The organism is Vibrio sp. Isolate33 (genome assembly GCF_022397895.1).
Taxonomy (GTDB): domain Bacteria; phylum Pseudomonadota; class Gammaproteobacteria; order Enterobacterales; family Vibrionaceae; genus Vibrio; species Vibrio pomeroyi.
This window is the reverse complement of the sequence record NZ_JAKEUP010000029.1, coordinates 1-40826: the sequence shown is the minus strand read 5'-3', so window position 1 is coordinate 40826 and position 40826 is coordinate 1. Positions and strand designations below refer to the sequence as shown.

Sequence of the window (40826 nt, the reverse complement as noted above, 5' to 3'; positions counted from 1 at the left end):
GTTTCCGCTCGACTTGCATGTGTTAGGCCTGCCGCCAGCGTTCAATCTGAGCCATGATCAAACTCTTCAATTTAAGATTTTGTGACTCAACGAATACTGACTTCAAAACTACTATGTAATTCTAAAGCTATTACCATTCCAACAGAATGATAATGAATTGACTGTGCCAAATAACCCCTCTCTATAAAGAAAGTAATTATTTGTATTGGTCACTCAGTTCATTGAAATCATTTTGATTCCGAAGAATCTGTTTTATCTAACGATAAAACGTTTTGATATTCATCAACGAGTGCCCACACAGATTGATAGGTTTAAATTGTTAAAGAGCTTTACTTCTTGAGCGCTCCTTTTAACTAAGGAGCCTCTCGAAGTGGACGGCCATTCTAGCGAATTAACATTCAGTGTCAAACACTTTTTGAAAATTAATTTTTTGTCGCTTTCCGTCTTACTGATTCTTGCTGAAGCCTTGTGGCGTCTGCCGTCTCAGTGGGGTCGCATTATAGGGAACCCTCTCAGGTTAGCAACTACTTTTTCATAAAAAATGAATAAATAGAGCTTAACTGCCTAATAGTTCACCTAAACGTAAAAAAGAGAGCATTTCTACTCTCTTTTTACTCAAAATCTAAGTGTATTATTAGATAAAGGCGTAAGCATCAGCGTACATATGGTCACGCTTTGCTTCTTTATTCTGAGTAAATAGGTCTCTTGCAGCACCTGCCATTTCAAAACGACCTGCAATATAGATATCGAAATCCGCCAGTGATTCGAAACTTTGCGTAATTGCTTCAAGTACATTACCCGTTTGACCGTGCCATACTTCAGGTGCTTCTTCTACTACTGGTACAAAGTGCACATTGCTGTGTTTTTCTGCGATACCTACTAGCTCTTCTTTTGCATATAGCTGGCACTCGTCTTTTGCGCCCCAGTATAAGTGAATCTCTTTTTTGCTGTTTTGCGCGATACAGTGATCTAGGATTGAACGCACGTAGCTAAAACCAGTACCACCAGCAATCAATAATAGAGGGCGTTCGCTTTCTTCTTTAACCCAAGCATCACCGTGTGGTGCATCAATAGCAATATCGCCATCTTCAGCTTGTGCTTTCTTCATCGCCTCAACAACTTCTAATGCGTAAGCATTGTGCTCAGCGGCACCAATGTGTAACTCAAGCTCACCTTCATGGCGGCATGGGCTGCTTGCAATAGAAAATGGACGTTTATCTTTCTCGCCCATTTCAACCATCAGGTACTGACCCGCTTTAAAAGCGACGGGTGTTTCTGGGTGAAGTAGGATTTGGTAAGTGTTACAAGCCAAAGGCTCGATAGACTTCACTTTACATTTAATAGTCATGTTCTTCCTCTTACTAACCCTTAATCGGCAAAGGTTAGAACTAAATTACTTTCTGCAAATGCTTGGCAAGCGAAAATCCAGCCCTGTTCCTGCTCTTTCTCTGTGAGCATGGGTTCAAGATGGTAACTCACTTGCCCTTCTAATTTTTTGCACATACACATCGCGCATGCGCCAACTTGGCAACGGTTTGGGAAATAGATATCGCTGTTGAGCGCAGCATCCAAGACCGTTTGCCCTTTTTCTACTGTGAAACTGATGTTTTCTGGATATAAGACTACTTGGTAGCTCATGAAATTCCTAGTTGTTCCCAGATGCTATCAATCTTTTTAACGACATCAGGATCTTTTGTGATAGGAACGCCCCACTCGCGAAGACATTCGCCTTCCCATTTATTAGTCGCATCTAGTCCCATTTTAGAGTGTCCAGCTTCGTTCTGTAGGAACAATGTATCTCTTGCCGGATCCATTCTGGTGGTCACCGCCCAAATGATGTCATTCCAGTCACTCACGTTGACATCACCATCACACACGATAACAAACTTGTTCTCATCAAATTGAGACCAAACCGCCTCCATGATTTTCTTACCATTACCTGCAGCTTGCTTATCAATAGACACAACAACCATGCTGGCGTTGTCGTTCTGTAGATGAATATCAATAATTTCAGGGTGAGCCTTAGTTAACTCAGCCAGGCTACCTTCGATATGTTCACTACTTACAGGCGCAGATTCAACGTCTGGCGATAGTGCTAACTCCGCATCCCACTTCTTGGTGATGTCTAAGCCCATCTTAGATCCCAACCCAACCACTGGAGACGCAAAATCTAACGAGTCGATAGGTGTGTTCTCAATCATCAAGCTATCACGAGACGGATCCATGTGTTCACACATCGCAGCCGTTACTTGAGACCAATCACGTGCGTTTACATCCTCGTCGCACACCAATACAAATTTGGTGTACATGAATTGACGCAAGAAAGACCATACACCCATCATCACGCGCTTAGCGTGACCTGGGTATTGCTTCTTCATTGTCACTACCGCCATTCGGTACGAACAACCTTCAGGTGGCAAGTAGAAGTCTTCTATCTCTGGGAACTGCTTTTGAAGAATAGGAACAAACACTTCATTTAGTGCAACACCCAGTACCGCAGGCTCATCAGGCGGACGGCCAGTATAAGTGCTGTGATAGATAGGGTTTTCGCGCATGGTTACATGAGTAATCGTAAATACGTGGTGCTTTTCTTTCTCGTTGTAGTAACCCGTGTGGTCTCCGTATGGGCCTTCGTCCGCGAACTCATTCGGGTCGATGTAGCCTTCCATTACGATTTCCGCACTTGCTGGTACCTCTAAGTCATTACTGATTGATTTAACGACCTCAGTTTTACTACCACGCAGCAAGCCTGCAAACGCGTATTCCGATAAGGTATCTGGTACTGGTGTCACCGCGCCAAGAATGGTGGCAGGGTCTGCACCAAACGCAACAGATACTGGGAATGGTTTGCCAGGGTTGGTTTCCATCCAGTCACGCAGATCAAGCGCTCCACCGCGGTGGGCTAACCAACGCATGATGATTTTATTCTTACCGATCTTTTGCTGACGATAGATGCCTAAGTTTTGGCGTTTCTTATTTGGACCACGAGTAACCGTTAAGCCCCATGTTAGCAATGGTGCGACATCATCCGCCCAACAGCTCATCACCGGGATTTTATCTAAATCAACGTCATCACCTTGCCACACCACTTGTTGACAAGCCGCTTTACGAAGGCGTTTAGCTGGCATGTTTAATACTTGCTTAAACACTGGCAGTTTATCGATAGCGTCTTTAAAACCTTTTGGTGGCTCAGGCTCTTTTAGATAAGCAAGCAGCTTACCCACTTCACGTAGCTCTTTTACATCCTGACGCCCCATACCAATAGCAACACGATTAGGTGTACCAAATAGGTTGGTCAAAACAGGCATGTCATAGCCTACTGGGTTTTCAAACAATAGAGCCGGGCCACCAGCACGTAGAGTACGGTCGCTAATCTCGGTCATTTCATAGTCTGGGTCGACTGGGTGAGAGATGCGTTTCAACTGACCAATACTTTCAAGATGGTCGATAAAATCGCGTAAATCTTTAAAACTCATAGGACTTCTACATGCTGATTATTCTGCGCTCAGTATATCAAAAAGGGTGACACTGAGATCCCCCTTTTTAATGTGGTTATTGAGAGCCAAAATCCACTTTACGGTAATGCTTGCTCGATCAAAGAACTCTTCACCTGAGGGTTATCATTCACGAGATCTTGTAACCATCGTGTATGACCTTGTTTTGCTAATTCACGGGCAACCAAAGAGGCTTCATCGGCAATCGCCATTCTAGAGACCAAGAACTGCTTCACCTCTTCCGATAATGGATTCACTTTGGTGAGCAAGGTAATCGCTTCATCTTTCAAACGTGGATTCTTAGTCGCAGCCATGACCTGCTCAAGCGCGAATGCTTGTTTGGTTTCAGCAAGGCGAACCAATTCAGCTTGGCTGTGATAATCAGCCTTCATACGCCATAGGATCTTGTAGACCTCAGGGTTTTCACTCACCTGTGCTAATCGAACCACCACCTCGGAAGACGGTAGCCAACTTACAATAGACGACGTGGTCAGTTGTTTGGTTAGGTAATCAACCGCTTCAGGCGACAAGCTGTCTAGCTCTCGGATTAGCAGCGCCTCTCGAGTCTGGACTTGGTGTTCAGAGCCAGATAACCACTCTTTCAGGTTGAGATCTTGTTTCTCCGCATCAAGAACAAATACCAATGTCTTTTGGTCTTGGCGCCACTGCTTAATGAGTCGGTTAGCAATCGAAGGGTAATTAAAGGCAGGTACCGTAAACTCATAGCCATCGCCACGCTCTAACACTTGATAAGTTGGCGTAATAGCAAGTTGCTGCTCAATGAAGATAGACATCTTGGGCGTGAGTACGATTTTTTGCTGTTCGAGCTTCTTCAAGAGTTGGTAACGAGCCACCTCTTGTTGGGGAAATGTCAGACGCTCAAGTGCAAAGCGTAGTGAATTCACTTCGTCGCGCACGACAAACTCGAGCAATTCAGCAGTTTTCAGTTTTACTTGATCATTCTCAAGCCAAGACTCTACTGTAGTTGGAGACATCTCGGTGGCATAGCTAATGCCGACCGGTGAAAATAACAGTGAAGTAGACAGGAGTAATGATGACAACAGTCCATGTTGCATTTTAACTTCCTTGTAACACTTTTGGTCATTCTGCAAGCTGTCGCTACAAAATGCAAATAAAAAGCGCCACCCGAAGGCAGCGCTTTTTAATAACTATCAGCTAATCAATATTACTGACGACGCATTGCGTCGAAGAACTCATCGTTCGTTTTCGTCATTGCTAGCTTGTCGATAAGGAATTCCATTGCATCGATTTCGCCCATTGGGTGAACAATCTTACGCAGGATCCACATCTTCTGTAGTTCATCGTTCTTCGTAAGAAGCTCTTCACGACGAGTACCAGAGCGGTTGAAATCAATCGCAGGGAATACGCGTTTTTCAGCAATCTTACGGTTAAGGTGCAGTTCCATGTTACCTGTACCTTTGAATTCTTCGTAGATAACTTCATCCATTTTAGAACCAGTATCAACCAGTGCTGTAGCGATGATAGTTAAGCTACCGCCTTCTTCTACGTTACGTGCTGCACCGAAGAAACGCTTAGGACGGTGAAGTGCGTTAGCGTCTACACCACCAGTAAGAACTTTACCAGATGAAGGAATCACGGTGTTGTAAGCACGAGCTAGACGAGTAATAGAATCCAGAAGGATAACAACGTCTTTCTTGTGTTCAACAAGGCGTTTCGCTTTCTCGATAACCATTTCTGCTACTTGTACGTGGCGAGATGCTGGCTCATCGAATGTTGAAGCAACTACTTCACCTTTAACTAGGCGCTGCATTTCTGTTACTTCTTCTGGACGCTCATCGATCAGAAGAACCATCAGTTCACATTCAGGGTGATTGTGAGCGATGCTCTGAGCGATGTTCTGTAGAAGCATTGTTTTACCCGCTTTTGGCGGAGCAACAATCAGACCACGCTGACCTTTACCAATTGGAGACGCAAGGTCAAGAATACGAGCCGTAATATCTTCAGTCGCACCGTTACCACGTTCCATCACCATACGTTCGTTGGCGTGAAGAGGAGTAAGGTTTTCGAAAAGAATCTTGTTACGAGCGTTGTCTGGCTTATCGTAGTTAACAGTGTTTACTTTTAGCAGTGCAAAGTAACGTTCACCGTCTTTAGGTGGACGAATCTTACCGCCAATTGAATCACCAGTACGTAAGTTAAAACGACGAATTTGGCTTGGAGATACGTAGATATCATCAGGGCCAGCCAGGTATGAACTGTCGGCACTACGTAGGAAACCAAAACCGTCTTGAAGAATTTCTAGAACACCATCACCAAAGATGTCTTCACCACTTTTTGCATGTGCTTTAAGGATGGAGAAGATAATGTCTTGTTTTCTTAGACGAGCTTGATTCTCAAGACCTAAGCTTTCGCTAAGTTTAACAAGCTCAGACACAGGTCTGTTCTTCAGTTCAGTAAGATTCATAGTGGTGGAAGTTTGTTTAGTCAAAATAGGATCTGTTTTCTTAAGTTAAGAAGGAGTTGGTCACAGGATCGACCAAGAAGAGAAATTCGTTCAATTAACGTGCGATAAATTAGCACTAAAACTAAGACTAGTCCATAGCTTAGAAAAAACAAAACCGCGCATTTGTTAACTGCACGGTTTCTTTTCAAATGCTGACCTGATTAAAGGTTAGCGTCTAAGAACTCTTTAAGTTGAGTTTTAGATAATGCACCAACTTTAGTCGCTGCTACGCCGCCATCTTTGAAAAGAAGTAGCGTTGGAATGCCGCGAATACCAAACTTTGGTGGTGTGCCAGCATTTTGGTCGATATTAAGTTTACCGATAGTGAGCTTGCCTTCGTACTCGTCTGCGATTTCATCAAGAATCGGAGCAATCATCTTACAAGGACCACACCATTCAGCCCAAAAATCAACAAGAACCGGGCCTGCAGCATTGATTACATCGTTATCAAAACCGTCATCAGTTAGCTGCAAAATCTTATCACTCATCTTCCACTCCAATGTATTTTTTAGAACTGGTTGGATGATAACCAGTAAATAGATGCCCTATTGGAATGTATTTACTTTCGTATTGCAAGCTTAAGCTGATATTCTATAGCAATGAAAAAGACGCATATCACAGAGCAAAAGTTCGCCGACTTGGATTTACTTCCGCAAGTCATTGAAGGATTGGAGAAAAAAGGGTTCGATTATTGTACCCCGATCCAAGCCTTGGCGCTCCCGGTACTGCTCACCGGCCAAGACATTGCAGGCCAGGCCCAAACGGGTACTGGTAAAACGCTTGCGTTTCTTACTGCTACTTTCAACCACCTGCTAAAAACACCTGAGCATGAAGGGCGTAAGCCTAACCAGCCACGTGCGATTATTATGGCACCAACGCGTGAACTCGCGATTCAGATCTACAACGATGCTGATTCTCTTGTTGCAAGTACGGGTATCAAAGCAGCATTGGCTTACGGTGGCGAAAGCTACGACAAGCAGCTAGGTAAAATCGAAGAAGGCGCAGATATCTTAATTGGTACTACTGGCCGTATCATCGACTTCTACAAGCAGAAGGTATTTAACCTTAACCACATTCAAGCTGTTGTTCTTGACGAAGCTGATCGCATGTTCGATCTTGGTTTCATCAAAGACATCCGCTTCTTGTTCCGCCGTATGCCTGAGCCAAAAGATCGCCTGAACATGTTGTTCTCTGCGACGCTTTCTTACCGCGTACAAGAGCTAGCGTTCGAACACATGCACAACCCAGAGCATGTTGTTGTTGAGCCAGAGCGTAAAACAGGTCACCGCATCAAAGAAGAGCTGTTCTACCCTTCAAACGAACACAAGATGGCACTGCTGCAGACGCTAGTTGAAGAAGAATGGCCAGAGCGCGCTATCATCTTTGCTAACACTAAGCACAAGTGTGAGTCTGTTTGGGGTCACCTAGCAGCAGATGGTCACCGTGTTGGCCTGCTAACTGGCGATGTTCCTCAGAAGAAACGTGAAAAGATTCTTGAGCAATTCACTAAAGGTGATGTTGACCTACTTGTGGCAACCGACGTTGCGGCACGTGGCCTACACATTCCTCAAGTAACACACGTATTCAACTTCGACCTACCAGACGATTGTGAAGATTACGTTCACCGTATCGGCCGTACAGGTCGTGCTGGCGCAAGTGGTCACTCGATCAGCTTTGCTTGTGAAGATTACGCAATCAACTTGCCGCCTATCGAAGAATACATTGAGCACGCTATCCCTGTGTCTGACTACGACTCTTCCGCACTACTAGAAGATCTACCAGCACCATTGCGCTTACGCACACGTAACCCGCAACAGCGTCGTTCAAACAACAATGGCCCACGCAACGGTAACCGTAAACCAAACCAGAACCGTCGCCCACGCCAACCGCGTCATAACAAGGAAGCTTAGTCGCTTATGAGTCAAACAGTGTCACCACCGCTTTACGCTGCAATCGACCTCGGGTCGAACAGTTTTCATATGCTCGTTGTGCGTCATATCGATGGCAGCGTACAAACCATGGCTAAAATTAAGCGCAAAGTGCGTTTAGCTGCAGGCTTAGATGAAAATAATGCGCTTAGTACAGAAGCCATGCAGCGCGGTTGGGACTGTTTGAGTCTCTTTGCAGAGCGACTGCAAGATATTCCGAAAGAAAATATCCGCATTGTAGGTACAGCGACCCTACGTACTGCTATCAATGTGGATATCTTTCTAGAGAAAGCGAACCAGATCCTTGGTTACGACATCAATGTTATCTCTGGTGAAGAAGAAGCTGCGACTATCTATAAAGGCGTGGCACACACTTCAGGTGGCAGTGGCCGCCGACTGGTAGTCGATATTGGTGGCGCAAGTACCGAGATGATCATCGGTGAAGGCTTCTCAGCAAAAGCACTAACCAGCTTAAAAATGGGCTGTGTAACTTGGCTTGAACGCCACTTTAAAGATCGTCAATTAACCGCAACCAACTTTAACAACGCCATTGAAGCGGCAAAGTCGACGTTGGCTCCGATTCTAGATAGCTACACCGACATTGGATGGGATGTGTGTGTTGGCGCCAGTGGTACCGTTCAGGCACTGCAAGAAATCATGTTAGCGCAAGGCATGGATGAGGTTATTACTCATGCCAAACTTAAGCGCCTACAGAAACAAGCGATGATCACTGAGCGCTTGGAAGAGCTAGAAATAGAAGGGCTAACCCTTGAACGCGCATTAGTGTTCCCAAGTGGCCTTTCTATTCTTATTGCTATTTTTGAGCTGCTTGAAATCGATTCAATGACACTTGCAGGCGGCGCACTCCGTGAAGGCCTAGCCTACGAGATGGTTGATGAGCTACGCCAAGACGATATCCGTGCACGTACCATCAAGAGCGTACAATCACGCTACCAGATGGACGTAAGCTACGGTGAACAAGTGGCTGTCGTGGCACAGACTCTGTTGGATCAAGCCGGCGGAGAAGCTTGGGTTTCAGAACCTCAAGCAAGCGTTCTATTACAAACCGCAGCCAAACTTCACGAAATTGGTTTAACCATCGATTTCAAAAAAGGCGGCGAGCACAGCGCTTACCTACTGCAGAATTTAGATTTGCCAGGTTTTACCCGAGCACAGAAATACTACTTGGGTGAATTAACACGTCGTTACCGTGAGCAATTAACCTCATTGCCAGAGCAACATGCTATCTCAGGCACCAGCAGTAAGCGTATTTTACGTATTCTGCGTTTGGCTATTTTGCTGACTCACCGCCGTAACCCAGCGCTAGAACCTGATTTCAAGCTGACGACAGATGGCAATAACCTGACCTTAACGCTTTCTAAGCAATGGCTAGCGGACAACCCGCTGACCGCTGCAGAGCTAGAGATCGAGTCGAACAGACAAACCGACATCGGTTGGCCTCTTGTTATTGCCGAGCAATAACACATAGATAAAGCCACTCGTTGCTAAGTTAAAGCCGTCAACGTAATACCAAAAAGCTCTCTGCATTGAGAGCTTTTTTAGGTCTATCGAAAACCACAATCTGCTGTATCTTTCGTATCAAACCCTCAACCCATCACACACATCTGATAATCCACTAGATAATTACAACAAATTCATTACATTATGTAATAGAGTTAATATTGTAGATCGGAATTACAAAGGCTCTGTTTGGATGCAGGAGAAAGGGATGTTGGAGAAAAATTCGTGTTTTAGTGTGGATGAGTGGCTGTTCATACCCAATGAAGGACAGATTCTCTTTGCCAACAAAACAGTGACCATTGATAAACGCTTAACCAAACTATTGGAGTTCCTGTGCCTTAACCCTGGGCAGACCCACACTCGTGACGAGCTCATCGACCACGTGTGGAGCGGTATGATCCTCACAGACCAAGTGGTAACCCAAGCCGTCTTTGAGCTGCGTAAAGTCCTCAAGCAAAACTCAGAACAACACAGCAGCTACATCATCACTGTACCCAAGCGTGGTTATAAGTTCGAAGCCGATGTTATCCAAAGCAAGATCGAAACCGAACAAACGACAGAGCCAGAACCTGTAGCGACAGAAAACACCACGCAGACTTCACCATCAACGTCTGCAGCACATCCCGAAGAACAAACGAAAGACACCAAGCCGAGTAAAAGAAACCTGATGATTGGTTTGTTGCTTGGTACGATTGTCGTTTTAGAGTCCGGCTATATCCTCTACTCAGCCACCAGCAGCAGTACTAACAACAAAGAGGCTGCACCAACAACACAGCTCAGACATTATGAGTTTCGCTATGTAGTGCTCGATATCAGTGACGATATCAGAGCCGATCCGGTTCTCTACGGCACTGTCACCAAGTTTATTGAATACGTGAGTGCCTACAGTGGCATTCGTATCGTACACAGTGAGCCATTACAGAAAATTGCCGCAATCAAACTCACCTTTGGTACCAGTCCAAGTCGAGACGGCAAACACACGCGACTCACAATGCGTTATCACAACAACATCTCTGATCGATCGCACCTCAATCGTCGTTACCCAACAGAGCTACCAGAACTTCATCACACACTGTATCGCATGGTCGATGACGTGTTAGATTCTCTGTACATCAAAGTACCCAAAGAAGAGCTCACAGAGAGTATTAGCCAGCTACCTACAGAAGACGAAGCGCTCAAGTACACACTCAGCGGTTTAGGTGTTTTGTATAACCGTGCAGAGCTGCCAATGGTGATGGATTACTTTGAAAAAGCGCAGGAATTAGATCCGAGCAATGATTTTGTGTTCGTGGCGAACTACATCGGCAAGATAATGAATACCTTTTACGCCTCTTCAGGCAGTAAAAAGCAGGCGATTGCTCAACTCAACCAAGATGCGAAGCCAAGGCTAGAGCGCTTATTGGCTGAAGGGAAGTTGGCTCGCGCCTACGATGCCAACGCCATCATCGCCCTTTCTGAGGATGACCCAGAAAAAGCGATGAAGATCTTATTGTCGATGCCACCACAAAACCAATCGATACTGACTTATTTGTTGCTCGCGAAGGCGGAAGAGTCTCGTGGTAATGCCAGTGCAGCGAAAGAGCTCTACATCAAAGCGACGCAAGGCAACTCTTCGCTTAAAGCAATACAACTCGCCTCACCTCTCTTCTTCGACAGTAACCTCGAACCTCTGCTTAAAGAGTTAGAGTGATAACTATCGTTAGACAAGGTTAAGCTTAATATTTAGCAGTAGAACATCATTGGAGCATATCACCAGATAGTGCGTGGCTGTTTTGCAGTTGGCTGTCTGGATCTTGTTCATGTTCATGTTCATGTTCAGAAGACTGTTTGCCTTTCGTTAGCTGCCGATCTAACAGGATATGGCAGATTTCGAGTGTTAATCCAAACGCTAATGCAACGTACAAATAGCTTTTGTCCACATGTAACCCATACCCTTCTACAACCAATAAACCACCGAGTAAGATCAGGAATAACAGCGCCAACAACTTCAAACCTGGGTAAGCGGTAATGGTTATCTGAATCTTCTCTGCCACGGCCAACATGATGATCGCAGAGATAACGATAGCAGCGATAATGATTTCGACATTGTGAACCAGTGCAACCGCAGTAATCACTGAGTCAAACGAGAACACCGCATCAATTGCGATAATCTGCAGCACGATCATGGTGACACTATTCTCAAGTGCGCTTTTCTCCTTCTTCTCTTTCGCCAGTAGCCAACCCAACAGCTCCTTAAAGCTCTTAACTAAAAGGAAGGCTCCTCCAACAATCAAGATTAAGTCCTTGCCCGATAATCCTCGGTCAAACACCGTGACAAAAGGTTCAGTGAGCGACATGAGCCAAGTAACAGAAAACACCAAGCCAATACGAGTTAACACCGCTAATCCAATGCCAAGATTACGAATGCGACTTCTGAGCCTGACAGGCAGCTTCTCGACCAAGATGGAGATAAAGATAATGTTGTCGACACCGAGAATAACTTCGAGCAGCAAGAGCATGCTAAATGACGCAAGATAATCAACGTACATAACGGCCTCTTTTTCGGGTTATTTTCAGCCAAGCCAAACAAGCTAAAGGTTCAACCATTAGCCAAAGCATCATTAATTGGACAATAAATAGAGTCATCATAGTTATGACGGCTCCACGTTATTGCGCGCACCTAAAATGCCGTCTAAATAGCCCTGTTTTCTTAGCTTCATAAAGCAGAATACAGCTAATTTTAAAGTTATCAGTATCATCAGAAATCTAACTCAGTAGTGAATGGCCGGACATTCTACGAACTGGTCAAATAGCTTCATCATCAAAGCGTTACCTATAGATAAAGACGATATAACAAGAATATAAAGTTATTTATATCAGCAAGTTAAAATCATTATCTGGTAGATAAAACACTGCTTTAGCTATCAGATACTGGAGAAATAGGCAGGAGAATAAAACGATAATGGTTTAATGATGTATTGAAAGTAGCACGCCATAATAATGCAGCCTCAACAATTCAGAGGTCACTATGCCAAGCTATATCGAAACCATTTTTATGACGCTCAAAGAGTACGATTTGCTGCTCGCTATGCTGTTCATCTTTATCTACTGGCTACTTAAACGCTCAACAGAGAAAGCCATCATCACCCTCGCGCAAAAGAAAACCGTCGATGCCACACGCACCGCTTTTATCAACCGCTGCTTTAGTATCATTTACTTCGGTTTCTTGTTCGCGACGTATTTGATTGTCAGTGGCATCGGTTACGGAAATTTTTCGATTTTTATCTCTTCGATATTCACCGTCATAGGCGTAGGTTTTATTGCTCAGTGGTCAATTTTAAGCAACATCACCGCCAGCTTTCTTATCTTCTTTGTGTTTCCCTACCGCATTGGGGATTCAATCGTCGTAGCGGATGGAGACGGCATTGAAGGCAAGATATTAGACATAAAGATGTTTCATACCCTTATTCGACACCCAGAAGGAAACATCATTACTTATCCAAACTCTCTTCTACTACAGAAAAGCGTGACTAAGGTGACCGGTAAGAATTTGAAATATGCGGCATCGACGCCCAAGAGAGCAATCAAAGACAAAGGTATGGATATAGAGAGTGTGATTGAAGCTAAGGTGTGAAATACAAACGAGAAGGCGTGAAGTGCAAGCAAGAAAGCAGAAGATGAAAGAGAGTTGAAACGCGGTTATCCCTAACAGTAAGGGAATAACCGCGCATTTGATAGCAACTAAGCGTTAACACCGGTCGCTTTAAAGTCAGGGTTGACCGCAGTCAGCTTCTTAACAATGTAGTTCAGAAGCACGCCGTACATAGGAACGAACAAGCCTAAGCTGATGATCAGTTTGAAGCCGTAGTCGACTAAAGCAATCTCAGTCCAGTGCTCAGCCATAAATGGATCTGGGCTTTGGTAGAAAGCAATCGCAAAGAAAGCGATGGTATCAATGGCATTACCGAATAACGTTGAGCACGTTGGGGCAACCCACCACTGTTTAAGCTGACGTAAACGGTTGAAAACGTGAACATCCAAGATCTGACCTAGCAAGTAAGCCATGAAGCTTGCCGCTGCGATACGTGCAACAAACAGGTTGAACTCGCCTAATTGGCTAAACCCTTGGAATGAACCTTCAAAGAACACCACTGACAAAAAGTAAGAAACGGCCAGTGCAGGTAACATCACTAAGAAAATGATTTTACGAGCAAGCTGCGCACCAAAAATGCGTACAGTCAGATCAGTCGCTAGGAAGATAAACGGGAAAGTGAAAGCACCCCAAGTGGTGTGCATACCGAAAACGGTAAAAGGTAGCTGAACCAGATAGTTGCTTGACGCAATAATGACCAAATGGAACAAAACTAATAGTGCTAGGGCTTTGCGCTGTTGCGCAGGGGTAAAGTTACTCATGCTGTACCTTTTTAGTTTGGTTTGGGGGTGAGGGAACCCAAATCGAGTCATTTCTTCGAATAAACTAAGAAAGCTCTTACCAATAATGTGAATTAAAAATGTATCTATAATTTGCTCTATCGAGCGGCGGGCGATTATACATTAATCAATATTGGCTGCAATGGTGAGAACAAACGCAAACGTTTATTCTCACTTTTATTGGTAAATGGCGTTAGAAACCAAGTTTAAAAGCCAGGCTTAAAAGCTACGTTTAGAAGCGGTGCTAAAAGTTAAAAACCGCGCTTGAAAAGCGTCGCGAGATAATCAAACTCTTCTCGGCTCTCTTCCGCGTTCAACGACTCAAACCAGATTGATTCACTGTAATGTTCAGACTTTAAAAACATCTTACAATCTTCAAAATCGATCAACCAAGAGTGCATGTCGGCATCCCATTGCTTTTCAACTATAGAAGCGGACAACAATGCCACCAGCTTTTCACCTAACACTTCGTAAGAATCAAAATCAAAACTTGGAGACGTAATCAATAAACGTCCTTCCTCAGCCAAATACTCTCTTAAGCCAAATTCTGTTTGTGTTGTCATGTCCCTATCAACCTTATTATTTTTCTATGATCTCATCGTTTTTAGAAGCTAAACGATTTTGCAAACTAGCCGTGTGTCGTGATGTGTTCTTGAATCAAATCTAAGAATGGGTCTGCGTACTTATCAAGTTTACGTTGACCAACACCGTTAACCGCCAGCATCTCACCGTATGAGGTAGGCAATACTTCAGCCATATCAATCAAGGTCGCGTCACTGAATACCACGTATGGTGGTAAGCCATCTTCATCTGCAATCGACTTACGCAGCTTACGCAGTTTCGCAAACAGCTTCTTATCGTAATTCTTACTGCTTAGTTTATCGGACTTAGCATTACGCACCGCTGTATCTAAACGAGGTACAGCCAACTCCAAAGACATCTCACCGCGCAACAACGGGCGGGCTTCTTCTGTTAACTGTAATGTCGAGTTACGAGTGATGTTTTGGAACAACAAACCTTTGTGAATCAGCTGACGGAAGATACTTATCCAGTAATCATGGCTGTGATCGCGGCCAATACCGTAGGTAGACAGCTTATCGTGACCATTATCGCGGACACGGATGTTCTGCATACCGCGCATCACTTCAACCACGTAGCCCATACCAAACGACTGATTAACACGGTACACACAAGACAACGCCTTTTGCGCTTCTTGGGTCGCATCAAAATGCTTAGGTGGATCGAGGCAGATATCGCAGTTGCCACATTGCTTCTCACGATACTCACCAAAGTAGTTAAGCAGAACCTGACGACGACAGGTTTGCGCTTCGGCAAAAGCACTCATCGCGTTCAGCTTGTGCATCTCAACCTGTTTTTGCGGGCCTTCTTCTTTCTCATCCAACATACGACGCAGCCAACCCATATCAGCCGGGTCAAACAGCATCATCGCTTCAGCAGGTAAACCATCACGACCTGCACGGCCAGTCTCTTGATAGTAAGACTCGATGTTACGTGGGATATCAAAATGCACCACGAAACGTACGTTGGGTTTGTTGATGCCCATGCCGAAGGCAACAGTCGCGACCACGATCTGAATATCATCGCGTTGGAAGGCTTCTTGAACGTAAGCACGCTCATCGGTGTCCATACCAGCGTGATAACCCGCGGCGCGAATACCGTTATTGCATAGCTTCTCGGTCACCATCTCCACTTTCTTACGGCTACCACAGTAGATGATGCCACAATTGCCCTTTTGTATTTCTAGGTAGCGAACCACCTGTGACACGGGTTTGTGCTTCTCAACCAAGTTGTAGCGAATATTAGGGCGATCAAAGCTGCCTAAGTAAGTGTGCGGATCTAGGAGCTGTAGGCGCGAGATAATATCTTTGCGCGTCGCATCATCAGCGGTTGCTGTGAGCGCCATGTAAGGCACATGCGGAAAATATTGTTTAAGCTGACCTAATGATGCGTATTCAGGGCGGAAGTCGTGACCCCATTGAGAGATACAGTGCGCTTCATCGACTGCAATCATTGAAAGCGGTAAACCTTGAAGGCGCTCGATAAAGTCACGCATCAACACACGCTCTGGCGACACATACACCATTTTCAGCTGACCTGAGTTCATACGATTAAAGACCGAGATCAGATTCTCACGCGGCATTGACGAGTTAATGCACTCTGCCGCGACGCCGTTAGCTTTCAGCTGATCAACCTGGTCTTTCATCAACGAGATCAGCGGCGAGATAACCAGAGTCAGTCCTTCACGAACCAACGCCGGAATTTGGTAACACAGAGATTTACCACCACCGGTTGGCATAATCACCAAGCTATCTTTGCCTTCAACGGCCAAATCAATGACCTCTTGCTGACCATCGCGAAAGCTTTGATAGCCAAACACATCTTGTAAGATGGTTTGCGCATCATTCGCGGGAGTTGGTATTTGCTCAGCAATCAGAGTGGCGGTCATTGTGGTTCCTAATCGAGGTATGAAATCAGCAAGCATCTTCGGCAAGCAAGTCGCACATTGTAGAGGGGAACGCTGGCGAATTAAACCGCAAATTGTTAGGTGAAAAGGGTTATCGCTCCTATACTGACCAACTCTCTTATAAATCTTATTAATAAGCACTCAGTGCTAGAGAAAGATGCATGACACAGGAAGAACAACAACGTACGCGCCAAGGAGTTTTGCTTGCCGTCGGCGCCTACACAATGTGGGGTATCGCCCCTATATATTTCAAATCTTTAAGTGACGTTTCCCCGTTAGAGATACTCAGCCACCGTGTAGTATGGTCTTTTTTCCTACTCGCTTTCTTACTACACATTGGCCGCAGCTGGCGTAAAGTCCGCGATACCCTGACCTCAAAACCAAAAATGCTCTATTTGGTAGCGACGTCTATTTTGGTGGGTGCTAACTGGCTGATCTTTATCTGGGCGGTGAACTCCAATCACATGCTCGATGCCAGTTTGGGGTATTACATCAACCCACTGATTAACGTATTGCTCGGAATGCTCTTCCTCGGCGAACGCTTACGTAAGCTGCAATGGTTTGCTGTGGCTCTGGCTGCGATTGGCGTATTAATCCAATTGATTGCCTTCGGCTCAGTACCAATCGTCGCCATTGCCCTAGCCTTTAGCTTTGGTTTTTATGGCTTGCTGCGTAAGAAAGTCAGCTTAGAAGCGCAAACGGGTCTGTTCATTGAAACTCTGGTGATGCTGCCTCTCGCCGCAACCTACTTACTGTTTATTGCCGATAGCCCGACCTCAGACTTATCGATGAACCCGATGCAACTCAACCTGTTACTGGTTGCTGCCGGAGTGATCACCACGGTTCCATTGCTGTGTTTTACTGGCGCTGCAACTCGCTTGAAGCTATCAACACTCGGTTTCTTCCAGTACATCGGTCCAAGCTTGATGTTCTTATTGGCGGTTCTTATTTACGGTGAAGCCTTTACCTCAGATAAAGCGATTACCTTCGCCTTTATATGGGGAGCACTGGTTATTTTCAGCTTTGATGGCCTGCGTAACAACAAGAAGAACAAACGCGCGAAACAGTGATATTGATCGTTTTTTACAAGACAATCCCTTAATACGCAGATAAGCTTGGTTGAATTGATGACTATTTGACCAAGCTTTTTTGTACCATGGATAAAGTCCACTACTACTCTACCCCAACAGAAGATATCAGCCTGATCCAAGCTCAATACCAAGAGTTTGCCTTTCAGCGCCACTATCATTTGGACTTTCACATCGGCTTAATTACCCAAGGGCAGCAAAAATTCGCCTATAAAGGGACAAGCCACCATGTTGGTGCTGGCCAAGTTGTTATCATGCCACCTGATGAGCTGCATGATGGGCACTCCAAACTCGATTCGGGTTATCAAGTCAGTGTGTTTGCAGTTTCTCCTCAATGGTTTCAAGATCTTGCCGATCCCAAGAAAAATGGTCACACATTAGGCTTTTCTGAGTTGATCCTCTCCGATCAGGCTGCATTTTTACAATTACGCAACTTACATAGTCTATTAATTAATCAAAACATCAGCCAACTCGCTCAAGATTGCTTACCATTCGAGGGATTCTCGACGATCGTCGATCGTTATGCGAAATTTGGATCGAAGAGTGACATCAAACTGGGCAACCAATCGATTGATACGCTCAAAGACTATTTGATGGCGAATTTGGACCAGCCAGTACGATTAGAACAACTATCTGAACTGTGCGGCTTAACCACCACACAGTTCCAACGCCACTTTAAGAACAGAATGGGCATCACCCCTTATGCGTGGCTGAGCCGTTTACGTATGGAACAGAGCATGCGCCTGATTAAATCTGGGATCTGTGGCACCAAGGTCGCGCACCAAGTAGGTTTCTATGATCAAGCACACTTCTCCAAAGCATTCAAAACCACATTCGGCGTACCACCCTCACAAATCAACTAAGTGTTGATAATTTACAATTGCTCGATTTCAAATCGCGGTAAGCTACGCTCAATACGATTACTTATTTAAAATAGCGGCAACGTTATTGAGAACTGACATGAATGAAGTCACCATACTGATCACCCTCGCCTCTATCCATTTCATCGCTTTGATGAGCCCCGGCCCAGACTTTGCGTTAGTCGTGCAAAATGCGACACGCCACGGCAGACAAACAGGCTTGTATATTGCGCTTGGTTTATCTTGCGGGATCTTACTGCATTCGTTACTGAGCCTGACGGGAATCAGTTACCTAGTCCACCAGCAACCAACCCTATTTGCCATTATCCAATTGGCTGGCGGTAGCTACTTGCTGTACTTAGGTTACGGTGCACTTAAAGCCACCTGGCAAATCATTCAGAACCACGACGATGACGACGATACCGTCAATGCCAAAGATCTGATTCTGACCAACAAGCGTCAGGCATTTTCGAAAGGGTTTGCGACCAATATTCTCAACCCAAAGGCTTTGGTGTTCTTTATTAGCTTGATGTCGAGCTTAGTGCCTGCCGACATGTCTCTATCAGGTAAAGGCTTTGCGCTTATTATCCTGTTTGGTCTGTCTCTGTTTTGGTTTTCACTACTGGCGTGGATGCTTTCGACTAAGGCTCTACAGAAGAAACTTAACGAAGCAACGGTATACATCGATGGCTTATGTGGCGTGGTATTCAGCCTGATTGGCGCGAGTATTCTTTGGCAGTCGCTGTCCGGTTTAATCGCTTAAATTCGAATCAAGATTACAATTCGTTAACAACGCACTGGCTATCTGATCTTTCCACTGCCAATCTAGCTCTGCATATTAAAAGGAGAAGATCATGCAGTGGAAAACAAAACTAACAACCCTCGCCACTTCTACCCTACTTTTTGCCTCTCACGTCAGTTGGGCAAATCAAGCTGCCGATTCAGTCGCACCCGAACAAAGTAGTGGTTTAGAAACCAAACAACTCGTTAAAGCCAACGATTGGATGGTCACCGCGGCCAACCCTCTTGCCACACAAGCTGGCGCCGATGTACTTGCTCGTGGTGGTAACGCCATTGACGCCATGGTTGCCGTGCAGCTTATGCTTGGCTTAGTGGAACCTCAGTCATCCGGTATTGGTGGCGGTGCGTTCCTTGTCTATTTTGATGGTAAAGAGAAACAGCTCAAGACCTACGATGGCCGTGAAACTGCGCCGCTTGATGCCACACCACGTCTATTCCAAGACGAAAACGGACAACCGCTTAAATTCTATGATGCCGTTGTTGGCGGTCGCTCCGTTGCGACACCAGGCACGGTGCAATTACTGTGGGATACTCACCAGAAATACGGCAAGTTAGAGTGGGCATCACTGATTAAACCTATCGCTCAGTTGGCAGAAGAAGGTTTCACCATCAGTCCACGTTTAGCCACCTTGATTGAGAATGACCAAGAGAGACTGAGCCGATTTGCGACAACTAAAGCCTACTTCTTCAATGCCGATGGCAGCCCAAAAACCGCAGGTACGCTACTTAAGAACCCAGAATACGCGGCAACGCTAAACGCTATCTCAAAGGATGGTGCTAAGGCTTTCTATCAAGGCGAGATTTCTGCTGACATCATCAACACAGTTCAAACGGCCAAAGGTAACCCAGGCGTATTGGCGCAGAAAGACTTCGATGCGTATTCAATTAAGCAACGCGAACCGGTTTGTTCCGCTTATGAGAGCTACGATATCTGTGGCATGGGACCACCAAGTTCAGGCGCATTAACGGTTGGGCAGATCTTGGCGATGACCGAGCAGTTTGATCTGAAATCCTGGGGACCAAACGACGCGAAGTCTTGGCAAGTGTTAGCGGACGCTTCTCGTTTAGCCTTTGCAGACCGTGGTATGTACATGGCAGACCAAGATTACGTGCCAATGCCAACCCAAGGGTTAGTGAATACTGACTATTTACAAGAACGTGCTCAGTTAATTACCGCTGGTAAGGCATTAGAGAGTGCACCATCAGGCACCCCACCGTGGGATCATGCCATGCTACGCAGTCAAGATGTGTCTATTGAACTGCCGTCCACCAGCCACTTCAATATTGTCGATAGCGATGGCAATGTCGTCTCGATGACCACCACCATTGAGAACGCATTTGGCTCACGCTTGATGGTGAGAGGCTTCCTACTCAATAACGAACTGACCGACTTCTCATTCAAGACTCATAACGATGGCAAGCCTATCGCGAACCGACTTGAACCGGGTAAGCGCCCACGCTCCTCAATGGCACCGACCATCATCATGCAAGACGATAAGCCTTACATGGCGATCGGTTCTCCGGGTGGCAGTCGTATCATAGGTTATGTGGCACAAGCGATCATTGCCCACACCCAATGGGACATGGATATCCAGCAAGCGATCAACCAACCACACTTCCTAAACCGTTTCGGAACCTTAGATTTAGAAAAAGGAACATCGGCGGAAAACTTCAAACCTGAGCTAGAAAAGATGGGATTTGAGGTCAACGTTCGCGATCTTAACTCAGGTTTACACGCTATTCGCATCACAAAAGATGGTCTAGAAGGTGCTGCAGACCCTCGTCGTGAAGGTGCCGCTATCGGCCAATAAGAGAAAATACTCCCTTTTTACTCCCTGCCTTGTGCGAGATCTCTCACAAGGCAGTGAGTAAATATCGATATTTAACTGCGAAATTAGGCACCTAGATATTGTAACCAATTGAAATTAAACAATACGTACATTTATCATTCAAATAATTATATAGAAATTCGCTTATGCACCATTGCTGATAAATAAGGAATCGGTAATATGAATGGTGTCGGAAGGATGCTGACACGGAACAGGAAACGCCAAGGACTTGGTTATCTTCAGGATGAAGATTCGATTACTCAGGATGAATAATCGGCATGGATAGCGAAATGGACATTGAATGGACGCAATAGTAACTAGGATGGTTGCTACTAAGGAAAGACAATGGACACCTCTGGACGAGGAAAGGACTGAACATCAGGATGATGTAAAGGACACCGCTCAAGGAACAAGTGACGCGCGCTAACGAGGATTGTTGGCAGATCAGGATAAGATCAAGGACACCGCTAGGAAGGCGACGAAAGGAATACGCTGAAGGATAACAGCACACTATCATGGATTTGATGCATGGAGCACACTTAGTAGCCGGATTGCTGCGAGTAAGACTATAGACCCCGATGAGCGCAAGCTCTCGGGGTTTTTCTTTATCTGTCGTCTCACCTTTTTTTCCCCTAAAACAAATAAATCAAAGACCTTTGATTACAATTCTGACATTTAAACCATTCACTTCTTAACCACTTCCGAGTAACGTAAGTCTTACTAGGCTCAACTAGTTTCATAACCATAATTAAATTAAGGACAAATTCATGTCACACGTTACCTTCAAAGGCGCTGCTGTACCGCTAACTGGCACATTCCCACAAACTGGCGAACAGGCACCAAGCTTTGCACTGACTGCAGGCGATCTTTCTGAACTGACTCTTGCTTCTCTTGCAGGCAAGAAAGTGGTTCTAAACATCTTCCCAAGTATCGACACAGCAACTTGTGCAACGAGCGTACGTACGTTCAACGCAAAAGCGGCAGAGCTTGAGAACACGGTTGTTGTTTGTATTTCTGCTGACCTACCATTTGCTGCAGGTCGCTTCTGCGAACTAGAAGGCATTGAAGACGTTCAACACGCTTCGACTTTCCGTTCTCCTACATTCGCATCAGACTACGGCGTAGCGATTGCTGAAGGCCCACTAGCAAGCCTAACAACACGTGCGGTTGTCGTTGTTGATGAAAAAGGTGTGGTAACACACAGCGAGTTGGTTGCAGAGATCACTGAAGAGCCAAACTACGAAGCGGCACTTGCAGCACTGTAAGCTCCCTTCTAGTCAGTCATGTATTGTGATCGCTTAAAGCGGTACGCAATAAAAAAGAGCAGCCATTAGCTGCTCTTTTTGTTTTCAATAATCAACGGTTATTAGATGCTGAAGTAATAGATTAAAGCTGCTCTAAACGCGCGTAAGCCGTTACTAACCACTTAATCCCTTCACCGTTAAACGCCACTTGAACTCGACTCTGTGGACCACTTCCTTCGAAGTTGATGATAGTGCCTTCGCCAAACTTAGGGTGCTTCACGCGAGAACCCAAGCTAAAACCTGTTTCATTGAAGTTCTCTTTCACAGCGGTTTGGCTAAAGCGGCCACTGCTTGCAGGGCGGCTGACTTGCGCTTTCATACGCACTTCATCCAGACAGGTCTCTGGCAGCTCACGAATAAAGCGCGATGGCTTGTGGTATTTATCCTGACCGTACAGACGACGCATTTCTGCGTAAGTGATGTAAAGCTTCTCCATCGCACGGGTCATGCCTACATAACACAGGCGACGCTCTTCTTCTAAACGCCCCGCTTCTTCGGCAGACATCTGGCTTGGGAACATGCCTTCTTCGACACCCACCATGAATACCATTGGGAACTCTAGGCCTTTAGCACTGTGCAATGTCATCAACTGAACTGCATCATCAAACTCATCGGCCTGACCTTCACCCGCTTCCAAAGCCGCGTGAGTTAAGAACGCCGTCAGCATGCTCATCTCATCCGCTTCTTCCGGCTTTTCAAACTGGCGCGTTGCCGTTACTAATTCTTCCAAGTTCTCGATACGTGCTTTCGACTTCTCGCCTTTCTCTTGCTCGTACATCGCAAACAGACCCGACGATTTGATCACGTGGTCAGTTTGTTCATGTAGGCTAAGCTCTAACGTGTCGTCTTCTAGCGCATTAATTAGCTCGATGAAACGGCTTAAGGCACCAGCAGCACGGCCTGGCAGTACTTGTTCTTCTATCAAAGCAAGGCTTGCTTGCCACATCGTTGCACCACGGTCACGCGCTGCGAAACGAATCGTCTCTAGGGTTTTATCACCTAAGCCACGCGTTGGTGTGTTTACCACACGCTCAAAAGCCGCATCGTCGTTACGGTTACCCATTAAGCGCATGTAGCTCAAGGCATCTCGGATTTCCTGACGCTCGAAGAATCGCATGCCGCCGTAGATTCGGTAAGGCAAACCACCTTGAATCAAAGCTTCTTCAAGAACACGAGACTGGGCGTTATTACGATAAAGCATTGCGGTATCTTCGAGTGCACCACCTTTCTCTTGCCACTCTTTGATCTTGCTAACCGTAAAGCGCGCTTCATCGAGCTCATTGTAAGCTGAGTACACAGAGATTGGCTCGCCATCATTGCCATCAGTCCACAACTCTTTACCCATACGCTCGGTGTTGTTCGAGATAAGCTCGTTCGACGCCTGCAAAATAGTTTTGGTTGAACGGTAGTTTTGTTCTAGTCGAACCGTTGAAGCTCCTGGGAATTCATCCAAGAACTTCTGAATATTTTCGATCTTAGCACCACGCCAACCATAGATAGATTGGTCATCATCACCCACGATCATCACACGACAATCAGGCCCCGCCATCATGCGTAGCCAAGCGTATTGGATGTTGTTGGTATCTTGAAATTCGTCGACAAGAATGTGCTTGAAGCGAGCTTGGTAGTGCTCTCGGATGTGTTTCTTATCACGCAGCAGTTCGTGTGCTCTTAGCAAGATCTCCGCAAAATCAACCAAGCCAGCACGGTCACATGCCTCTTGGTAAGCAGAGTAGATCTTCAACCATGTTTGAGTTACTGGATCATGGTAGGCGTCAATGTGACTAGGGCGTAAACCTTCATCTTTCTTGCCATTGATCCACCAAGAAGCTTGCTTGGCAGGCCACTGTTTTTCATCGAGGTTTTGCGCCTTGATTAAACGACGCAGCAAACGAATCTGATCATCTGAATCGATGATCTGGAAATCTTCTGGCAGTTTTGCATCTAGGTAGTGAGCGCGAAGGATACGGTGACAGATACCGTGGAAGGTGCCGTTCCACATGCCTGACGAGCTACCCATCATCAACTCTTCAATACGGCCACGCATCTCTGCTGCCGCTTTGTTGGTGAAGGTGACTGACATGATAGAGAACGGTGATGCTTGCTCAACGCTTTGCAGCCAAGCGATACGATGCACCAACACTCGCGTTTTACCACTACCAGCACCTGCCAGAATAAGTAGGTTTTCTAAAGGTGCCGCGACCGCCTCACGTTGTTTGTCGTTTAGGCCATCGAGTAAAAGCGAAGGATCTATCATTGGATATGCTCACTACTGGGTATTTATACATAAAAGTTGATTATAACCTAAACACTAGGCTGCGTTTAGGATAATAAGAAGAAAAAACAATCAAAAATTAACATCATAAAATCAGCAGCTTAAACAATGAATCATCATTAATATTGATATTTTTTATAATGCCATGAAATTATTTCCTAGTTCTTCCTATCCTTTTTAGTAAGCAAGTTAACAATTCATTAACCTGCGATGTAAAAATACTATTAAGTCCTAGAGGGAATGACTATGAAAAATTCTAATCTTGCTGTTACAGCTGCAATCACAAGTGCACTAGCGTTTGGCGGTGCAGTTCTTACATCAGCACCTGCGGAAGCAGCAGCGAAAGAAAAATGCTACGGCGTGGCAAAAGCTGGCCAAAATGATTGTGCAACCAAAACAAGCTCATGTGCAGGTACAGCAAAAGAAGACAACCAATCCGATGCATTCGTAGTCGTTCCTAAAGGACTATGTGGCAAATTAACTGGTGGTAACACTCAATCATCATAATTGAGCTGCTTAGTATGGTGGGCTGATATTCAGCTCACCTCCACTTCCGATTAGGAGAACCGTTGTGACTCAAACTCTTCACCCCAATGCAGGGGTTGGCCTTAGAACACCGCACTTGGACTTCTTTAGCCAAAATCCATCTCTAGTGAGTTGGTTAGAGGTTCACAGCGAGAACTACTTTTTAGCTCAATCACCGCAACGCCAACAACTCAGAGAAATTCGTAACGCACACAACATCAGTTGTCATGGTGTTGGATTGTCTCTTGGTTCTGTTGAGCGTATCAATCAACACCATCTGGTGCAGTTAAAAGACCTGATTAATGATATTGAACCATTCTTGGTTTCTGACCATCTCAGCTGGAGTCAGACTGGCGGGCATTACTTCAATGACTTGCTGCCGCTGCCTTACACAGAAGAAGCGTTAGAAGTCTTCTGTCGCAATGTCATCGAGGTGCAAGATAGCCTGCAACGCCCGATGTTGATTGAGAACCCATCGAGCTACCTAGCCTTCAAGCATTCTACTATTCCAGAGTGGGAGTTTTTGGCTGAGGTACAAAAGCGCACAGAGTGTCGCCTCCTGCTCGATTTCAATAATATTTTCGTCTCATCTTTTAATCATGGCTTTAGTTGTGAAGAGTACTTAAGCGGAATACCTGCAGACAAAGTGGAAGAGATTCACTTGGCAGGTTTTACCAAAAAGAAGCTTGAACAAGGTGAGATCTGGATAGACACACACAGTAAACCTGTCTGTGACGAAGTGTGGAAACTTTACACTGACTGGGTAGCACAACATGGTTTACGCCATACCTTGATTGAGTGGGATCTCGATATCCCAGAGCCACAAGTTTTATTGGCTGAAGCAACCAAAGCCAGTGACATCTTGTATCAACACGACAAGTTCAACCAAAGGAGTCGCGCCTCATGAGCCACTCCCTAGCAGATGTTCAATTGGAGTTTGCTAACGCCCTACGCTACCAAAACAATGGTGAGCACTGCGACATAGTGAGCGACCATTTTACCGATGAACAGCGAATCCAGATTTACCGTAATAACTTTGTGGTCAGCTTGAGCGAAGTTCTGGCAGCAACCTACCCACTCACTGAAATGTTGGTTGGTGAAGAGTGCTTCCAACAGATGGCTCGTCAACATGTCTTAAGTTATCCATCGACCTCTGGTGATGTCAGTGGTTACGGTGAACATTTTGAACAGACTATCCAAGCCTTTCCTGCCGTTATTGAGGCTGCACCTTATCTCGGTGAAGTGGCTTTATATGAATGGCAGAAAGACAGCTTGGTAAGGTTTTCGTCACAAGCACATGTCGACCAGAGACCTCTTTCTTGTCTGGCCGATATACCACAAGAGCAACAAGGCGCTTTGGTCTTTCATCTCAAAGATGCAATAACACTGATTCATTCTAGTTACACGATTATCGCGCTTGAACAAGCTATCTATCAGCAACAACTTGACGGGCTAGACATCAATCAAGCTGAATTTGGGGTGTTAATCCGAGCTGAGAATTCACAGGTTGAGAGCCATAGTTTGAGTGAAGAGAGCCACCAACTCTTAACTGAATTGCAATCAGGTCAAACACTCTCAGCGATAGACCCTTTATTACTACAACATCTGAATACTGTTATGGCGTTAAACGTCATCTCAGGTTTTTCAATCAATGCCGAATTGGAGACATAACATGGATAACAACACAGTCACGAACATGATGGCTCAATACGACAGTTTGATTGAGAAATCACAGGCACTTTTTGTTCCGGTGCTTCTACTATTTTGTCGCCTTTGGGTGGCGTGGGTATTCTTTAATTCTGGGCTCACTAAGATAGCAACTTGGGATAGCACGCTTTACTTGTTTGAGCTGGAGTACCAAGTGCCACTGCTACCTTGGGAATTGGCGGCTTATATGGGGACTGCCGCTGAGTTAATTTTACCGGTGTTCTTAGCGCTCGGTTTATTAACACGACCTATGGCTGCGGTGTTGTTCGTGTTCAATATCATTGCTGTCGTGTCTTACCCGGTATTGTGGGATCAAGGTTTCTACGATCATCAGTTATGGGGATTAATGATTCTTATCGTTGTCGTGTGGGGTGCAGGACCATTCTCACTTGATAGAGTTTTGAAAGCGCAGTTCAGGAATTAAAATGAGTTTTCACCTCTTTTGAATAGCTAAAGCTAAATGGCTATAGCCCAAACGCAAAAAACCACTCAATTGAGTGGTTTCTTTTTTAACTGGAATAAGCTTACTTATTTAGAAAAGCTTGTAGCTCTTCAGCAGAGATGCCTTGCTCTGCAAGTTCTTTTGCCAATAGCTGAACCTGCTCACCCTTACGAGACTCTACCACACGCTGAAATTGGTAAATGATATCTCGCAAAGTATCGATTGGAACTTGTTTTGCCGCACTGCGAATACGCTCTTCACTTTGGTTGCCTAGCTCTTTAAGCAGTTTACCAAACATGACCTTTTCAGGTGCATCTTCCATTTGTTCTAAGACGCGCGCCATTTCGTAGGTTGTTAATGACATTACAGTATTTTCCGTTGGGGACTAACGTTTCAATGAGTGACAAATATACCATGTTTTAACGTTTCGAAAACCGCCATTTGTATATTTTGTCACCCTTGTAACTTATGCCTTCGCAAACGTCGCATGCCAAGACTTACCCGCTTTGCTCGCAAGCACTAATAATGCAGGAACAATCAGGAACATTTGCAGAGCGATCATCACTTGCGACGTTAAATCAAGACGTTGCATGGTACCCACAAGAAGTCCTGAACCACTCATTTGGAACAAGCCAAGCAGCGCAGCAGCTGTACCCGCTCGGTCACCAAATGGCTCCAGCGCTTTACCTGCCGCAGCACCAAGAATCCAAGCAAAACCAACTGACGATAAGAAGATCGGTAGCATGAACGCGATTGGAGTCGCGTGCTCAGCAAGCACCAACATAATAACCCCCGCTAAGCCCAGCGTCGAGATACCAACAACCAATGCCTTGTAAGTACCAAAACGGTCCATAAACTTCGGCGCTGTGAATGCAGCCGTGATGTTGATAGCTGCGTTAATACCAAACCAGAAGGTAAACTCGTTCATCGTCAAACCTAGGTTCTCCATCAACACGACTGGTGCTGAGGTAACATAAGCAAGAATTACCGCCATCGCCATCAAACACAAGGTTGCATGGAAAAGGAATGATGGTGTTTTCAGTACTGACCAGTAACGCTCAAGTTTGAATACCGCGACCTTCTCTGTCGCCGGGTTAGACTCTTTCATTTGGAAGAATAAGATGCTACCAACGACTACCGCGAAACCAGCCATAAAACTGAAGTTAGAGCGCCAGCCAAATTGATGGGTTAACCAAGCGCCAAGAATTGGTGCCAATGCAGGGATAAAACAGATCGCACCATTGAGGTAGCTAATCATTCGGCCACTCTTCTCTGGGCCAAATAGATCGCGAACCGTTGCAAAGGCAGCTACAGAAGTCGCACAAGCTCCTAAGCCTTGTAGCAGCCGAGCTATTAGCATCATATCAATCGATTGAGCTGCCCACGCCAAGCAAGCACTCAATGCATAGATACTAACACCTCCCAATGCAACGGTTCGACGTCCTAACTTATCCGCCAAAGGGCCAGCAAACAGTTGGCCGACACCCATGGCAAATAAAAACCAAGTAATCGTATCTTGTGCTAGTGCATGTTCCACGTGAAACGCTGTCGAAATTTGTGGCAGAGCTGGTAGGTAGATATCAATAGCCAAAGGGCTAAATAGAACCAGCATTGCCAATAAAGCAACCTGCAGTTTACTAGGGGTTGGAAGCGCGTTAGAAGGCACAAGATTCTCCGGATGAGTTAATTTAGGTGCATAATAACCAACTAAAGATATGAACAAAAATGGCATATACTCATTAGCATTATTCCAAATAGGAAACTCACATGAATATCGAGAAACTATCACGCCTCGACCTCAATCTATTAGTTTGCTTGCAGGTGCTGATGGAAGAGCTGAGTGTTACTCGCACCGCGCACCGATTGTGCCTAAGCCAGTCAGCGGTTAGTAAGTCATTAGCCAAACTTCGTGAGCAATTTAATGATCCTCTTTTTACGCGAAGTGCTCATGGTTTGCGGCCAACACCAAAGGCCGTCTTTCTCAAACCTCGATTAGAAACACTGATCAACCAACTTGATGTGCTGACCCAACCAGAGACGTTCATTCCCAACAACAGTGACCATAGCTTTCACATTGCGGCTGTTGAGAGTGTTTACCCGCTGATTCTTCCCCATTTCTTACCAGCGATATTTCGACAAGCCCCTAAGGTGAATATCAACACCCACGCTTGGACAGAGCAAACCTTCAAGAAATTGCAGCTTGGTGAGCTCGATATCGGACTCACGGGTAAAGACATCGACATCAACGACGCGCGTTTAACCATGCTGCCGCCAGATGATATTTGCGAACAAGAGATCTATCGCGATGCGCAAATGTGTGTGCTAAGACGTAACCACCCTGCTCTGAGCGGCAAATGGGATCTGGAAACCTACCTCGCACAGCGTCATGTACAAGTAAGGTGTGATGGTAACGATCGTTGGTTACTCGACTACAAACTTGCCGACCTTGGTCACCAACGTGATATCGCTATTTCTGTTCCCGACTTCAACAGTGCGGCTAGCCTATGCACTTACACTGACTTTGTGTTTACGGCACCAAGTCACTTCACCTACCTTGTTGCCAAGCAGCTCGACTTAGTCGTTGTCCCTCTACCAATGGAATTTCCACCGATGGCATACACTCTGTTTTGGCACCGTGATAGAGAAAATGACCCAGCGTTAACTTGGTTGCGAGATATCATCAAAGAAAAAACTCTGCACCTTAGATAAAAATGGCGTACAGCGTTTGCAGCAAACGAACAAAAGCGCTAGCTTATTGACCTAATAAGTCCCCTCGCATTTATATCGACTGTGAGTGTCAACAAGGACCCTAACAATAAGGATAAACACAGATGCACAATATCACTGCGGAACGCGTTACTGCGGTTCGAGCTTGGCTTGAAGCAAACCAACTAGATGCCGTTATCATCCCACACGAAGATGAGTACCTAGGCGAATACGTTCCAGCTCATAACGAGCGACTTCACTGGTTAACTGGTTTCACTGGCTCTGCAGGTGCAGCCGTTATCACTCGTGAAAACGCTGCTATTTTTGTTGATGGTCGCTATACCGTTCAGGTTCGTAAGCAGGTACCAGCAGAGTTATTTGAGTATCGCCACCTTATTGAAGAGCCGGCTTTAGATTGGATCATCAATTCACTAGCACAAGGCAGCAAGGTTGCATTCGATCCACGTATGCACACAGCAGCTTGGTTGAAAGGCGCACAAGCGAAACTGGCTGATAAAGTTGAACTCACAACATTAACAGCAAACCCGATTGATGAGCTTTGGTCTGATCGTCCTGAGCCTGTTGTATCTGATGTTCGCCTAATGGCGACCGACGCCGTTGGTCAATCAAGTGAAAGCAAACGCGCTGAAATTGCAGGCTTACTAAAAGCTAAAGGTGCGGATGCCGCAATCCTGACTGAACTAGACTCTATTTGCTGGTTACTCAACGTTCGTGGTTTGGACGTGTCTCGCCTACCGGTTGTATTATCTAATGCCATCATTAACGCCGATGAAAGTGTCGATTTCTTCTTAGACCCAGCTCGTATCCCTGCTGGCTTTGAAGCGCACGCTGGTAATGGTATTCGTGTTTCTCACCCATCTGAACTTGAAGCTCGTCTTCAATCTTTAGAAGGTAAGAATGTGTCAGTTGATTCAGGTACAAGCAATGCTTGGTACACACTTGTTCTACAAAACGCAGGCGCTCATATCATTGAAGCAGCAGACCCATGCTTAATGCCAAAAGCAGCTAAGAATGAAACTGAAATAGCGGGCATGAAGGCGTGTCACATTCGTGATGGTGTTGCGATGGCCAAGTTCTTGTCTTGGATTGATGCTGAAGTCGCGCAAGGTAACCTACACAACGAAGCGGTGTTGGCTGACAAAGTACAATCGTTCCGCGAGCAAGATCCAACGTTGATGGACCTAAGTTTTGACACCATTTCAGCAGCAGGCGGCAACGCAGCTATGTGTCACTACAACCATGAGAATCAACCTGAACCAGGTCAGCTAGAACTGAATACTCTGTACCTAGTCGATTCAGGCGGTCAGTACTTAGATGGTACAACCGACATCACTCGTACTATTGCAATTGGCCAACCAAGCGACGAAATGATTCAGCAGTTCACATTAGCGCTTAAAGGTCACATCGGCATTGCACGTGCGCGTTTCCCACAAGGTACTCGTGGTTTCCAACTTGATATCCTAGCGCGTCAGCACTTATGGGCAGAAGGCTTCGATTACGATCATGGTACTGGTCACGGTGTTGGTCATTTCCTAAGTGTTCATGAAGGTCCGCAAAGCATCTCTAAGAAGCTGATCGACGTCCCTCTTGTTGAAGGTATGGTGTTATCAAACGAGCCGGGTTACTACCGTGCTGATGAGTTTGGTATCCGCATCGAGAACCTAGAATTGGTAGTTGAGCTTCCTACTCAAGGTGACTTCTCAGTACTAACGTTTGAATCGCTAACACGTTGCCCTATCGATAAGCGCAACATCAACGTCGATCTACTGACGCGACCTGAACTTGCATGGCTGAACGATTACCACCAGAAAGTATGGAACGATGTTAGCCCACTAGTTGAAGGTGATACGTTGGAATGGCTACGCCAATCAACCACTCCACTTGCTCACGCTTAATTCCTTGCTAGGCAGGTAACTGAACCAAAACTAGTTGACTCAGTTAGATATTAAAACGGCTACCCTAAGGTAGCCGTTTTTGTTTATCGATTTCACATTACTGATGTTTCACGTGGAACATTCGCCAGGATGTGAGTTAGCCTGAGTAAGCACTGTGCCAATCTCGCCACACCGGGTCGAAGCCGCGTTGACGAATCATAGCCTCAACATCAACTGCACTTCTCTCATCACTTATCTCAAACTGCTCAAGCTCTTCCTCACCCGAAGCATAGCCACCAGGTTGAGTTTTTGACGCGGCAGACATGCTAGTGATACCTAACGGCAACACGTTATCGCGGAACGTTGCAGACTCACGAGTCGAAAGAGACAACTCCACCTCAGGGTTTAATAGTCGATAAGCACAGATAAGTTGCACCAACTGCTTATCACTCATAATCGACTTAGGTTGCAAACCACCCTCACAAGGACGAAGGCGTGGGAACGAAATCGAGTAACGCGTTTGCCAGTAAGTACGCTCTAAATAATCCAAGTGAGCGGCCACAAAGAAACAGTCTGTTCGCCAGTCTTCCAAGCCAATCAAAGCACCAATCCCTATCTTATCAATACCCGCTTTTGCCAGACGATCAGGCGTTTCAAGCCGGTATTCAAAATCCATTTTGTTGCCACGCAAGTGGTGCTCAGCGTAGGTACTTGGGCTATATGTTTCTTGGTAAACCATCACAGCATCTAAGCCGATTGTTTTAAGTTCCGCGTAATCATCTTGATCGAGCGGCTGCACTTCCATTGCGAGGTAGTTAAATTGCGCTTTGATATTCGGTAGCACCTCACGAAAATATTTCATCCCAACCTTAGTTTCGTGCTCACCGGTCACCAACAATACACTATCGAATTTCATCTTTTTGATGGCCGCACTCTCGGCATCAATTTCATCCAAAGTTAATGTACGACGCTTGATTCGGTTCTCCATTGAGAAGCCACAGTAGGTACACGCATTCGCACACAAGTTCGATAAGTACAAAGGAATATACAGCGATATCGTATTACCGAACCGCTTACGCGTTAGCGCCAACGATTGTTGTGCCATCTGCTCTAAGTAAGGTTCTGCTGCCGGAGAAATTAAAGCCTTAAAATCTTCTAAGTCGCGTTTAGGTTTACTCAAAGCACGTTCAACATCCGCCGCCGTTTTACTGAAGATGGACATACCAATGTCATCCCAGTTGAGCTGTTTAAATCGATCAACAAACGTCATGGCAATACTACTCGTCTAGGAATGAGGTTAACGGGCTGGATGCAACCGCATGAGACACCGGACCTGCTAACCCAGCAAGGTAAGCCATACGACCCGCCTCAACTGCCAACTTAAAGGCAATCGCCATTTCAACAGGTTGTTGAGAAGCAGCAATCGCTGTATTCACTAACACAGCGTCAGCACCCATTTCCATTGCACGAGCAGCGTGTGATGGAGCACCAATGCCAGCATCAACGATCACAGGGACGTTAGCTTGGTCGATAATGATCTCTAGGAAGTCGGCTGACGCGATGCCCTTATTCGAACCAATCGGCGCACCGAGTGGCATCACAGCAGCACAACCTACCTCTTCTAAGCGCTTACACAATACAGGGTCGGCGTGGCAATAAGGCAACACAACAAAGCCATCTTTCACTAGTTGCTCAGCAGCGTTAAGTGTCTCGATTGGGTCTGGCATCAAGTACTTTGGGTCCGGATGAATCTCAAGTTTTAGCCAGTTAGTTCCGAGTGCTTCACGAGCCAGGTGCGCGGCGAAAATCGCATCTTTCGCGTTCTTCGCACCAGAGGTATTCGGAAGTAGATTTACGCCAGCATCAATAATTGGCTGCAAAATATCATCTTGCTCAGAACGAATATCGACTCTCTTTAGCGCCATGGTTGCCAGTTGAGAACCTGACGCTTCAATAGCACTCGCCATCAAATGCTTGTTTGCGAACTTGCCGGTTCCAGTGAACAGACGAGATTGAAACGTTTTATCTGCGATGGTTAACATGGTTAGCCCCCTGCAATAGCTTGGAAAAGAGAGATGGAATCGCCTTCATTGACGATGGTTTGTTGCCACTGGCTGCGTGGTACAACCGCATTATTGATAGCAAATACACACCCCAAATCAGGTAGCGATAGTGCTTGGATGATGTCTGAAAGAGACGACGATTGCGCGACCTGCTCTGGTTGCTCGTTTATAGAAATAGTTATGTGGCTCATTGTGCTTCTTCTTGTAGGTGTTGGATCGCTGTTGTGTTGCAAACCGGACATTCGCTATCTTGCGTGACCAATAGGCTTTGCCAGTTCATGGTCTGGCCATCGAACAACTTTAGTTGATGTGTTGCGACTTTAAACTCTCCACTGCTAATACACTGAATAGCAGCAAGAGCTTGGAGATTACCTATAGTCCCGACCACTGGACCAATGATGCCGCTATCACTACAACGCGTTGTTTGTGAATGGTGCTCAAACGGGAAAAGGCAGTGATAACACCCTTTCTGGTTCTGATAATCAAAGACAATAAATTGACCTTTCCAGCCGATTGCAGAACCCGATATCAAAGGTGTATTAGCCTTAAAACAAGCTCGGTTAACCTGCTGGCGTGACGCGAAGTTGTCAGTACAATCCAACACGAGATCAGCCAACATGACTTCTAATTCAAGTTGGCTTTCACTCATTCGTTGATTGATGGTTCTTACTTGGCTGCGGTCATTGAGCTCATTCAGTTGTTGTTTAAGTGCTTCGACCTTAGGTGAACCTAATTGGCTCTCCTTGAACGCTACCTGTCTCTGCAGGTTGGATGAATCAACACAATCGTCATCGACCAACACGATTCTTCCAACGCCAGAAGCTGCGAGATAGAGAGCAGCGGCATTACCTAAGCCACCACAACCAATCACCAACACATGGCTGTTTAACAGGTTTCGTTGCCCTTGCTCACCAACCTCAGGTAATGCAATTTGTCGTTGGTAACGAATGAACTCAAAGTCACTCAGCATAGCTAGGCTCCCGCATAACCTCTTTATTCGTCATTGAAGAGTTAGGATCCATCAGATTGTCGAAGAATTCGATCACTTTTTGTGGGTCTTCCGCTAATGTAATCGCACGTACAACCGCCAAGCTCGATACACCACAATCCCAAACCTGCGCAGCAGTCGATTGGTCAATACCGCCAATAGCAACCGTCGGATAACCAGTAAGTTCTTCTGTGTATGGGATGGTATCAATTAGCTGTTGGTACAGAGATAAACGCACCAAGCCTTGAGGCTTTGATGGCATCTGTTTCGTCGTAGTCGGAAATATATGGCCTAGTGCAATGTAGCTTGGATTGATTTGGACGATGCGCAGCAACTCATAATAACCATGAGTAGATAGACCGATCTTAATGCCCGCTTGGCTCAGTTGGGAAAGGTTTGATTCTTCAATATCCTCTTGCCCAAGGTGCACACCAAAAGCACCATGCTTAAGTGCAAGCTGCCAGTAATCATTAATAAAAACCTGAGCGTTATGTTCTCGACCAAGTTCGATAGATCGTGCGACTTGTTGCTCTAAGTCGGCTTGTTGAGGGTTCTTAATACGCAGTTGGACGGTGTTGATTCCAAGCTTAAGCAACCTTTCTATCCACTCAACATCATCAACCACTGGGTATAAACCGAGGCTACTTTTGCTCAACTCAGGGAAGGAAAGTGATGTCCCTTGGTTGGCCCAACCAACACTGATATCCAGTCGTTCATCTTCTAGGACAGGAATAGGAAAATTTTGATAGTGTGATGGCCATGTTCCACGTGAAACATTCGATGCAGCGCGAGCTAAAACCAGCGCGTCTTCCAATGGGAATTCCAACGCCAATAAAGTAAGTAGCCAAGCAAAGTGACCGCGACTATCTAATTCTTGAGGAGCTGTAGTTTCACTCTTGATAACACGATTAGCATCTAAGTGTGACCAGATATCTAACACAGCTGAATCATCGGAGACTCCGATATAGACGGTATTCGAAGCTTGAGTCAAAGCGGCACAAACATCGGTTAAAGCAACTGAATTACTGTAATCAACAACATGGTTCAGTTGCGCTAACTGACACTCCGCCAATGAATCAACATCATGAGCAAAGCCAATAGATAGTGCCTGTTGAGCATCAACGATAGAGAAGTATCGAGTTGGGCTTACACCCAACTCAACTGCATCAGTTGCTAAACCTTGTCGTTTAGCAACCAATAGACAGTTTTGAACCTCCCCCGTTAACTCGATGTATTGAGATGGGATGAGAATCTTCACTGTCATTATTCCTCTAATTGAGCTTCTTTTGCGCCTACAGCAGGGTGATAAAGTTCAGAGCCAGTATCACGGAACTCCTGTGATTTTTGACGCATTCCCTCTAACGGGTTATCTAGCATCTTAATCTCTATAGCCTGATCTGCGGCTACTTGTTCTGTGTCTTTCGCATACTCTCGAACTTCTTGAGAAATCTTCATCGAGCAGAACTTAGGTCCACACATAGAGCAGAAGTGAGCAACCTTGCCCGACTCTTGTGGCAGAGTTTCATCGTGGAAAGAGCGTGCTGTTTCTGGATCTAAAGCTAGATTAAATTGGTCTTCCCAACGGAATTCAAAACGAGCTTTAGATAATGCATTATCTCGGATTTGTGCGCCCGGATGCCCTTTTGCCAAGTCTGCTGCATGTGCTGCCAGCTTGTAAGTAATCAAGCCAGTCTTCACATCTTCTTTATTTGGTAAGCCCAAATGCTCTTTAGGCGTTACATAACAAAGCATCGCACAGCCGTACCAACCAATCATAGCTGCACCAATTCCAGAGGTAATGTGATCATAACCTGGTGCAATATCAGTGGTCAGCGGACCTAACGTATAGAAAGGCGCTTCATGGCAATGCTCTAACTGCTCATCCATGTTCTCTTTAATAAGATGCATAGGTACATGTCCAGGACCTTCAATGATCACCTGAACGTCGTATTCCCAAGCAACTTTAGTTAACTCACCTAGAGTGCGTAACTCCGAGAACTGAGCCTCATCGTTGGCATCTGCAATAGAGCCAGGACGTAGGCCGTCACCTAGTGATAAAGCAACATCGTACTTCGCACAGATCTCACAGATCTCGCGGAAGTGTGTGTATAAGAAGCTTTCTTGATGATGTGCAAGACACCATTTCGCGATGATAGATCCACCACGAGAGACAATGCCTGTCACACGTTTAGCCGTCATAGGAACGTAACGAAGAAGCAAACCGGCATGAATAGTGAAGTAATCAACGCCCTGCTCCGCTTGTTCAATCAAGGTATCGCGCATCACTTCCCAGTTAAGGTCTTCGGCTACGCCATTCACTTTCTCAAGCGCCTGATACATAGGAACCGTACCAATCGGCACTGGGCTGTTACGTAGAATCCATTCGCGAGTCTCGTGGATATTACGGCCAGTAGAAAGGTCCATTACGGTATCGCCGCCCCAGCGAGTCGACCATACTAGCTTCTCAACCTCTTCTTCAATCGAAGAGCTAACAGAAGAGTTACCGATATTGGCGTTCACTTTCACTAAGAAGTTTCGGCCAATAATCATCGGCTCAGATTCAGGGTGATTGATATTTGAAGGGATAATAGCTCGACCTTCAGCAACCTCTTTACGCACGAACTCAGGGGTAATTTCTTTTGGCAGGTTTGCGCCAAAATTATGGCCAGGGTGTTGGTGATTAAGCTGTTCATCAGCGAACTTCTGACGCCCCATGTTCTCACGTATCGCAATGTACTCCATCTCAGGAGTGATAATTCCCTGACGAGCATAATGCAATTGAGTTACACATTGGTTGCCAGTAGCGCGACGAATTCGAGGCAAGTTTCCGTAACGAAGGTCGTCTAGGGTTACATCCTCTAAACGTTCTTTGGTGTAAACAGAGCTTACATCATCGAGCAATTCCGTATCGCCACGCTCTTCAATCCATTGCTCTCGCAACTTAGGAAGGCCGCTATAAAGGTCTATTTCATGCGTAGGATCGGTATAAACACCTGAGGTATCGTAGACATGAATCGGCTCATTAGGTTCGAATACAGGCTCTTTTTTGGTACCACCAACAAGGCTATCTGCGAGGGATATTTCTCGTACAGGGACTTGAATGTCCTCGCGAGATCCTTGGATATAAGCTTTTTTTGAATTTGGATAAGGTTGTACGGATAAAGAATCGATGAAATTCTTCGCTTCCAGTCTTGCTTGTTTACGACTCGACATAGCATTTTTCCTTGGCTTTTAACCATTATTTATAGGGATAAAAATGCTTGACGGATTAGATGCTACAAGAGGGATCACGGTAAGAAATACAGTTGTGATCTGGAGATAGATCTCTAGAAGGGTTCTAGTTAGATATCTACTCTTGTTCCCTTCGCAGGTATTAGCCTGATCAGGTTCAACGGATCCCGAGTTAACGGTCTCAGCCATATGGCACTCCGACAAGTTCGATCGAGTATATAAAAACGGCTTGGATAAACCAAGCCGAGTTGTTAACAAATCGTAAGAAAGTTTTAAGACTTTATCAAAAGTTGGAAGCCGATCCATGCAGCCGAGATACTGAGAACCACGTTGAGCAACACATTGAGCCCCATCTTAAAGAACGCGCCCTGCTGCATAAGAAGTACGTTATCCATCGAAAATGTAGAGAACGTAGTCAGTGCCCCAAGGAAACCAAGGCCGATGATCTGTCTCCATGGTTCAGTCGCAACCATCTCATTTTCAAATGCGGCGATGAGCAAACCCATAATGAAGGAGCCGATTACGTTAACAGTTAGCGTACCGTAAGGAAAACTACGCCCTAACATCACTACACATAACTCTGAAATCAAATAGCGCGAACAAGCACCAAATGCACCACCAATGGCAATAAAACCTAAAATAGATAGCTGTCCCATGAATCCTCCCAAATAACAGTCCCTATATTCTAGCTTTACCGCCGATAAAAGCGAGGGTAGAAACTAAGAATGCATGTGCAAATATTAAACGTTACAGGTGTCACTTAACTTCAATATATCCCATCAAACCTGTTTTCATGTGCTCAATTACATGACAGTGGTACATCCAACGTCCAGGGTTGTCTGCAACAAACGCAGCTTTCGCTCGACCATTTTTCCCAAGTAACACGGTGTCGGTATGGAACGGTTCTTCTATTTTTTTACCATCAAGTTCCAATACAGTGAATGTATGACCATGAATATGAATTGGATGGTGATATTGAGTAACGTTCTTAAGGTCGAATATATAAGTTTTGCCTAACTCTAAAGTCGCCAACGGATCGGGAATATTGTCTTTGCTCATTCCCTCCCACGCGCGTTTATTCGTAAGCCAAAACTTAGGCATCGACTTCCCATCTTTAGATACCGGTGAGACCGCCCCTTCCCACTCAAACACAAAATCGATTTCTTCTGCGTTAGCGAGATCTAAGTTAGGCACGGGATTGAGAGGCAATGAAGGAAGTATTTGACCTTCTATTAGCGTGGAATCTACAACCTCAAACTCACATAAGGAAAAAGGAAAGCGTCCTTTCATTTGCAAAACATTCACTCGCTGCCCTGCCTTTGGAGCAATCAGCCCGAGATCGACACGCATACCTGGGCCAATTTTGTGTTGAGTAAGCTTATAAGGTGTCTTTACAGGGTTGCCATCAATGGCAATGACCCATGCTTCAGCCCCTTCAATGGCTATAGGATAAGTAATCGTGTTATCAACATTCGCGATACGCAGCCTAGTCGTTGCGTTCTGCTTCAATTGATAGATGGGTTCATGTACACCATTGACGCTGCTCCACTCTCCTGGCGTGCCCATACGAGCGCTGAGACGAGGGATCATCAAGTCTTTCCACTGACCTTGCTTGTCGATATGCCAATGTTTAAGCATCAGAGCATGCTCTTCATCGAACTGAACCGGCGCGCTCTCTTCAACAATAATAAGCCCGACCAAGCCCATACCAAGTTGTTTAACGCTATTCATGTGTGGGTGATACCAGAATGTACCCGCATCTGGTGGCGTAAACTCATAGACAAAGGTTTCACCAGGCATAATCGGAGGCTGACTTAAGAAAGGAACCCCGTCCATTTCGATCGGAATTCTCAGGCCATGCCAATGAATTGTGGTCGGTTCTGATAGCTTGTTTGTAAATCGAATCGTTACCTTTTCGTCTTGTCGACAGCGAATAATCGGCGCTGGAATCTGTCCATTAAAGGCTAAAACATTAGTACTAAATCCCTTCACCAACTCAGCGGTTGAAGGCTCAGCAGTTAAGTCATAAACGAACTTTCCTTGCTCATCAACAGACCGCTTCATTGAACAAGCAGGTAGGACGGTTAGTGCAGATATAGCTAGAGATGATTGAATAAACTTACGACGGGAAATATCCATATTTGTTGCCTTTTAGTAATAACGACCAAAATGTAACAAAATATTGAGAATAATTCTCATAAAGAAATGAAGTTTGTGGTTTGGCTATGAATAAATGAGGCTGAGATTAGTAAGCACTTACATTACATCATCAGAATTAGCGGGACGAGGGATTAATTGACTGGAATTTAGACCGGTAAAAAGCAAAAAGGCTCTAGCATTTCTGCTAGAGCCTTAAATATGGCAGGGGTGGAGAGATTCGAACTCCCAACACGCGGATTTGGAATCCGCTGCTCTGCCAATTGGAGCTACACCCCTAAAACTTTATCTTACTTCAGATTCGAAAAAACCTCNCAAAAAGGCTCTAGCATTTCTGCTAGAGCCTTAAATATGGCAGGGGTGGAGAGATTCGAACTCCCAACACGCGGATTTGGAATCCGCTGCTCTGCCAATTGGAGCTACACCCCTAAAACTTTATCTTACTTCAGATTCGAAAAAACCTCGCACTAGGCGAGGTTATCGAATAAGTGGCGGAGTGGACGGGACTCGAACCCGCGACCCCCGGCGTGACAGGCCGGTATTCTAACCAACTGAACTACCACTCCGCAGTGGACTACTTGTCGTCGCTGACAAGTCGTTCATAATTTAAAGCCTGGCGATGTCCTACTCTC

36 protein-coding genes, 3 tRNA genes, 1 rRNA gene and 1 riboswitch are annotated in these 40826 nt (G+C 45.5%); of the genes, 15 read left to right on the top strand and 25 right to left on the bottom strand.

The genetic code is table 11. From position 1 onward, the window contains the following. The 7 genes from L1D37_RS23130 to trxA form a co-directional block, all read right to left on the bottom strand. Positions 1-73: ribosomal RNA gene (locus L1D37_RS23130) — 16S ribosomal RNA — on the bottom strand; the annotation flags it as partial. Between the two features lie 561 nt (positions 74-634). Continuing rightward, on the bottom strand, positions 635-1348 hold the full coding sequence (gene fre / locus L1D37_RS23125; RefSeq protein WP_017631301.1) for an NAD(P)H-flavin reductase: 714 nt from the start codon (positions 1346-1348) through the stop codon (positions 635-637). A 20-nt stretch (positions 1349-1368) separates the two neighbouring features. Beyond that, complete coding sequence (locus L1D37_RS23120) at positions 1369-1638, bottom strand: 2Fe-2S iron-sulfur cluster-binding protein (protein ID WP_060468860.1); 270 nt, start codon at positions 1636-1638, stop codon at positions 1369-1371. Then, entirely contained in the window at positions 1635-3476 is a 1842-nt protein-coding gene (gene ubiD, locus L1D37_RS23115) for a 4-hydroxy-3-polyprenylbenzoate decarboxylase (RefSeq protein ID WP_239849269.1), read from the bottom strand. Before ubiD ends, L1D37_RS23120 begins: the two co-directional genes overlap by 4 nt. 98 nt (positions 3477-3574) lie before the next feature. Next, positions 3575-4570 (bottom strand): hypothetical protein, encoded by a 996-nt coding sequence (locus L1D37_RS23110; protein ID WP_239849268.1) that lies wholly within the window; start codon positions 4568-4570, stop codon positions 3575-3577. 110 nt (positions 4571-4680) lie between these two features. Next, positions 4681-5940, bottom strand: a complete 1260-nt coding sequence (gene rho, locus L1D37_RS23105) for a transcription termination factor Rho (protein WP_017631298.1) — start codon at positions 5938-5940, stop codon at positions 4681-4683. A gap of 200 nt (positions 5941-6140) precedes the next feature. After that, complete coding sequence (trxA, locus tag L1D37_RS23100) at positions 6141-6467, bottom strand: thioredoxin TrxA (protein ID WP_010440700.1); 327 nt, start codon at positions 6465-6467, stop codon at positions 6141-6143. Positions 6468-6578: 111 nt separating this feature from the next. On the opposite strand from trxA, the gene rhlB reads away from it, so the two are divergent. From rhlB to L1D37_RS23085, 3 genes are all read left to right on the top strand, one after another. Further along, entirely contained in the window at positions 6579-7889 is a 1311-nt protein-coding gene (gene rhlB / locus L1D37_RS23095) for an ATP-dependent RNA helicase RhlB (RefSeq protein WP_017631297.1), read from the top strand. A gap of 6 nt (positions 7890-7895) precedes the next feature. After that, a complete protein-coding gene (gppA, locus tag L1D37_RS23090; RefSeq protein ID WP_239849267.1) occupies positions 7896-9389 on the top strand; it encodes a guanosine-5'-triphosphate,3'-diphosphate diphosphatase in 1494 nt (497 codons plus the stop codon). A gap of 247 nt (positions 9390-9636) precedes the next feature. Continuing rightward, positions 9637-11118 carry a winged helix-turn-helix domain-containing protein gene (locus tag L1D37_RS23085; RefSeq protein WP_239849266.1) on the top strand — a complete coding sequence of 494 codons (1482 nt, stop codon included), beginning with the start codon at positions 9637-9639 and terminating at the stop codon, positions 11116-11118. 46 nt (positions 11119-11164) lie between these two features. Here L1D37_RS23085 and L1D37_RS23080 read toward each other — a convergent pair whose 3' ends face one another. Beyond that, positions 11165-11956 (bottom strand): TerC family protein, encoded by a 792-nt coding sequence (locus tag L1D37_RS23080; RefSeq protein WP_239849265.1) that lies wholly within the window; start codon positions 11954-11956, stop codon positions 11165-11167. Between the two features lie 479 nt (positions 11957-12435). Between L1D37_RS23080 and L1D37_RS23075 the strand changes: the two genes are divergently transcribed. Next, a complete protein-coding gene (locus L1D37_RS23075) occupies positions 12436-13041 on the top strand; it encodes a mechanosensitive ion channel family protein (RefSeq protein WP_239849264.1) in 606 nt (201 codons plus the stop codon). Between the two features lie 107 nt (positions 13042-13148). On the opposite strand, the gene L1D37_RS23070 is transcribed toward L1D37_RS23075, so the two are convergent. The 3 genes from L1D37_RS23070 to recQ form a co-directional block, all read right to left on the bottom strand. Further along, the gene (locus L1D37_RS23070; RefSeq protein ID WP_017631682.1) at positions 13149-13820 is read right to left on the bottom strand and encodes a 7-cyano-7-deazaguanine/7-aminomethyl-7-deazaguanine transporter; all 672 of its coding nucleotides are present in this window, start codon (positions 13818-13820) and stop codon (positions 13149-13151) included. Positions 13821-14089: 269 nt separating this feature from the next. Next, positions 14090-14401 carry a DUF3630 family protein gene (locus L1D37_RS23065; protein ID WP_048661175.1) on the bottom strand — a complete coding sequence of 104 codons (312 nt, stop codon included), beginning with the start codon at positions 14399-14401 and terminating at the stop codon, positions 14090-14092. 65 nt (positions 14402-14466) lie between these two features. Beyond that, positions 14467-16305, bottom strand: coding sequence for an ATP-dependent DNA helicase RecQ (gene recQ / locus L1D37_RS23060; RefSeq protein ID WP_239849263.1), 1839 nt, complete (start codon positions 16303-16305; stop codon positions 14467-14469). A 179-nt stretch (positions 16306-16484) separates the two neighbouring features. On the opposite strand from recQ, the gene rarD reads away from it, so the two are divergent. From rarD to tpx, 5 genes are all read left to right on the top strand, one after another. Next, positions 16485-17393, top strand: coding sequence for an EamA family transporter RarD (rarD, locus tag L1D37_RS23055; RefSeq protein WP_050652814.1), 909 nt, complete (start codon positions 16485-16487; stop codon positions 17391-17393). 86 nt (positions 17394-17479) lie between these two features. Further along, positions 17480-18274: an AraC family transcriptional regulator gene (locus L1D37_RS23050; protein WP_239849262.1), complete on the top strand. Its 795-nt coding sequence runs from the start codon at positions 17480-17482 to the stop codon at positions 18272-18274. 97 nt (positions 18275-18371) lie between these two features. Continuing rightward, the gene (locus tag L1D37_RS23045; protein WP_050652815.1) at positions 18372-19034 is read left to right on the top strand and encodes a LysE family translocator; all 663 of its coding nucleotides are present in this window, start codon (positions 18372-18374) and stop codon (positions 19032-19034) included. Positions 19035-19125: 91 nt separating this feature from the next. Then, complete coding sequence (gene ggt / locus L1D37_RS23040; RefSeq protein ID WP_239849261.1) at positions 19126-20883, top strand: gamma-glutamyltransferase; 1758 nt, start codon at positions 19126-19128, stop codon at positions 20881-20883. 785 nt (positions 20884-21668) lie between these two features. Further along, a complete protein-coding gene (gene tpx / locus L1D37_RS23035) occupies positions 21669-22166 on the top strand; it encodes a thiol peroxidase (protein WP_239849260.1) in 498 nt (165 codons plus the stop codon). Between the two features lie 121 nt (positions 22167-22287). Here the strand turns inward: tpx and uvrD are convergent, their stop codons facing one another. Next, complete coding sequence (gene uvrD, locus L1D37_RS23030; RefSeq protein WP_132936176.1) at positions 22288-24462, bottom strand: DNA helicase II; 2175 nt, start codon at positions 24460-24462, stop codon at positions 22288-22290. A gap of 264 nt (positions 24463-24726) precedes the next feature. Between uvrD and L1D37_RS23025 the strand changes: the two genes are divergently transcribed. From L1D37_RS23025 to L1D37_RS23010, 4 genes are all read left to right on the top strand, one after another. Then, complete coding sequence (locus L1D37_RS23025; protein ID WP_239849259.1) at positions 24727-24987, top strand: DUF2282 domain-containing protein; 261 nt, start codon at positions 24727-24729, stop codon at positions 24985-24987. A gap of 64 nt (positions 24988-25051) precedes the next feature. Beyond that, positions 25052-25912, top strand: a complete 861-nt coding sequence (locus L1D37_RS23020) for a DUF692 domain-containing protein (protein WP_239849258.1) — start codon at positions 25052-25054, stop codon at positions 25910-25912. Further along, complete coding sequence (locus L1D37_RS23015; protein ID WP_239849257.1) at positions 25909-26676, top strand: DNA-binding domain-containing protein; 768 nt, start codon at positions 25909-25911, stop codon at positions 26674-26676. Before L1D37_RS23020 ends, L1D37_RS23015 begins: the two co-directional genes overlap by 4 nt. 1 nt (position 26677) lies before the next feature. After that, complete coding sequence (locus L1D37_RS23010; protein ID WP_086715425.1) at positions 26678-27136, top strand: DoxX family protein; 459 nt, start codon at positions 26678-26680, stop codon at positions 27134-27136. Between the two features lie 100 nt (positions 27137-27236). On the opposite strand, the gene L1D37_RS23005 is transcribed toward L1D37_RS23010, so the two are convergent. Beyond that, complete coding sequence (locus tag L1D37_RS23005; protein ID WP_009848181.1) at positions 27237-27518, bottom strand: hypothetical protein; 282 nt, start codon at positions 27516-27518, stop codon at positions 27237-27239. Between the two features lie 102 nt (positions 27519-27620). Beyond that, the gene (locus tag L1D37_RS23000; RefSeq protein ID WP_206192966.1) at positions 27621-28820 is read right to left on the bottom strand and encodes a multidrug effflux MFS transporter; all 1200 of its coding nucleotides are present in this window, start codon (positions 28818-28820) and stop codon (positions 27621-27623) included. A 101-nt stretch (positions 28821-28921) separates the two neighbouring features. On the opposite strand from L1D37_RS23000, the gene L1D37_RS22995 reads away from it, so the two are divergent. Beyond that, positions 28922-29863, top strand: coding sequence for a LysR family transcriptional regulator (locus L1D37_RS22995; RefSeq protein ID WP_012605070.1), 942 nt, complete (start codon positions 28922-28924; stop codon positions 29861-29863). Positions 29864-29985: 122 nt separating this feature from the next. Continuing rightward, a complete protein-coding gene (locus L1D37_RS22990) occupies positions 29986-31776 on the top strand; it encodes an aminopeptidase P family protein (RefSeq protein WP_239849256.1) in 1791 nt (596 codons plus the stop codon). Between the two features lie 136 nt (positions 31777-31912). On the opposite strand, the gene thiH is transcribed toward L1D37_RS22990, so the two are convergent. From thiH to L1D37_RS22935, 11 genes are all read right to left on the bottom strand, one after another. Next, positions 31913-33025, bottom strand: coding sequence for a 2-iminoacetate synthase ThiH (gene thiH / locus L1D37_RS22985; protein WP_239849255.1), 1113 nt, complete (start codon positions 33023-33025; stop codon positions 31913-31915). Positions 33026-33032: 7 nt separating this feature from the next. After that, positions 33033-33797, bottom strand: coding sequence for a thiazole synthase (locus L1D37_RS22980; RefSeq protein WP_239849254.1), 765 nt, complete (start codon positions 33795-33797; stop codon positions 33033-33035). A 2-nt stretch (positions 33798-33799) separates the two neighbouring features. Continuing rightward, positions 33800-34009: a sulfur carrier protein ThiS gene (gene thiS / locus L1D37_RS22975; RefSeq protein WP_019820040.1), complete on the bottom strand. Its 210-nt coding sequence runs from the start codon at positions 34007-34009 to the stop codon at positions 33800-33802. After that, complete coding sequence (locus L1D37_RS22970) at positions 34006-34788, bottom strand: HesA/MoeB/ThiF family protein (protein ID WP_239849253.1); 783 nt, start codon at positions 34786-34788, stop codon at positions 34006-34008. The genes thiS and L1D37_RS22970 overlap by 4 nt, the downstream gene beginning before the upstream one ends. Continuing rightward, positions 34778-36070: a thiamine phosphate synthase gene (locus L1D37_RS22965; RefSeq protein WP_239849252.1), complete on the bottom strand. Its 1293-nt coding sequence runs from the start codon at positions 36068-36070 to the stop codon at positions 34778-34780. Before L1D37_RS22965 ends, L1D37_RS22970 begins: the two co-directional genes overlap by 11 nt. Then, a complete protein-coding gene (thiC, locus tag L1D37_RS22960; protein WP_239849251.1) occupies positions 36070-38019 on the bottom strand; it encodes a phosphomethylpyrimidine synthase ThiC in 1950 nt (649 codons plus the stop codon). The genes L1D37_RS22965 and thiC overlap by 1 nt, the downstream gene beginning before the upstream one ends. A gap of 129 nt (positions 38020-38148) precedes the next feature. Continuing rightward, positions 38149-38247: riboswitch (TPP riboswitch) on the bottom strand. 62 nt (positions 38248-38309) lie between these two features. Further along, complete coding sequence (crcB, locus tag L1D37_RS22955; RefSeq protein ID WP_239849250.1) at positions 38310-38693, bottom strand: fluoride efflux transporter CrcB; 384 nt, start codon at positions 38691-38693, stop codon at positions 38310-38312. 100 nt (positions 38694-38793) lie between these two features. Next, positions 38794-40176 carry a multicopper oxidase family protein gene (locus tag L1D37_RS22950; protein ID WP_239849249.1) on the bottom strand — a complete coding sequence of 461 codons (1383 nt, stop codon included), beginning with the start codon at positions 40174-40176 and terminating at the stop codon, positions 38794-38796. 220 nt (positions 40177-40396) lie between these two features. Next, positions 40397-40473, bottom strand: a tRNA-Trp gene (locus tag L1D37_RS22945). A 73-nt stretch (positions 40474-40546) separates the two neighbouring features. Then, positions 40547-40623, bottom strand: a tRNA-Trp gene (locus tag L1D37_RS22940). A gap of 60 nt (positions 40624-40683) precedes the next feature. After that, positions 40684-40760: transfer RNA gene (locus tag L1D37_RS22935), tRNA-Asp, on the bottom strand. Positions 40761-40826: the final 66 nt, after the last annotated feature.

Coding starts and splice junctions, on each gene's coding strand:
- gppA (WP_239849267.1), top strand. CDS start 7,896: ATGAGTCAAACAGTGTCACCACCGCTTTACGCTGCAATCGACCTCGGG.
- L1D37_RS23015 (WP_239849257.1), top strand. CDS start 25,909: ATGAGCCACTCCCTAGCAGATGTTCAATTGGAGTTTGCTAACGCCCTA.
- tpx (WP_239849260.1), top strand. CDS start 21,669: ATGTCACACGTTACCTTCAAAGGCGCTGCTGTACCGCTAACTGGCACA.
- L1D37_RS23065 (WP_048661175.1), bottom strand. CDS start 14,401: ATGACAACACAAACAGAATTTGGCTTAAGAGAGTATTTGGCTGAGGAA.
- rhlB (WP_017631297.1), top strand. CDS start 6,579: ATGAAAAAGACGCATATCACAGAGCAAAAGTTCGCCGACTTGGATTTA.
- thiS (WP_019820040.1), bottom strand. CDS start 34,009: ATGAGCCACATAACTATTTCTATAAACGAGCAACCAGAGCAGGTCGCG.
- thiC (WP_239849251.1), bottom strand. CDS start 38,019: ATGTCGAGTCGTAAACAAGCAAGACTGGAAGCGAAGAATTTCATCGAT.
- L1D37_RS22970 (WP_239849253.1), bottom strand. CDS start 34,788: ATGCTGAGTGACTTTGAGTTCATTCGTTACCAACGACAAATTGCATTA.
- trxA (WP_010440700.1), bottom strand. CDS start 6,467: ATGAGTGATAAGATTTTGCAGCTAACTGATGACGGTTTTGATAACGAT.
- L1D37_RS22950 (WP_239849249.1), bottom strand. CDS start 40,176: ATGGATATTTCCCGTCGTAAGTTTATTCAATCATCTCTAGCTATATCT.
- L1D37_RS23080 (WP_239849265.1), bottom strand. CDS start 11,956: ATGTACGTTGATTATCTTGCGTCATTTAGCATGCTCTTGCTGCTCGAA.
- L1D37_RS23010 (WP_086715425.1), top strand. CDS start 26,678: ATGGATAACAACACAGTCACGAACATGATGGCTCAATACGACAGTTTG.
- rarD (WP_050652814.1), top strand. CDS start 16,485: ATGACACAGGAAGAACAACAACGTACGCGCCAAGGAGTTTTGCTTGCC.
- L1D37_RS23110 (WP_239849268.1), bottom strand. CDS start 4,570: ATGCAACATGGACTGTTGTCATCATTACTCCTGTCTACTTCACTGTTA.
- L1D37_RS23005 (WP_009848181.1), bottom strand. CDS start 27,518: ATGTCATTAACAACCTACGAAATGGCGCGCGTCTTAGAACAAATGGAA.
- crcB (WP_239849250.1), bottom strand. CDS start 38,693: ATGGGACAGCTATCTATTTTAGGTTTTATTGCCATTGGTGGTGCATTT.
- L1D37_RS22980 (WP_239849254.1), bottom strand. CDS start 33,797: ATGTTAACCATCGCAGATAAAACGTTTCAATCTCGTCTGTTCACTGGA.
- L1D37_RS23075 (WP_239849264.1), top strand. CDS start 12,436: ATGCCAAGCTATATCGAAACCATTTTTATGACGCTCAAAGAGTACGAT.
- L1D37_RS23070 (WP_017631682.1), bottom strand. CDS start 13,820: ATGAGTAACTTTACCCCTGCGCAACAGCGCAAAGCCCTAGCACTATTA.
- thiH (WP_239849255.1), bottom strand. CDS start 33,025: ATGACGTTTGTTGATCGATTTAAACAGCTCAACTGGGATGACATTGGT.
- ubiD (WP_239849269.1), bottom strand. CDS start 3,476: ATGAGTTTTAAAGATTTACGCGATTTTATCGACCATCTTGAAAGTATT.
- L1D37_RS22995 (WP_012605070.1), top strand. CDS start 28,922: ATGAATATCGAGAAACTATCACGCCTCGACCTCAATCTATTAGTTTGC.
- ggt (WP_239849261.1), top strand. CDS start 19,126: ATGCAGTGGAAAACAAAACTAACAACCCTCGCCACTTCTACCCTACTT.
- L1D37_RS23050 (WP_239849262.1), top strand. CDS start 17,480: ATGGATAAAGTCCACTACTACTCTACCCCAACAGAAGATATCAGCCTG.
- L1D37_RS23085 (WP_239849266.1), top strand. CDS start 9,637: ATGTTGGAGAAAAATTCGTGTTTTAGTGTGGATGAGTGGCTGTTCATA.
- L1D37_RS22965 (WP_239849252.1), bottom strand. CDS start 36,070: ATGACAGTGAAGATTCTCATCCCATCTCAATACATCGAGTTAACGGGG.
- L1D37_RS22990 (WP_239849256.1), top strand. CDS start 29,986: ATGCACAATATCACTGCGGAACGCGTTACTGCGGTTCGAGCTTGGCTT.
- L1D37_RS23025 (WP_239849259.1), top strand. CDS start 24,727: ATGAAAAATTCTAATCTTGCTGTTACAGCTGCAATCACAAGTGCACTA.
- uvrD (WP_132936176.1), bottom strand. CDS start 24,462: ATGATAGATCCTTCGCTTTTACTCGATGGCCTAAACGACAAACAACGT.
- fre (WP_017631301.1), bottom strand. CDS start 1,348: ATGACTATTAAATGTAAAGTGAAGTCTATCGAGCCTTTGGCTTGTAAC.
- recQ (WP_239849263.1), bottom strand. CDS start 16,305: ATGACCGCCACTCTGATTGCTGAGCAAATACCAACTCCCGCGAATGAT.
- rho (WP_017631298.1), bottom strand. CDS start 5,940: ATGAATCTTACTGAACTGAAGAACAGACCTGTGTCTGAGCTTGTTAAA.
- L1D37_RS23120 (WP_060468860.1), bottom strand. CDS start 1,638: ATGAGCTACCAAGTAGTCTTATATCCAGAAAACATCAGTTTCACAGTA.
- L1D37_RS23045 (WP_050652815.1), top strand. CDS start 18,372: ATGAATGAAGTCACCATACTGATCACCCTCGCCTCTATCCATTTCATC.